The sequence below is a fragment of the Tateyamaria armeniaca genome, from assembly GCF_045797845.1.
Taxonomy (GTDB): domain Bacteria; phylum Pseudomonadota; class Alphaproteobacteria; order Rhodobacterales; family Rhodobacteraceae; genus Tateyamaria; species Tateyamaria armeniaca.
In genome coordinates, this window is the sequence record NZ_JBHDIY010000002.1 from 398197 (window position 1) to 455867 (window position 57671).

A 57671-nucleotide genomic window follows, 5' to 3' on the forward strand; every position below is an offset into this window, starting at 1 on the left:
CGCCTGTGTGGTCTTTGCCTATGCCGTTTTTGGCGGCATGAAGGGGGTGACCTACACTCAGGTCGCGCAATACTGCGTGCTGATCACCGCCTACACGATCCCGGCGGTCTTCATCTCGCTGCAACTGACGGGCAATCCGATCCCGGCCCTGGGTCTGTTTGGCAACACCGAAAGCGGCGAGCCGCTGCTGGCCAAGCTGAACCAGATCGTCACCGACCTCGGCTTTGCTGAATATACCGCTGCGCATGGATCGACCATCAACATGGTGCTATTCACCCTGTCCCTGATGATCGGCACCGCGGGCCTGCCCCACGTGATCATGCGCTTCTTTACCGTTCCCAAAGTGTCGGACGCCCGCTGGTCTGCAGGCTGGACGCTGGTGTTCATCGCGCTGCTGTATCTCACGGCCCCTGCGGTTGGTGCGATGGCGCGCCTCAACATCTCTGAGCTGATGTGGCCCAATGGCACAGACGGCGAAGCGGTTAGCGTTGAGCAGATCGAAAGCGATCCGGAATACGCATGGATGGCGACGTGGCAAAAAACCGGCCTTCTGGGTTGGGAAGACAAGAACGGCGACGGCAAAATCCAGTACTACAACGACGCCAATGCCGATCTGCAAGCCAAGGCAGCGGAGAACGGGTGGGAAGGCAATGAGTTGACCAACTTCAACCGTGACATCCTCGTGCTCGCCAACCCCGAGATCGCGTCGCTTCCCGGCTGGGTGATCGGCCTTGTCGCGGCAGGCGGCCTCGCGGCGGCTCTGTCCACGGCGGCGGGTCTGTTGCTGGCAATCTCCTCAGCGGTCAGCCATGACTTGTTGAAAGGGCAACTGACGCCGAACATGTCGGAAAAGAGCGAGTTGCTGGCAGCCCGTATCTCGATGGCAGCAGCCATTGTGGTTGCGGTCCTTTTGGGGCTCAATCCACCGGGCTTTGCGGCGCAAACTGTGGCTCTGGCCTTCGGACTTGCGGCGGCCTCAATCTTTCCGGCGCTGATGATGGGCATCTTTTCGACCCGCATCAACAACGTGGGCGCGGTTGCGGGCATGTTGGCCGGTCTGGTTGTCACCCTGCTCTACATCTTCCTGCACAAGGGCTGGTTCTTTATCCCTGACACCAACTCCTTCACCGATGCCGATCCGTTGCTTGGGCCGATCAAGTCCACATCCTTCGGTGCCATCGGGGCGATGGTGAACTTTGGGGTCGCCTTCCTTGTGTCCGGCATGACCAAGGAGACCCCGCAGGAGATCAAGGATCTGGTCGAAAGTGTCCGGGTGCCACGAGGTGCCGGTGTGGCGGTCGAAGGCCACTAAGCTGATCGGATACCGCAGCGCTGCGGTATCCCCTTAACTTCCTTATCCTGCCCGCGCACCCTGCGTGGGCAGGATGTCCCTCTCAAAGAGGCCCGGTACATGTCCCTTTCGGCCCCGCTGACCCAGTTCCTTGCTTCTGTGCATCCCTACGACGCTCTGGCCGAGGCTGATCTGACGGCCCTTGCCAACTTGTGTTCCGAGCAGACATTCGCGACCGGCGACTCGGTCTTTACCGTCGGCGATGCGGCCCAAACCCTGTTTGTCATTGCGCGCGGCGAGATCGAGATCACCGACGAGACAGGCGTCCAACTTTCAATTCTGGGCCCGCGCAATTCGTTTGGTGAACGTGCCATCCTGCGCAACGACACGATCAAGCGCACCGCAACCGTGACTTTGGATGCGACGCTGATTGCCATCCCGGCCAAGACGCTGCTTGCATTGATCGAAGCCCATGCGGCTGTGGCCAGGTTCTTTGACCGTCGCCGCCCGCCCCGGTCTACAGCGCGTGATCTTGCAACCCTTTCGGTGGCCCGGTTGATGACCCGTGATCCGATGACCTGCACGCCCGACACGCCCATTCGCGAAGCGGCGGGGCAGATGCACGCGGCGCGCATCTCTTCGATCTGCGTTACGGACCATGATGGCTTTCGCGGCATTGTCACCGTGCGCGACATCAACGGGCGAGTGGTGGCCAAAGGGGCTGACCCGGCAGGGCCCGTTTCTGCTGTGATGACGGGCGATCCGTTGACGCTTGGCCCGTCCGCGCTGGTCACCGATGTCCTGCACCTGATGATGGAGCGTGGCATCGGGCATGTTCCAATCGTCGAGGGGGCAAGGCTTGTCGGGATCGTCACGCAAACCGACCTGACGCGCGCGCTGGCGATGTCGTCAGCCGACCTTGTGGGCCGCGTGGCCAAGGCGAAAGATGCAAGCGCCATGGCGCAGGTCACGGCTGACATTCCGCAACTGCTGTTGCAACTGGTCGAGACAGGCAATCGGCACGAGGTGATCACACGGTTGATCACCGACATCGCCGACACGGCCACGCGAAGGCTTCTGACACTGGCTGAGGCCGCGTTGGGGTCGCCGCCCGTGCCCTATCTGTGGCTCGCCTGTGGCTCCCAGGGGCGGCAAGAGCAAACGGGCGTCTCCGATCAGGACAACTGCCTGATCCTGCCCGACACCGTCAGCGCCGCCGACATGCCCTATTTCGCCGCCTTGGCGAAATTCGTGAGCGACGGGCTAGATGCCTGCGGCTATTTCTATTGCCCCGGCGATATGATGGCGACCAACCCGCGCTGGTGCCAACCCCTGCACGTCTGGCAGGACTACTTCAAAGGATGGATCGCCAAGCCCAATCCTGAAGCGCAGATGCTAGCGTCGGTTATGTTCGATCTGAGGCCCATCGGTGGGGACACCGCCCTGTTTGACGATCTGCAGACCGAAACCCTGCGAATGGCGGCGAAAAACTCAATCTTCACCGCGCACATGATCGCCAACGCGCTCAAGCATCAGCCACCACTGGGCCTTTTGCGCGGGCTGGCCACAATCCGGTCGGGCGAACATCGCAACCAGATCGATCTGAAACACAACGGGGTTGTGCCCGTGGTCGATCTGGGCCGCATCTATACGCTGCAGGGGCAATTGACCCCCGCCAACACCCGTGCCCGGTTGGAAGCGGCAATCGCGGCGAGCGTTTTGTCCCCATCCGGCGGGGCCGATTTGCTGGATGCCTACGACCTGATCGCAACGACGCGGCTTGAACATCAGGCCAACCAGATCAAGGCGGGCCAAAAACCCGACAACTACCTCGACCCCGCAACGCTGTCGGACTTTGATCGAAGTCATTTGCGCGATGCCTTCGTTGTGGTCAAAACGATGCAATCCGCTGTGGGATCAGGTAAAAGCGCGTTAGGATGACCTTATGTTCGTAGAACTTATCGCCACGGTTTTCGCCGGGATCGCCTGCGCAGGCGTTGCCATGTTGCTCAACACAGTGACGGGCCGGCGGTTGCCCAAATGGGTCATGCCGGTGGCCGCAGGGCTGGGCATGATCGGTATGACGATCTCCAACGAATACACGTGGTTTGGGCGGACCGCCGAACGCCTGCCCGAAGGGGTCGAAATCGCAACCACCGTAGAGGAACAAAGCTGGCTGCGGCCCTGGACCCAGATCTGGCCCTATACCAAACGCTTTGCCGCCGTGGACAAAGCCACCGCGCGCACCAATGCCAACCTGCCTGATCAACGGCTGGCAGATGTCTATTTCTTTGGCCGCTGGTCGCCGGTCAATCAGGCCCCGATGCTGTTTGACTGTGCCGGTGCGCGGTCTGCATTGCTGATCGACGGGGCAGATTTCGGCGACGACGGCACCGTCACAAATGCGGATTGGGAGGCGATGCCCACAGGTGATCCGATGCTGACGCTGGTGTGCGAGACCTGACATGTTCACCGGCCTGTCCCTGCGTTTCCGCATCTTCCTTTTCTTCTGCCTTTTGGCCGTCGGGGGCGCGGGGCTGGCAGCGGCAGCGCTGATGTTTGGCTGGTCACGTGCGGACCAAACCTTGCCCACGGGTCCATTTGTGACCGCCTTTGTCCTCTTTGCCTTTCTCAACACCGGGTTGGCGGTGACGGTCTGGCTGCTTTTTGATGAAAACGTGGCCAAACCGATCAACAGGCTGTCCGCCGCCCTGCGCCTGCACGCGCATTCCGGGGTCGATGCGGAATTTGATGCCGAGGCCGCTCGCTACCTTGGTGACCTTGCCCCGGCCGCCAGCGCGCTGAGTGAAACCGCCAATGCCTCCGTCATCGATACTGCCGCGAAGGTCGCACGCGAAACGCAACGCCTCAGGGCTCAAAGCGATCAACTGACCGCGTTGCTAAGTCAAATCCCGATCGCCACGATCCTGCTCAATCCCGCGCAGGAAATCGTTCTCTATGACACACAGGCGGCAGATGTCCTGTCACAGATCGCGCCACCCCGGCTCAAGGCTCCGCTGGGCGACTATTTCGATCTGGCCGAACTGCACGCGGCGATCAAGCAGTTGTCCGACACAACGAAAGAAGTGCCTTTCACCTTGCATGATGTCGCCCGCACACAGGCGTTTACCGCAAGACTGAAGCCCTTGGGCGATGACGGCCACATGATCTGCATTGATGTCTCGCCCGCGCAGACAACGGCAATTGAATCGCGCCCGCTGGTCTTTGATTTCGACCTCATGAATGCGGCCGAGACCAAGCACATCACTGACACGCCGCTGTCTGAGCTGTGCTTCGTGCCCTTCGACACAGAAACCACGGGGCTGTCCGTTGAAAAGGATGCCGTCGTGCAACTGGGGGCCGTGCGTGTCCTGAACGGGCGGATTGTCGATGGCGAAGTCATGGACACATACGTGAACCCCGGCCGAGCGATCCCGCCTGCCTCCACAAATGTCCATCATGTCACAGACGCGGATGTCGCTGATGCGCCGAGCATCGCAGAGGTTGGGCGCGCCTTTCACCAATTTGCGCGCGATGCAGTGCTGGTTGCGCATAATGCGCCGTTCGATATTGGCCTGTTGCGCAAACACGAAACGGATATGGGTGTCGCTTGGACCCATCCCGTTCTGGACACGGTGCTGTTGTCAGCCGTTGTGTTCGGCACGACAGAAGACCACTCGCTTGACGCGCTGTGCGAACGGCTTGGCATCAGCATCCCAAGCGATCTGCGGCACACCGCCCTTGGCGATGCGCAGGCCACTGCCGAGGCGCTTGTCAGATTGCTGCCACTTGTCGAGGGCAAAGGCATGCACACATTTGGTCAATTGATCGAGGAAACCCGCAAGCACAGCCGCTTGCTGCGCGATCTGAACGAGTGACGGATGCGGCTTGGATCGTGTGAACATAGCGCAGGGGCCAGATGTCACTCCGTCCAAAGCGCCAGCAACGCCGCCGCCGGTTCCTGCCTCGTATCCGCATAAACCGCAACTTCGAGCGGTTCCTTCCCCAAGCTGGACGCAAGCGATGTCAGTTCGCCGCTTTCGATTTCGCGGTGCACCATGCTGAACGGCAACCAGCCAATGCCAAGGCCCTTCAGGATCAACTCGCGCACACCACTTGAGAATGCGGTTTCGCACACCGGATTTGCGCTGAAGGTTTGCGTTCCAAAAGGGCGTTCGCGTTGGCGCAACAGCGCACCGAACGAACTGGTGTCCGGGTAGACAATCGCAGGCGTATCAATTGGCACGTCTCCACCATCATCCATCGCAAGGCGCAGGGCGCCGCCAACTACCGGCACCAGATAATCGTTGCCCCACCTGCCTCGCAAAACACCGCCGCCGAATTGCAAAGGCGCGGAGCCTTCCGCCTCGTAGCACAGCAACATGCTGGTATCGCCGCGCAGGAACATGGTCGCGCAGTCATCCAGATTGCCGGGACGGATTCGGAACTGGATTCGGGGAAAGGCGGTCTTTGCCCGCAACACCATGTCCGGCAGGGTTGATGATACTGGCCCATGCTGCGCCGAAATCGCAATTGTGGATGCTGTCGCATCATGATGCGCAATTTTTGTGCGCAACTCCGTCAGGCGCGAAACAAGCGCGCGGATCTCGACTTCGTTGGACACAAGCGACGGGCTGATGTCGATCCGGTTGGTTTTGCGCTCAATGACAGACGTGCCCAACCAGTCCTCAAAGCTGCGGATTCGCCTTGAAAACGCAGGCTGCGTTATGTTTCGCCGTGCCGCAGCGCGTGTCATGTTTCCCTCTTCCAAGAGGGCAAGAACATCGTCCAGCCATTGCATATCCATCGCGATACTCCGCTTGCTCATACAATCTGTATGGGCAGCCATAGCAAAAAGCACTGTTTTTCACGTTCGACACCAGCAAACCTGCGTTAACTGTTTGGGAAGGGACGCGCCACGTGGCACATACAGATCAAATCATCACACAGGCCGACACGGCACAAACGGACAAGGCCGCCGATCTCGCCGCCGTGCTTGCCACATTTCCAAGAGTCAGCCTTGGCCACTTTCCGACACCGCTGGAGCCGATGGATCGGCTGAGCGAAATCCTCGGTGGCCCCCGCCTGTGGGTCAAACGCGACGACTGCACCGGCCTGTCGACCGGTGGCAACAAGACCCGCAAGCTGGAATTCCTCATGGCGGATGCCGTGCAGAACGGCGCAGATACGATCATCACCCAAGGCGCGACGCAATCAAACCATGCCCGCCAGACAGCAGCGGCAGCCGCCAAACTGGGCATGGCCTGCCACATCCTCCTTGAGGACAGAACCGGGTCAAACGATCCGAACTATATCATGAACGGGAACGTGCTGCTCGACCAGTTGCACGGGGCGACTGTGTCCAAACGCGCCGGTGGCACGGACATGGCGCAAGAGATGGAGGTGCTGGCCGAAAAGCTGCGCGCAGAAGGACGGTCTCCTTACGTCATTCCCGGTGGCGGGTCGAACCCTATCGGCGCCCTTGGCTATGTGAACGCGGCGCGCGAATTGGCGGATCAGGCGGCAGATGCTGGCTTGAAGATTGACGCGCTGGTCCATGCCACCGGCAGTTCGGGCACGCAGGCGGGGCTTGTTGCCGGGCTTGCCGCACTGCACAGCGATATCCACCTACTTGGGATTGGCGTGCGCGCCCCTCAGGAAAAACAAGAGGGGATGGTGTTCGATCTGGCCGTCAAGACGGCAGCCCACATGGGCACCGGGGTCGAAATTGCCCGCGACGGCGTGCGTGCCAACTGCAACTATGTCGGTGCGGGCTACGGCATCCCCACCGATGGCATGATCGCCGCCACGAAACTGCTCGCCCAGACCGAAGGCCTGCTGTTTGATCCTGTCTACTCCGGCAAGGGGTTGGATGGACTCATCGATCAGGTCAAAACTGGATATTTCGACGGCATGGAAAATGTCGTCTTCTTGCACACAGGCGGCAGCGCGGCCTTGTTCGGCTATTCCGACACCTTCGGATTGCCCGGCTACACCTCGTAAAAAAAAGACCCGAAATCAACATGGAGACCAAGATATGAAAACGACCAAAACCCTTATCAGCGCGGCGATACTGGCCGCGATCAGCGCCCCGGCCTTTGCCGAAGAGGTCAAGATCGGTGTGCCCTCGTGGACGGGGGCGCAGGCGATTGCCTATGTTCTTGGCGAAGTCGTCACCACCCGCATCGGCGGCACCGTCGAATATGTGCCCGGCAACAATGCTACGATTTTTCAGGCGATGGACCAGGGCAAGGGTGACATCGATGTGCACCCCGATGTCTGGCTGCCGAACCAGGAAAGTTTCACCAAGGAATATGTCGACGGCAAAGGCACCGTCACACTGTCGTCCAACCCCTACGAGGGTAACCAGGGTTTCTGCGTGTCCAAGGATTTTGCGGATGCGAACGACATCACGGACATTGCCGATCTGGGCCGTCCTGACGTCGCCGCGTTGATGGACAGCGACGGCAATGGCAAGGGCGAAATGTGGATTGGCGCACCCGGCTGGGCCTCTGCCAACGTGAACGAGGTCAAGACGCGTGACTATGGCCTGCTCGACTTCATCGAGCCGATCCGCGCCGAAGAAAGCGTCAAGACAGCGCGCATCAAGGACTCCATCGCCAAGGGCGAAGGCTATGCCTTCTATTGCTACAAGCCCCACGCGGTCTGGTTCATGTTCGACGTCGAAATGCTGACCGAACCGACTTTTGATCCGGCCAAATACGTGATGGTGCAACCCTCCGATGACGCGGACTGGTACGAAAAATCCAGTGTCGCCACCAAGGATGCCCTGAAGGAAGTGCAGATCGCGTGGTCCAATTCGCTTGTTGAGCGTTCGCCTGCCATCGCCGACTTTTTCGCGAACTTTGCCCTGACTGCCGACGATGTCAGCGGACTTGCGTTTGAAATCAGCGCGAACGGGGTCGAACCTGCGGATGCCGCAGCGGCCTGGGTCGAGGCAAATTCGGACCGTGTTGACGCGATGCTGGGACTCTGAGCGTCAACAACACCTCTCGCTGCACCGGCTGATGTCGGTGCAGCCCACTCACCACACAGGCGCGCGCAGCAAAATGAGCCAGGATACAGTCATTGAAATCTCCAACGTCTGGAAGATCTTCGGCGCCAAGCCCGAGGCCGCCCTGCAGGCGATCCGCGACCGTGGGCTGAACAAGGCGCAGGTGCTGGACGAATTCAACTCGGTCGTTGGCGTGGCAGATGTCAGCCTGTCGGTGAACCGGGGCGAGATTTTCTGCATCATGGGGCTGTCGGGCAGCGGCAAATCCACGCTCGTGCGCCACTTCAATCGGCTGTTGGAACCTACCGCAGGCAAGATCGAGATCGAGGGCACGGATGTGATGGCCCTTGGGCCCAAAGATCTGCAAAGCTTTCGCAACCAGAAGATCGGCATGGTGTTTCAGAACTTTGCTCTGATGCCGCACCGCTCGGTGCTGGACAACGTGGCGATGCCGTTGGAAATCCGGCAAGTAGCCAAGAATGAGCGGATGCGGCAGGCGGCCGCCATCCTCGATATCGTCGAATTGGGCGCGTGGGGTGCGAAATTCGCCCATGAACTGTCGGGCGGGATGCAACAACGCGTCGGTCTGGCCCGCGCGCTGGCCGCAAACCCTGACGTGCTGCTGATGGACGAACCATTTTCCGCGCTTGATCCCTTGATCCGCCGCCAGTTGCAGGACGAATTCATTCGCCTGTCGAAAATCCTGAAGAAGACCACGGTTTTTATCACCCACGATCTGGACGAGGCCGTGCGCATCGGGGACCGCATTGCCATCATGCGCGACGGCAAGATGGTGCAGATCGGCACGGCCGAAGACATCGTGATGAACCCCGCAGACGATTACGTCGCCGATTTTGTCGCCGGAATTTCGCGGCTCAAAGTTGTGCACGCCAAGGCGGTGATGCAGCCCCTTGATGCGTTCATCGCCGATCACGGGCCATTGCCCGCCGATGCGCCCCGGGTGGGCGACACCGAAACACTCAGCACGCTGATCAACTTGGCCATAGATGACAACAACCCGATTCTCGTGGCCGCAGGCGGCGATGATGTGGGCGTGATCACGCGCGCCGATCTGTTGCGCACAGTCGTGGAAGGGACGGAAATGTCATGAGAGACGATGACTTCAACCCGCTCGAAGACACTGAAAGCGACGCGGCGCTGGCCTATGCGCAAGAGCGCAAGGACAACATCCGCACCTTCGTGCGCACCAGCCCTGACTACTACATCGCCAATTTCGACAAGGTCGGCGCGTCGGCACGGTTTACCGCGACGTTCAACGCGATGGCGGGTCTGTTCGGTCCGATCTGGTTCGGTGCACGTGGCCTTTGGTCTTGGGCGCTGCCCTTCCTCGTGATCGAAGCCATCGCGTTTGTCCAGATCGCGCGCGGACTGTTCGGCGATCTTGCAGCGGACGCGATGGCACGCATCGCCTCCATCGAAGGGACGCTCGAACTGCGCCGCCAGCAACTGGCTGCAGCGATTGAATCCGGCTCGGACCGGGTGGACGCCTTTCAGCGCGCCGTAGACGGGCTTGAGGCCAACATAGGCGGAATCCGCGCCGAGGCAGAGGCGCTGGCCGAAACCGGCCCGACCATCGCACTAACCGGCCTTGCCATCCTGTTGCTGGCCAAGCTGGCCCAGTCGCTTGTCGCAAACTGGGCGCTGGAATCGAGGTTTTCGGACTGGTTGTCTGACCGCTCTATCCGGTCAGGCATGCCCGTGCCGCAGATCGTGTTCAGCGCGGTTTTCATGGTGCTGATGGTGGCGGTTGCGATGCTGCATTACAGCTTTCCGGGTCGCTATGAATTGCTGAGCAACTTTCCGACTGATCCTGATATCCGCCTGACCAGCATCGACGGAGTCGAGGCGTTCTTTAACTGGGCCGTTTTGAACGGTGAGGCGCTGTTTGACGGGATCACCTATGGCATCCGGCTGATGCTGGACGCGCTGGAGCTGGTCTTTGTCAGCACGCCGTGGATCGTGATTGCCGCCCTGATCGTGCTGCTTACATGGCTGACAGCGGGCGTGCGCATGGCGATCTATTCCGGGGCGTTCCTCTCCTACATGGGCCTCTTGGGCTTTTGGGAAAAGGCGATGACAACGCTGGCCTTGTTAGGCACTGCAGCGTGCCTGTCGATCATCATTGGCATTCCGCTGGGTATGTTCGCCGCGCGGCGGCCGCGGTTCTATGCCGCGATCCAGCCAATCATGGACTTCATGCAGACGATGCCCGCGTTCGTGTTCATGATCCCGGTCATCGCCTTCTTTGGCACCGGGAAACCCGCCGCGGTCGTGACCACGATGATTTTCGGCGGAACCCCCGTCGTGCGCTTGACGGTGCTGGGTCTGCGCGGCGTGCCGGAAAGCGTGCGCGAGGCTGCGATCAGTTTCGGGGCCAACAAATGGTACCTGCTGACCAAGGTGGATTTGCCGCTTGCCAGCCCCTCAATCCGCGCGGGGATCAACCAGACCATCATGCTGTCACTGGCCATGGTTGTCGTCGCCTCGCTGATCGGGGCCAAGGGTCTGGGCGAGGATGTGCTGGAAGCCCTGCAATACGCCAATGTCGGTCAGGGCATTCTTGCCGGGTTTGCGATCCTGTTCTGCGCCATGATCCTTGACCGGATCGTGCAGGGACAACGCAAGTGAGCACCCTTGTCATGGTCCATGGGTTCATGGGCGGAAGTGCGCAATGGGAAGATCAGCGCGCCGCTTTGTCGGATGCGTTCGACGTTGTGACCGTGGACCTGCCGGGGTTCGGGGCGAATGCTCACATGCCGGCGATCAACTCCATTGGCGGTTTTGCCGATTGGGTCATCGCACATCTTCGCGCCCAAGGCATCGAGCGCTATCACCTGCTGGGCCATTCCATGGGCGGCATGATCGTGCAGGATATGGTGCGCAAGGAAGCGGACCGCATCGACAGCCTGATCCTTTATGCAACCGGTGCAGTCGGTGTGCTGCCCGGTCGGTTCGAAACCATCGCCCAAAGCACGGCGCGCGCGCTGGCCGACGGGCCCGCGGCGACAGCGCGCCGGATTGCGGCGACATGGTTTCTGGAAAATGAGCAAGCCACCGGTTTTGCACCTTGCGCGGAAATTGCCGAACAGGCCGGTATTGAAGCGATCCTCGCAGGACTGGATGCGATGGAGGCGTGGTCAGGCACTGACGCACTTTCCGATATCGCGGCAGAGACGCTGGTGATCTGGGGGGACCGCGACCGCACCTATGCGTGGGCACAAACCTACATGTTATGGACGGCCATCCGACAGGCCAGCCTTGCCGTGGTTCCGGGCTGTGCGCACGCCGTCCACTTGGAAAAGAGCGACATGTTCAACGCGATCCTGCGCGATTTCCTGACACGTTGATCCAGCGCCCAAGGTTGGCAGGCAGTCTCAGTTCCGGACGCGCCCGAACGTGGACAGCCGATTGATTTCGTCCAGCCGATCAAGGTTGACAACCGTGGACAGCATCAGGCGGTCCTGACTCCAGTCTCCGGGCCGCTGGATCGCCACCGAGGTGAAGGCCACAGCCGCGATCAGCGGAATGGCCGCCGCAACGAACACCAGCTTTTCATGGCGCAAACGCCGCGCATCCAGAACGGAGAGTATGCGGCGTTCAAGCAGGCTCTTGCCGACTTTCAGCGGTGTGCGATCCGCAGTGACCAGCGTGACCTTTGGCACCGCGAGCAGGAACGCACGGTCCCGGCGCAAAGTCTGCTGGCATACGGACAACAGGGTTTCGCAGTATTCCTGCACGTCGATGCGTCCGTTCGACATCACCTGACTGTCACAACTCAACTCGCGCAGATGTTCGACCTGCCGCTTCCACGCGTGATAGGCGGGGTTGAGGAAAAAGAACGGTTTCAGCGCCTCCAGCAGCACTTCCCACTCAAGATCACCTTGGCGGATATGCTGAAATTCATGCGCCAAGGACACTTTCATATCGTGCCGCATTCCGAGCATGTGCGAGGGAATGACAACAAAGTAGTTGCGAAATCCACGGGTCGAGAACGGCACGCGAACCCTGTCGGACACACGGATGCGCACGCGACCGATGCGGCGGATGTCATAGCTGTCTGTCACGATGCGCCACAGGCAGAAGATCGAATAACACAGGCGCACAAAACCCAAGGTGACACCCACCAGGAAGGTTGCAATGGCCGCTTTGGCGACGATCCCGTCCGCGTTCATGACGTTCAGAATGAAGGTATCCCGCATCAGGATCAGCCCCTCGAAATCCGACGCTTTCATGTCGAGACCGCCATTGAGGTAGTAGGACACAACCATGTCCGACAGATTGACGTTCACGCCTTTTGCAACGCCGGATCCTTGAAGCGCATTGAACCCCGCCACCAGAAAGGGCGCGCATATGATGGCAAGGAAAACTGCATTCAAAAGCCAAAGCTGGGTGCCGTAGGCGTGTCTGAGACCAACGCGGCACATGACGGCCCGGACAAGGAACCACAGAACAAATGCCACGCCAAACAGGATATTGGCGTTAATGAACGCATCGAGCAGAGCTTCACCCGCTATCATTTTTCAACCTCCGATCCACAAGTGCCCGGATTTGCCCCAATGCTTCTTCGGTCAATTCATCGTCGTTCACCAGACGCGCCACAAGGGATGCAGGCGTGTCGTCAAACAGCTTCATCGACAGATCCTTGAGCGAGCGCGACTGATAAGCATCCTTGGCCAGCGTCGGTGTGTAGATATGGCGCTTGCCGGATTTCCGGCTGGTCACGAATGCTTTCTGTTCTAGGATGCGCAGGATGGTGGCGCCGGAAGTGTAGGCCAGGTTGCGCGCGTCCGGCAGATTGTTCAGCACGTCGCGCACGGTTCCTTCGCCCAAAGCCCAGAGCTCATTCATGAACTCCAGTTCGACCTCCGTCAGTAACTCACTTTTCTTCTTTTTCATCACCATTCCGTCCCGGACAACCGCTCACTCTTTACGCCTATCGAGTTAAACGCATCAGTATGGTTATCCAAAGCTAAATCTCACACTTTCCTGAAACAAAAGATGCCCCAAAGGATCGAAATCCCAAGCGGCCACCACAAGGGCTGACCTACAATTCCGAGCCACGCGAGGAAGATGTAGGAGGTGCCGAGCAGCGTTATGAACAGCCGGTCGCCCAGCGTTGTGGTGAGCCCAAGAATGCCCTTGCGTTCAAGCCCGTCCTTGTACTTGAACCCTTCCAGAATACCGATCAGCGCGATCACTCCGAACAGGGTGCAAAACAGCAGAAAGGTGGCAGGCGTCCACGCCATCCAGAATGCCGGCCACAACGGATCGGTCCATGAAAACGCTTTTTCCTCTTGCTGGTTGCCGACGTTGCCCCAGCCTTTCGCGAATGCGGGGCTGGTCATGAGCATTGCGAGCGGCAGGATCAGACGGTTCATCACACCCTCCCCAGGGCAAAGCCCTTGGCGATGTAGTTGCGGACAAAATAGATGACGATGGCACCGGGGATGATGGTCAGCGTGCCTGCCGCCGCCAAGAGCCCCAGTTCATACCCGGCGGACGACGCCGTCTTCGTCATCTCTGCGGCGATGGGTTTCGCCTCCACGGCCGTGAGGGTCTTGGCCAGCAGCAATTCCACCCATGAGAACATAAAGCAGAAGAACGCCGCCACACCCACGCCCGCCTTGATGGTCGGCAAAAAGATAGTGACGAAGAAGCGTGGGAAGGAATAGCCATCGACATAAGCCGTCTCGTCCAACTCCTTGGGCACACCGCCCATGAACCCTTCCAGAATCCACACCGCGAGGGGGATGTTGAAAAGGCAGTGGGCAAGCGCCACGGCCAAGTGTGTGTCGAACAGCCCGACCGACGAATAAAGCTGGAAGAATGGCAGCGCGAACACTGCCGCTGGCGCCATGCGGTTTGTCAGCAGCCAGAAGAACAACTGCTTGTCCCCCAGGAACCGATAGCGCGAGAACGCGTAGGCCGCGGGCAGCGCCACGCAGACCGAGATCACGGTGTTAAGTGAGACGTAGATGATCGAGTTGATATAGCCCCAGTACCAGCTTGGGTCGGTGAAAATGACGGCGTAGTTTTCCAGCGTGAAGGTTTGCGGGAACAGGCTGAAGCCCGACAGGATTTCGTTCGTGGTCTTGAAGCTCATCGAGACCAGCCAGTAGATCGGCAGCATCAGGAAGGCGATATACAGGATCGGGATGAGGGATCTTTTTCTCATTTCTCGTCATCCTTTGTCATCAGGGTGTAGAACAGCCACGACACCAGCAGCGTGATCGCGAAGTAGATCAGCGACATCGCCGCCGCAGGCCCCAGATCAAACTGGCCCAGCGCGATCTTGACCAGATCAATGGACAATAGCGTGGTTGAATTGCCCGGCCCCCCGCCGGTCAGCACGAAGGGTTCTGTGTAGATGTTAAAGCTGTCCATAAAGCGCAACAGGATCGCGATGGTCAGCACAGTTTTCAGCTTGGGCAACTGGATGAACCGGAACACTTTCCAGGGGGAGGCCCCATCGATCTTGGCCGCCTGATAATAGGCATCCGGGATCGACACGAGGCCGGCATAGGTCAAGAGCACCACAAGCGACGTCCAGTGCCAGACATCCATAACGATGATCGTGATCCAGGCCGCCAGCGGGTCCTGCGTCATGTCGTAATTCACGCCGAGCACATCATTCATCAGGTACCCAAGCAGCCCGATCTTGGGCAGGGTAAAGATGTTCCACATCGCACCCACGACGTTCCACGGGATCAGCATCGGCAGGGCCATCAGCACTAAACAGACGGGCACCCAGAACCCTTTTTTCGGCATGGAAAGCGCGATGATGATGCCCAGCGGCACTTCGATGATCAGGATCAGGAAGGTGAACAGGAACTGCCGCCCAAGGGCCGCATGGAAACGATCCGAGCGCAAGATCTGCTCGAACCAGTCGAGGCCCTGCCAGAAAAACACGTTGTTGCCAAAGGTTTCCTGCACCGAATAATTGACGACTGTCATGATCGGGACAAGCGCGTTGAAGGCAACGAGCAGCAAAACGGGCAGGACAAAGAACCACGCTTTTGGGTTTTCGGTCTTCACGATGACACCTCCGTGGCGATCCATCCGTCTCGGTAAAGTCTGGTGTGTTCGGGGGCAAAGTTGAGGTGCACGGCAGCGCCCTGTTCCGGCACATCGCCTTCGACGACCGCCTTGACCCGGGTGTCGCCCACCATCGCCTCGACCACCGAATGGCGACCCACATCGGACACTTTGCGCACACGTGCTTCGAGGCCCTTTTCGGCAAAGGTCACAAATTCCGGTCTGATCCCCAATTCGGTCCTGCCGCCCTGCCCTTTGATATTGCCCTCCAGCGCGACGGTCTCACCTTCGAATGTCGCGCGGCCATCGGCCTCGACCACCGGAAGGACATTCATACCAGGTGAGCCGATGAAATGGCCCACAAAGGTGTGTTGCGGGCGTTCGAACAGTTCCACGGGCGTCCCGATCTGTACCACTTCGCCCTCCTGCATCACCACCACCTGATCCGCAAACGTCAGAGCCTCTGTCTGGTCATGGGTCACGTAGATCATGGTGGCCCGCACGCGTTGGTGCAGTTCCTTGAGCTTGGAGCGCAGTTTCCATTTCAAATGCGGGTCGATCACGGTCAGCGGTTCGTCAAACATCACGACGTTCACGTCATCGCGCACAAGGCCCCGGCCCATCGAAATCTTTTGCTTGTTGTCGGGCGACAAGTGGGATGCGCGCACGTCCAGCATCTCTTCGACTTCAAGCATGGTGGCAATTTCGGCGACACGCTGGGCAATCCGGGCCTCATCCACGCCGCGATTGCGCAGCGGGAACGCGAGGTTATTGCGCACTGTCATCGTGTCGTAGATCACCGGAAACTGGAACACCTGCGCGATGTTGCGCTGATCGGGCGGCAGGTCGGTCACGTCGCGGTCGTCAAACAGAATGCGACCTTCGGACGGGACCAACAGGCCCGAGATGATGTTGAGCAAGGTGGACTTGCCGCACCCCGATGGACCCAGCAAGGCATATGCGCCGCCATCCTGCCAATCGAGGTCGATTTCCTTGAGCGCGTAGTCATCCGGCCCGGTCGGGTTGGGCATGTAGGAATGGCGCAGGTTCGATAGGGTGATCTTCGCCATCAGGCCGCGAGCCTCCCGTCAGGAGAAAAGAAAAACGCTTTGCTCGCATCCATGTAAAAGCGGTGGCTTTCGCCAACCTGATAGGGGTGCACGCCATGGGCCAGCGAGACCCAGCCGTCATCCCCCAACTGGAAATGCGCGCTGGATTCTGACCCGGACAATTCGGTCACCAGAACCGTGCCGTCCATCGCGACATCGCTGGGTGATGATGACACCGGGCTCACATGATGCGGGCGGATCGCAACGGTGTAAGGCCCGTCCGCCAGTTCGGCGGCGGGGCCGTTCAGGCCCCAGCTAACACCGGTTTTCATGTGGACCGTGTTTCCTGTTTTGGTGATGTCTGCCGAATTTATCGGCGGGTCGGAAAAGACGCGCGCGGCTGTCAGGTTCTCGGGCTTGCGGTAAATCTCGGCCGTGGTGCCAAATTGGGTGACCACACCATCATCCATCAGGGCGGTCTTACCCCCCAGCAGCAACGCTTCTTCCGGTTCGGAGGTGGCATAAACCACCACAGCGCCCCGACCTGCAAACAGCTCAGGCAGTTGTTCACGCAATTCCTCGCGCAGTTTGTAATCGAGATTGGCAAGCGGTTCGTCGAGAAACACCGCACGGCTCTCCTTGGCGATGGCACGGGCCAAGGCGCAGCGCTGCTGCTGGCCGCCGCTCAGCTCTTGTGGGCGACGTTTCAGCATCGGGCCCAGTTGCAGGATATCCGCAGCCTCCTGAACGCGGGCTTCAAGTTCGGACTTTGCCATGCCTGCAACCCGCAGGGGGGAGGCAATGTTGTCGAACACGGTCATATGCGGGTAATTCACAAAGAACTGGTGCACGAGGCTGATGTTCCGCTTTTGCGTCGACAGTTTCGACACATCCACACCGTCCATGAACACCTGACCACCGGCCAGCGGATCAAGTCCCGCCATCAATTTGATCAGTGATGTCTTGCCCGAACCGGTCTGTCCCAAAAGCACATTGAAATGCCCGGTTTCCAGCTTGAGCGATGTTGGCTTGATGTGAGTGATCCCACGGACCGACTTGGTCGCCCCTACTAGCTCAACTACCATGTTTTCCCCACCCCGATAGAGGATGGCCAAGGGCTAAGATGCACGCCCCGGCCAAGACGCCGGCCCCTCGATGAAAGGGGCCGGCAATTGGTTTACTGGTTCCAGCGCGCGACCAGATCGTCGTAGTTGACGGTCTCGCCCTGCGGCTTTTCGTTGTCCAGTTTCGGCTTGGCACCGCCATTGGCGAACCACCACTCGGCGTCACGCGGCTCGTTGAGGCGCGGGCCACACCCGCCATAGACGCCAGCGGCTTCGTCGACTGCCTGCATCCGGGCCATGGTGATGTCCATTTCCTCAGCCAGACGATCCATCGCCTGTTGCGGTGTGAATGCACCCGAGTTCACGTCACCGATTTGCTGCCACCAGATCTGCGCCAGCTTGGGATAGTCAGGCACGTTGATCCCGGTTGGCGACCAGGCTGTGCGATCAGGCGAACGGTAGAATTCGACCAGACCACCCAGTTTCGGTGCACGTTCGGTGAAGCTCTCGTGATTGACTGAGCTGTCGCGGATGAATGTCAGACCCACATGGGACTTTTTCACATCCACCGTTTTGGACGTCACGAACTGAGCGTAGAGCCAAGCCGCCTGTGCACGATCCGAAGGCGTGGATTTCAGGAACGTCCACGATCCCACGTCCTGATAGCCGACCTTTTGCCCTTCGGTCCAGTATGGGCCGTGTGGGCTGGGGGCCATCCGCCACAGTGGGTTGCCATCGGCGTCCACCGTGTTGTTGCCCTCGGCCTGTGGTTTGACCATGTCTGCCGTGAATGCAGTGTACCAGAAGATCTGCTGGGCCACGTTGCCTTGCGACAGGGCAGGCAGAGACTGATAGAAGTCAAACGACGCCGCACCGGGAGGTGCGTATTTGCGCAGCCATTCGTCCCATTTGCGGATCGCATAGACCGCTGCCGGGCCGTTTGCGGCACCACCGCGTGTCACACTTGCCCCATTCGGGTTGCACGAACCGGCTTCCATACGGATGCCCCATTCGTCGATTGGCACACCGTTGGGTTCACCAACAGATCCCGCACCAGCCATCGACAGCCACGCATCCGTCATCCGCCAGCCAAGGTCAGGCGCGCGTTTGCCGTAATCCATGTGGCCATAGATGCGCACACCGTCGATTTCCTGCACGTCCTCGGAAAAGAATTCGGCGATGTCTTCGTAAGCGGACCAGTTGACGGGAACGCCAAGGTCATAGCCGTACTTTTCCTTGAAGGCCGCCTTGTTGGCTTCATCATCAAACCAGTCCTTGCGGAACCAATAGAGGTTTGCAAATTGCTGGTCGGGCAACTGGTAGAGGTTGCCATCCGGGCCAGTCGTGAACTGGATGCCCATGAAGTCTTCGAGGTCCAGCGTGGGCGATGTCGTTGCCGCCCAATCACCTGCCATCTGTTCTGTCAGGTTGTAGGCCAGTTGAAGCCGCGAGTGCGTGCCGATCAGGTCACTGTCATTCACGTACCCATCATAAAGGTTCCGCTGCGTCTGCATTTGCGTCTGCACGGCCTGAACCACTTCGCCTTCACCAAGGATCTGGTGGTTCACCTTGATACCGGTGATTTCCTCGAACGCTTTGGTCAGCACTTCGCTTTCGTAGCCGTGGGTTGGAATACCCTCGGACAATACGTTGATTTCCATGCCCGAGAATGGTTCGGCAGCTTCGATGAACCACTCCATTTCAGCCAACTGATCGGCCTTGGACAGTGTTGAGGGTTGGAATTCCTGATCAATCCATTTTTGAGCTGCTGCTGCATCGGCAAAAGCAGACCCTGACCCCGCGATGACGGCAACAACCGCAGTCGCGGAGAGCAGATACTTGCGCATCTTTTCTCCTCCCAAAGATTATATGAGCTGACCTATGCCAGCAGCTTAACGCTAAGCGGTGCTTCGCCACCGTGTCAACTAATTCCTTAGTAGACATCGCCTGACGAAACTTAAGGCATTGATTTCGCTTCGGTCTCAAAGCAAATTTGGTCAGCGGCTGCTGGCGCCAGCCGGAATCGATCCAGTGTCCAAGCCGGTTGAGAAGATGCAAATGGACAAGCGGATTGCTTTGCGTGCGCGGCCTATTGCCATTTGCGAGATACCAAAGGACGCGTGATTTGATCAGGTGCTGTATGTCTCCCGAAGGACATTCTTTTGTACTTTACCCATCGTGTTGCGGGGCAGCGCATCCACGATAATGTACCGGCGCGGATGCTTGAAACGGGCAAGGTGCGGCTCGACTTCGGCCCCGATTTCGAGATCGTTTTGACCCGCACCTTCCAGCACCACCACGGCCAGCACGCTTTCACCGAAATCAGGATGAGGGACGCCAAAAACCGCGCTTTCCAGCACGCCGTCAACGTCGTTGATCACGTCCTCAATCTCCTTGGGATAAATGTTGTAGCCCCCCGATATGATCAGGTCCTTTTGGCGCCCGACTATACTGATACGCCCCTCTTTATCCGCGACGCCCAGATCGCCAGTGATGAAAAACCCCGTTTCGCGCAGTTCTTCGGCGGTTTTTTCGGGCATGTTCCAATAGCCCTGAAACACGTTGTCCCCGCGCACTTCGATCATGCCGACCTCGCCTGGGGCGACGGGTGTATCGTTTTCGGTGATGATCACCTCGGTGCCCGGCAGCGGGAATCCCACCGTCCCTGCGATCCGCGCGCCGTCATAGGGATTCGAGGTGATCATATTCGTCTCTGTCATTCCGTAGCGTTCCAGAATGCGGTGGCCCGTGCGGTGTTCAAACGCAGTATGCGTTTCCGCCAAAAGCGGCGCGGAGCCAGACACGAACAGACGCATGTTTTCCGCCAGTTCGCGGGTCAGCCGGGCATCGCCCAGCAAACGGGTGTAGAACGTCGGCACCCCCATCAGCAGGGTCGAGCGGGGCATTTCAGCAATGACGTTGTCCAGATCGAACGCCGCCATGAACCGCACCTGCGCACCCGCCAGAAGGGCCGTGTTCATTGCGACAAACAAGCCATGCGTGTGAAAGATTGGCAGGGCGTGGATCAGCCGATCCTGATCTGTGATTTGCCACAGATCGGTCAGCGACACCGCGTTGGACAACAAGTTCTTGTGGCTCAGCATCGCGCCCTTGGACCGGCCAGTGGTGCCCGAGGTGTAAAGCAGGGCGGCAAGATCATCCGGCCCCCGCTCTGCCGTTTCAAATGTGGTTGGCTGATCGTCGGCGGCCTCGCTCAGACTGCCCGTTTCGTCCATGGCAAGCGTCAGCACCTGTATGTCTGTTCCGGCGCACAGCTCGGTCATCTCACCCAGACTGGCGGGATCGCACACAATCAGCGACGGCGCGGCATCGTCGACGAAATAGCGCACTTCGCCTTGGGTATAGGCGGTGTTGAGCGGCAGATAGATCGCGCCTGCCTGCAGCGCCGCCCCATAAAGCGCGATGGCATCCGCCACTTTGGGAGCCTGTACAACAACCCGGTCACCCACACCAACGCCGACGGTACGCAACACATGGGCAAGTTGTGCCACACGCCCGACAAAGTCGGCATATGACCAACGGGTCCCGTCATCGCAGTCCAGAAACACAGCCTGATTGTCAGCGTGCGGTGCGATCAGCGCATCGTATAGGGTATTTGTCACGACGAGAGTTCCTTGGGTCTTGATATAAATGAAGTGGCCGCCAGTGCCGTCACGAGTTTGGACGCCGCGACGGCGCCGTTCAGCGCAAAGTCTTCGTGATTGCGCTCGGTCCGGGACAGATCATAGAGGTAATTCACCATCGCCCCACCGGACTGTGCCCGCCCGCTGTCGGAACTGTCAGCATCGGCATGAATGTCGTGAATCTCGGCGCCATTGCCCAGATGAAAGCGGGCCACCGGATCAACGGGCAACCCGTCCGCACGTTTGGCTGAAAGCAGATACCGCGCGGCCATCGCACGCGTGTCCTCAGCCGTGGCTGAGCCGTCAAGAGCGGCAGCAGCCACAGCGCCATGTGCTGCACCATCTGTCTGCGAGCCAAGCCATTTGATCAGTCCGGGGATCGGCGAAAGCGTCACGAAGTGGTCGAGTTGGGGGAATTCCATCGCCAGCTCGGCCACCACCTGTTTGATGAGCAGATTGCCGAAACTGATGCCCGCCAGCCCTTTCTGACAATTGGAGATGGAATAGAATACGGCAACACGCGCATACTCTGCCGCCAATGGGTCGCGCTTGTCTGACAGCACCGAATCGATTGAGCCGGGGACGTCTTCGGTCAAGGCCACTTCGACGAAAATCAGCGGCTCGTCCGGCATGGCCGGGTGGAAAAAGGCGAAACAACGCCGGTCGGGTGGATACAAACGGCGACGCAAATCGTCCCAGTCGTTGATCTGGTGCACGGCCTCGTACGCCACGATCTTGTCGAGAATGCGCGCGGGCGTGTCCCAGTTGATCTGTTTCAGGACAAGAAAGCCGCGATTGAACCAGCTGCGCAGCAGATGCACGAAATCATGATCGGTACGCTCAAGTTCAGTATTGTCTTTGGTCAGGCGCAACAGGTCGGTGCGCATCGCGACCAGTTCCGCCGTCGCTCCGGGTGGCTGGTTCAGACGACGCAACAGTTCCTGTCGTTTGGGTTCGGCAGCGCGCGACAGGCGCTTGAACAGCGCGGTGGTCGGCGCATTGGCATAGTCTGCCGCCAATGGGGCAAGGGCCGCCGCGTCAACGTCGAGATCGGTGTTGAGCATCTGGAAAAACGCCACTCTGCCCTCATCAGACAACGCGCAGTAGCGGTTGAGGATGCCAGCGGCCAGTTTCTGACCCGACACTTCGCCCTCTTCCGACATCAACGCGTGACAGAGCGCAAAGATGTCACGCGTGTCATCGGGGTTCAGTGACGCGTTGCGCCGATCAAACAGGGTCGACAGGATGTCGGTCAGAAAACGATTGCGGTGCATGCGCAGCCTCCGGCTGTTGCAGGACGGATCCTAGAATTCCAGCTTCGTCACAGCTCGCTCAATGGTCCGGACAGGTACTCTCCCGTCACACGGTAGTGGTTGATCAAGGCGGAGGATGCGGCATCGGCATCGCCGCGCACGGCGGCATCCAGTATCTCTTCATGCTCGGCTGCGACATCACGTTTCTGGTAATGCGTTCCGCCCGCCGCAAGGTAGCGGTACCTGATGTTGAGATCGTATAGCTGGCCGCAATAACGGATCAATATCGGAGAATCCGCATTGCTAAGCAGCGCCATGTGAAAGGATTTGTGCGCCACTTCGAACGTCGCCACATCATTGTCCGTGCTTGCACGTTTCATCCGGTGATGGGCAAGGACAAGCTGTTCTTCCCAGGCCGAGGTCGCCCGCGCAATGGATTGACGCAGGGCCATGTCCTCAAGAACGCAGCGCAGCGACAGGATTTCCTGAAAATTCTCAAGACTTGCCGAGGCGGCACGAAATCCGCGCTGGTCAAACCGTTCGACCAGCATGTCCGAGGTCAGCAGGCTCAGCGCCTCGCGCACGGGGGATGCGCCAGTGTCCAGCATGACCCGCAACTGCTCGATCTTGAGCTTTTCACCCGCGGGCAACTCTCCGGTCAGGATCTTTTGACGCAACGCCATATAGGCCGACCGCGTGGCGGAGGTTTCTTTGCCCTCTTTCTGCTGCATCACATTCATGTGGCCCATTTCCTCATAGGTCTAAGATAGATCGATTCTTTTCGTGGACAGCCCGACATTCAAACTGATCGACCCTTCATTGATCATCCAGCGGCGCAACACAAAGATGCGTGCACCACTTTGGTGCATTGGGTCTGCCTCTGCCAAGGCGCGTGCAGCGTCCAAATCTGATGCGCGGTAGATGATCAGGCCCATGCCTTGCATTTCCTCACCTGTCTCGTCCGACATGGGGCCAGCAAAGGCCAATGCGCCCTCAACCTCCAGCGTGGCCTGATAGGCCAGATGTGCGGGCAGCGATGCCTTGACATCCTCTGGGCCCTTGGCCGGAACGCTGTGCGCAACGTACAGCTCCAGCGCAAGCGCGCCGCGATCCCTTGCCTGTTTCTTGTACTCCGCCCACTTCATCTCGAATTCCTCTCAACATCAAAAATATCGATATTCGTTGACTTCTTGATTAATTGTAGGCAGAAATTTTCCAAACTTACAAGGATGAGCTGCAATGAAATACATGGTTGGAAAGACGTCTCACGGTGATGCGGTGTTCGCTGTGCAGGGGGAAAACGCCATTGATCTGACGGCTTTGGATGCAAATGTGGGCACGGATCTGATGGCGCTGATCAACGATCCGGCATTAGTGGAATCAGTGGTTGCCAAGATGGATGGCGCACCGTCCGTGCCTGTGGCATCGATCACGCCCGCCCTTCCCGTTGCACAGCCCGGCACGATCATTTGCCTTGGCCTGAACTATACCGACCATATCAAGGAAGGTGGCTACGACATTCCCGACTACCCCGCGCTGTTCATGCGCGGCAGGAATTCCATCATGGCTGCGGGCAGCCCGATGGTGCGACCCAACTGCTCGGACAAGCTTGATTACGAGGCCGAGCTGATGCTGATCATCGGCAAGGGCGGGCGCCACATTTCCGAGGCCGACGCACTGTCCCATGTGTTTGGATACACCGTTTTCAATGACGGATCGGTGCGCGACTACCAGCGCAAGACGCATCAATGGACGCCGGGCAAGAATTTCGACCAGACGGGTGCAATTGGCCCGTTCGTGGTCACCCCGGACGATCTGCCCGAAGGGGCGAGCGGTTTGAAGATCGAAAGCCGGGTCGGGGACGAAATCCTGCAATCCTCCAACACCGGCAATATGATCTGGTCTGCGGCGCAAACCATTGCCACCATTTCAGAATATGCCACGCTGGAACCGGGCGATCACATCGCCCTTGGCACGCCCCCGGGTGTCGGCCACGCCAAAAAGCCCAACCCGCGCTGGCTGATCCCCGGCGAGGTTGTGGACATCGAGATTGAGGGGATCGGCATCTGTTCGAACCCCATCGTGGACGAGGCGGATTTTGTACGCGGGGTCGCTGCGGAATGAATGCGCCAAGCGGCACAGAACTGGACGCCCTGCGCGCCAAGGCCCAAGCAGATCATCGCACCTTGCGCGAACGCATCGGACGGCTTTCGGATGACGCGATTGACCTGATCCTTCGCGATGCGCGTTCGCACTACGCATGGTCCGACAAGCCGATCCCGGACGGACTGCTTGAGGAAATCTACGAGATAACGATCAACGGGCCGACATCCATGAACACGCTGCCCGCGCGCTTTGTCTTCGTGACAACGCCCGAAGGCAAAGAGCGGTTGGCCAAGTCGCTCAAGCCCGCAAATGTGAAAAAGATGATGGGCGCGCCGGTGACGGCGATCGTCGCCCACGACATGGACTTCTGGCACGAACTGCCCTTTCTGTTTCCACACGAAGACCGGCGGCACCTCTTCGACGGCAAGGACGACTATGTGGCCGACACTGCCTTTCGCAACGGCACGCTGCAGGGGGCGTATTTCATGATTGCCGCGCGCGCCGTGGGTCTGGACGTGGGCGCGATGTCCGGGTTTTCGAACGCCATCGTGGATCAGGAGTTTTTTGCAGGCACCAGCCTCAAGTCGAACTTCCTGTGCAATATCGGCTACGCGGACGAAACCGCGCTGTTCCAGAAACTTCCGCGGTTTCCATTTGAAAAAGTCTGCAGTTTTGCCTGAGGGGGAATGACCATGGCCGTCAAGATGAAAACCGTCGTGACCTACCGCACGACAGCCACCTGCCCGACCCATGCCCGCACAGAGATTCCAGTGCGCGACCTGAATGTGATCATCGACGAACCTGTCGAACGTGGCGGCACCAATATGGGCCCGTCCCCAACCGAAACAGCGATGACAGCCCTGATTGCCTGTACCAACGTCATTGGCCACAAGAACGCCAAACGGCTGGGCATTGATCTGGGCGAGGTCACTATCGATGCGGACGCAAAATTCGACCGGCGCGGCGTTCTCATGGAAGAGGAAATCGACGTGCCCTTCCCGGCCATCACCCTGACCGTCAACTGCAAAACCCCGGCCACTCAGGATGACCTCGACACCGTGGGCCGGGAAACAGCCAAGTATTGCGCCATTTCCAAGCTGTTCGAAGCAGCAGGGACCGATCTGACCGTCACTTGGGTCAAGAGCACATAAACATTCACAAGGCGTAACGCCTCAATTCTTTGGGAGGAGAAATCATGATCAACTGGACCAAGCGCACCCTGATGGGTGCCACACTGGCCGCAATGACAGCGCTGCCCGTCACCGCACAGGAAACCGTGTCGGCTGTCGTCATCGACGGTTATCCGGACCGCGCCATGTGGGTAAAGGAGTTCACGAACTTCTTCATCCCGCAGATGGACGCCAAGCTGGCCGAGGCTGGCAACTACAAAATGGGCTGGCAGGAAAACTACGGTGGCTCCATCGTGAAACCCAAGGGTGTGCTGGAAGGCGTGCAATTGGGACTGGGCGATATCGGCATCGTCACCACGATTTTCCACTCGTCCAAACTGCCCAGCCAGGGCATCTCCGGCTCGACCCCGTTTGTCGCCTCTGATGCACGCGCGGTGGCCAAGGCGGTGGATGAAATCGCGCGGGAATTTCCTGCGATGAACAACGAATTTGCCGCGCAAAATCAGGTCTATCTGGCCACCGGCGTGGTGCTGGACACCTATCAGGTGTTCTGCTCCAGCGAGGTGTCGTCGATTGCAGACCTCGAGGGCAAGAAGATCGCAGGCGCGGGTCTTAATCTGCGCTATCTCGAAGGGATCAAGGATGCGGCCGGTGTGCGTGGTGGCCTGACGGACTTCTACAATATGGTCCAGACCGGCCTTGTGGATTGCGCAATGCTGTGGCCCGAAGCGGCCTCGACCTTCAAGATCGCCGAAGTGGCCCCTTATATGCTCAAGGTTGATCTCGGGGCCGTGAACTCGAAAACGATCACTGTGAACGCGGATTACTGGGCCAAATTGCCTGATGAGGTCAAAGAGGCGCTGCAGGCCGTCGCAATCGAATACCGCGACCATGTTGCCGGGATCGCCATGGACCGCGCCGAGGCGTCGCGCAACACCTATGTCGAGCAAGGCGGCACCATCATCGAAGTGTCAGACGAAGACCGCGCGGCATGGGCCAATGCGATGCCCAATGTGGCACAGGAATGGGCCGCCGTTCTGAATGACCGTGGCGAAGCAGGTACCGAGATGCTGGCCGCCTACCTCGGCAAGCTGTCCGACGCTGGCTATGACGGCGTGCGCGACTGGACGGCAGAGTAGGCACGGCAGAGATCCGAAAGGGGCAAGATTATGCTTAAGTCTGCATTCGCGGGCCTCTCTCGGGTCGCCAACTTCCTCGCGATCTCGACCAACACGCTGGGCACACTTGTGGTGCTTGCCCTCGTGATGGTCCTGAACGTCGACGTCATTGCGCGGGGTCTGTTCAATGCCCCGCTCAAGGGCACCTACGAAATGGTGCAGTTTTCCGTTGTACTGATCGTGTTCCTGCAATTGCCGGATGTCGTGCGGGTGGATCGCCTCACCCGTTCGGACGGTTTTCTGAGCGTCATTGGCAACAGACGGCCCGGTGTGGCGGCCAACATGCGCAGGATCATCAACGCCGTGTCGGCCATTTTCATGGGTCTTATCGCCTACATCACCTTCCCCGAATTCCTGCACATGTGGGACACGAACGACTATTTTGGCGTGCCCGGCTTGTTCACGCTGCCGTGGTGGCCGGTCAAGCTCGTGATCACCGTGGGCACCGCGCTGTCCTGCCTGATCTTCGTGCTCAAGGTCGTCTCGGCGCAGGATCGCCCCGCGCTGGTGCGCACCCCTGAACATGACGAGCCGCGCACATGACCCCGATTGAGATTGGCCTGATCTCGGTCGTTGCCATCGTCTTTCTGATCTATTCCGGCGTCTACATTCCGGTCGCATTGGGCGTGGTGTCATTCGTTTCGATCTGGCTGATGCGGGACAATTTCACGCTGGCGCTGAACCTGCTCAAAGTCGCAGTCGGCGATTCCGCGATGGAGTACAGCTTTGCCACCATTCCACTGTTTACCTTCATGGGGCTCATAGTCTCAAAGGCCGGATTGGGCAGGGACATTTACGAAGTCATGACCATGCGCTTTCGCAAAGTCAAAGGCGGCATCGGGATGGCGACCGTTGGTGCAAATGCCGTGTTCGCCGCGGTCACCGGATCTTCGATTGCATCCGCATCGGTCTTTACCAAAGTGTCCGTCCCGCAAATGATCGCACAAGATTACAACCCGCGCTTTGCCGTTGGGGTGGTTGCGGGATCATCGGTCCTGGGCATGATCATTCCACCCTCGGCCATGCTGATCATCTATTCCTTTGTGGCAGAACAATCCGTGGGGGACATGTTCCTTGCCGGTGTAATCCCCGGCATCATGCTGGCGATTGCCTATGTGGGCGCAATCTGGGTTATGGGGCGGTTCACACCAAACTTTGTAGGCGGGCGCGTGGTCGAAGACACCGAATGGATGTCCAAGCGCGAGGTCGCCTCGAAAACCCTACCCACGCTTGGCCTGATCACCATCGTTCTGGGCGGTATCTACACCGGCTGGCTGACAGCGGTCGAGGCGGGGGCCGCAGGCGCACTGGTCGCCCTGCTGATCGCCCTTGCACGCCGGACAATGAGTGCACGCACTTTCTGGGATGCTTTGCTGGAAACCGGGCATATTACGGCCGCGATCCTGTTCCTGATCACCGCCGCCTCGATCTACAGTCGGATGCTGGGTCTGGCCGGACTGCCCAACCAGCTACAGGACATTCTGGCAGGCAATGCAGCCTCCTTCTGGACGATCATGCTGCTTTACGTGCTGTTGATGCTGTTCCTTGGCACATTGCTCGACACCGCATCCATCATCCTGATCGTTGTACCCCTCTTCCTGCCGCTGGCCGAGGCGCTGGATATGTCGCTGATCTGGTTCGGCATCATCACAGTGGTCGGGGCCGAGATCGGACTGCTCACGCCGCCCTTGGGCATATCGTGCTTCGTGATCAAGTCGACGATCAATGACGACCGCATCAGCCTCAAGGACGTGTTCATGGGCGCACTGCCTTTTGCCTTTGTCATGCTGATCGTTCTGTTTATCCTGATCGAGTTCCCGATCCTCAGCCTCGCACTCATCTAAGGAGCCCTGACATGCGCACTGTCACCAAGGACAACATCACCGACGTCTTCAAAAGCTACATGTCCAAAGACATGGAGCCGCGCATGCGCGAAGTGATGGGATCGCTTGTGACCCATTTGCATGACTTTGCCCGCGAAACCAATCTGACCCACGACGAATGGCGCGCCGGGATCGCATTCCTCGAAGGCTGTGCTGCCATCGAAACCGAAGACCGTCACGAGTTCATCCTGGCCTCTGATGTGCTGGGTCTGTCGTCCCTCGTGGACATGCTGCATTCCAGCCCGACAGCGACGTCGTCATCCGTGCTGGGGCCTTTCCACGTGTCAGGCGCGCCGCCCCTGCCGGTCGGGGGTGACATGAAACGCGATTTTGGCGGCCCGATCCTGCTGGCCGAAGGTGTGGTGCGCGACACCGACGGCAATCCGATTTCCGGCGCAACCATCGACATCTGGCAAACCGCGCCCAATGGCCTTTATGCAAGTCAGGACGATGCTCAGGACACCTATTCCTTCCATGGCCTGCAGACGGTGGGCGACGACGGGCGCTATGCCTTCACCACGGTGAAGCCGGTGGAATACACCGTGCCAACAGACGGACCCGTCGGGGATATCCTGCGCGCATGCGGACGGCATCCGTGGCGGCCATCACATCTGCACTACATCGTCGAGGCCGATGGGTTCAGTCCGCTCGTGACCGAGATTTTCCCGGACGACGATCCCTACCTGGACGAGGACACGGTCTTTGGCGTCCGTTCTGACCTTGTCATGTCGTACGAAGAACGGCCCGCCGATGCCTTTCCGGACGGCATGGTCATTTCGGGCAAAGTGGACGAGCCGTTCCTGTACGTGAAATTCGACGTGATCCTGTCGCGTCGCGACTGAGCGCCAAGGCCGTCAACTCAAGCCCAGATTTTTCACCGTACTGCCTGGGATCAATTGAAATCCGATATCGCGCACAGGCTGGACAGGTTCGCCCGACAGGCGCGACATCATCATCTCTGCCGCCGCCTGTCCCAGCCGTAGATGCGGTACATGCATGGATGTCAGACGCTTGGGCAAGACAGCGGCAATGGGCAAATCGCCCCAGCCTGCAATGCCAATGTCACCGGGTACGTTCAGCCCTTTGGACGCGCAATACTGCATTCCGCCAAACGCCATCGCATCGTTTTGGTAAAAGATACAGTCCAGCGTGGGTGCCGCGGTCAGCAACTGTTCGGTCCCGTAGTAGCCCGGATAGTAAGCGGCCGTGTCATGCAGGCACAGCTGTTTGGTCACTGCACCGTCCCCGCCTGTGACCGCTTTGACAAACCCGGCAAGCCGCGTGGTGGCGGCATTGGCCGTGTCGTGAGACGTGCCCACATACCCGATGTTGCGATAGCCACACCCGACCAGATAGCGGCCCATATCGAACCCCGCATCAAAGTGGTTGATGCCAACGCTCATATCGAGGGGGCTGGAGTTCAGGTCCCAAATCTCGACAATCGGAATGCCTGCGTTGCGTAACATGTCCATGGCACGCGGCGCATGAAACCGTCCCGTCAAGATCAGCCCGGCGGGCTGCCATGACAAAACCGTGCGTATCCAATCTTCTTCTGCTGTCTCGGTATGCTGGGTCAGGCCCAGAACAGTCTGGTGCCCGAACGAACCCAGCTTGTGATCGATCCCTTCAAGCACCTGCGCAAAGACTTCGTTGCCGAGGTCCGGGATGGACACCCCGATGAAGGTCGAGCTTTTGTCGCCCGCAAACACGGTCGCCAGACGATTCGGCAAATAGCCAAGGCGATCGACCTGTTGCATCACAAGATCGCGCGTCTTTTCGGAATAACCGCCCTCTCCGCGCAAAACCCGGCTGGCCGTCATCTTGGAAACGCCCGCGGCATTTGCGACCTGAGACAGACTTACCTTGTTGTTTCTAGATGATTTATCGGCCATTCCCACCCATTACGTTACCGGTAACTAAATCCTTGACACAATGCGTCCCTTGGCCAAACAATAGCGTAACGTTACGGGTAACTCAACGGGAGGGTTGAGCCGGAACGCAGGAGGGGCACACGATGCAGAACCTGCAATCAGGTCTGTTTTTTGACGGCATCGAAAAGCATTTTGGCGGCACATATGCGCTCAAGGACGTGTCCTTGTCCGTCGGGCGCGGCGAAGTTGTCGCCCTTCTGGGCGAGAACGGTGCAGGCAAGTCGACGCTGATCAAGGTCCTTGGGGGCATCCATCAGCCCGATGCCGGTCGTGTGCTGATCGACGGCGTCCCCTATCAGCACCGCCCCGCAGGCTTTGGTGAGCGCCAGAAGGTGGCTTTCATCCACCAGGACCTCGGACTGATCGAATGGATGACAGTGGCCGAAAACATAGCACTTGCCTTGGGCTTTGCCCGCAAGGGCGGGCTGATCCGCTGGGGCTCGGTCGAGGCGTTCGCGGCTCAGGCCCTCAGGAAAGTTGATTGCGACTTTGATCCCACGACACGGGTCGAGGCCCTGTCGCGCACCGAAAAGTCGCTGGTCGCCATTGCCCGCGCCCTGGCCGTCGACAGCGAGTTTCTGGTGTTGGACGAACCCACCGCATCCCTACCAGCAGACGAGGTCGAACGCCTGTTCAAGGCCCTGCGCCCCTTGCGCGCACAGGGCGTCGGCATGATCTATGTCAGCCACCGGCTGGACGAGATTTTTCAGGTCGCCGACCGGGTCGCTGTTCTGCGCGACGGCATGATGGTCGGTATCCGCGACATCGCACACACAACCCCCGAGGAGTTGGTGCAAAAGATCGTCGGACGCAAAACCCGCGAAACAATCAAAAGCACTGCACCAAAAGGCGATAACATCCTGCAACTGGACAGTTTTCGTGTGGCCGGTGTCGGGCCGTTGAATTTTCAGCTGGCCGAAAACGAAATCGTCGGGCTGGTCGGTTTGCGTGGGGCCGGTCACGAGGCGATCAGCCGGGCCTTGTTCGGTCTGGTGCCCTGCGAGGGATCTGTGACGCTGAAAGGGAACACACCCGACCTCTCCACCCCGCAGCGCGCGATGGCGTCGGGCGTGGGTCTGGTGGCCAAGGACCGGACGGAAGAATCCGTCGCCATGAACCTGACGATCCGGGAAAACACGTTTTTGAACCCCGACGGCATTGGCCGCAAGTTACTGGACATTCTATCGCCCCGCACCGAAGCCGGACAGGCCAGCGTGATCGGCGCCGAACTTGGCCTGTCACCCAACGACCCAAGCCTCGCCATCGAAGCGTTGTCAGGCGGCAATCAGCAAAAGGTGGTCATTGGCCGCTGGCTTGCCACGAAACGCACCCTCCTGATCTGCGAGGACCCCACAGCGGGCGTCGATGTCGGGGCCAAAGCCGAAATCTACGCCTTGCTCAACCGCGCGTTGGCCGAAGGGGTCGGGATTATCGTCGTCTCGACCGACTTTGAGGAAATCGCCACCATCTGCCACCGCGCCATCGTCTTCAGTCAGGGCACCATCGTGGACGAGTTGAGCGGCACCCGCCTGTCCACCGAGAACCTGATTCAGTCCGCGTCGGCGGGCAATATCGCCCCATCACAGGAGCCCACAAATGCAATCGCTTGAATCCGGCGCGCTGGAACCAACCAAGGCCGACCTCAAGGGCCTGTCCTTTGGCGCGCGTCTGGCACGGTTCCTGCCGGTCTACGGGCTGGTTATCTTGACGGTGTTTCTGATCGGCCTGTTTTCGATCCTGTTGCCGAATACCTTCCCGACCATGCTGAACCTGCGCGCCATCGTGTCGGACAAGGCCATCATAGCGCTGCTGTCACTTGGCGCCATGATCCCCATGGCAGCGGGGCGGATCGACCTGACTGTGGGGTACGGGATCGTGCTGTGGCACATCCTCGCCATCAGCCTGCAGACGATCTACGGGTTTCCATGGCCTGTGGCGGTGGCCGTTGTGCTGATCCTCGGGGCCGTATCGGGGTTTCTCAATGGTCTTTTGGTCGAAGTGGCCAAGATCGACAGCTTTATCGCCACGCTTGGCACCGGCACCGTCCTTTACGCTTTGGCGCTGTGGCACACGGGCGGACGGCAGATGGTTGGCGTGTTGCCCGACGGGTTCCTGTCGATCAACGGCACCTTCATCGCGGGTCTGCCCATCACCGGGTTCTACGTCCTGACCATCACCGTGATCATGTGGATCGTCCTCGAATACACGCCTGTCGGGCGCTATCTTTATGCCATCGGGGCGAACCAGAAGGCCGCCCAGCTCAACGGCATCCCGACCCGCAAATACGTCATTGGCGCGTTCCTGTGTTCAGGCACGATCACCGCGCTGGCCGGTGTCATTCTCGCGTCCAAGCTGCGCATCGGACAAGCCTCAGTCGGGCTGGAATTCCTGCTGCCAGCCCTTGTGGGCGCATTTCTGGGGTCCACCACGATCAAACCGGGACGGGTCAACGTCTGGGGCACCATCGTGGGCGTCGCCATTCTCGCCGTGGGCATTTCCGGCATTCAACAATTCGGCGGCTCGTTCTGGGTCGAGCCGCTGTTCAACGGTGTCACACTGCTGATCGCCATCGGCATCGCAGGGTACGCGCAACGCCGCAAAGGCGCGAAGAAATAGCGCAAAAAGCGCAGTCATGTAACGGGAGGAACGACATGAAAAAGAGAACATTTTTGAACACCGTATTGGTGGGTAGCGTCATCGCGGGTTTTGGCCTGCCCACATTGGCCGAGGTGCCTTTCGACGGCCCGACTGATGGGCCAACCGCCGCCGAGGGCAAGTCGATTGTCGTCCTTGCCGGGGACCTCAAGAACGGTGGCATCCTCGGGGTCACCAACGGTGTCGAAGAGGCCGCCGCTGTGATCGGTTGGGACGTGCGCGTGCTGGACGGCGGAGGTTCCATCCAGGGACGCACCGCCGCCATCGGTCAGGCCATGGCCCTGCAACCCGACGGAATTATCATCAACGGCTTTGATGCCGTGGAACAGCAGGCAGCGCTTGAGGGCGTCGTGGATGCGGGCATTCCGATGGTCGCATGGCACTCCGGGCCCAAGATCGGCTGTGACGCACCCGGCGGCATCTTCGCCAACGTCTCGACAGATGCCATGCAGGTGTCCGAAGTGGCCGCGGAATGGGCGATGGAAGACGGCGGCGACAATGTGGGCGTCGTGATCTTTACCGACAGCACCTACCAGATCGCCATCGACAAGGCCGACCGCATCCAGGAAACCATCGAAGCGATGGGCGGCACTGTCCTTGAATATGTCGATACGCCCATCGCTGACACATCCAGCCGCATGGGGCCACTGACGACTTCGCTGCTCCAGAAATACGGGGCAAGCTGGACACATGCGCTGGCCATCAATGACCTCTATTTCGACTTCATGGGGCCTGCCCTCGCTTCTGCCGGGATCAAGGGTGATGGTGCACCACTTGCAGGCTCTGCCGGGGACGGATCAGAGGCCGCATTCCAGCGCATCCGATCTGCCCAGTACCAGGCCATCACCGTGGCCGAACCGCTGAACCTGCAAGGCTGGCAACTGGTGGATGAACTCAACCGCGCAGTGCAGGGCGAACCCTGCTCGGGCTATGTGACCTCCCCTGCTCTTGTGACCCAAGAAGGGTTGTCCAAGCTGGGTGACAACAACCAGTTCGACCCCGACAGCCCCTACCGCGCCGCATATTCGGCGATCTGGGGAAAATAGGCTTCGTCCGGTCCACCCCGGCGCGCGCGCCGGGGTGGACCGGGGGCAAATGGCACACGGCAGCAAGGGACATCCAAGATGAGCGAACCACTCGTAAAAATGCGCGGCATTACCAAGCGCTTTGGGGGTGTGACCGCCCTTTCGAATGTTGATCTGGATGCCCATCCGGGCGAGGTCCTTGCCATCGTTGGCGATAACGGCGCCGGTAAATCGACGCTCATCAAGATTCTGACCGGCGTTTATCAACCCTCGGCGGGCGAGATGATGCTGGACGGCCAGCCTGTTGCCTTTTCCAACCACGCCGAAGCGATCGAAGAGGGTATTGACGCCGTCTATCAGACCCTCGCGCTGGCCGATCACCTCGATCCGGCGGCCAACATGTTTCTGGGCAACGAACTGACGCGCAAGATCTTTGGGATCACCATGCTCGACAACAAACGCATGCGGGACGAGACCGAGCGCGTGCTGATGGAGCGCCTTGGCGTCAAACTGAAATCGCTGGATGCGCCGACCGAAAGCCTGTCGGGCGGACAGCGCCAGGCCGTCGCCATCGCGCGTGCGGTCTATCACGAGGGCTTGCGCGTCTTGGTCATGGATGAACCCACCGCTGCCCTTGGCCCGCAGGAAACCGCACGCACACTGAAACTGATCGAAGCGGTCAAGGCGCAGGGGCTGGCCGTGATCCTGATCAGCCACTCGCTTGATGACGTCTTTCAGGTGTCCGACCGGATTCACGTGCAGCGGCGCGGACAATGCGTCGGCGTCGTCAAGACAGCGGACAGCAACGTAACAGAAGTGCTTGGCATGATCGTCGGCGCAGAGGAGGCCGCGTAATGGCGATGACCGACACCACGTCCCGTTCAATGACCGAGCGGCTGGAACCCTACATCGCGATCATCGGCCCCATGGTCATGATCCTCGCCATCCTCGTGTTCATGGGGATCGTTGAACCCACACGCTATTTCCGGGTTACCAACCTGAACCTGATCCTGCTGGATGCCGCGCTTTATATGCCGATGGCCATGGCGATGACCTTCGTCATCACCCAGCGCGGGATCGACCTGTCGATTGGGTCCATCGCGGCCCTGTCTGGCATCATCATGGCCTTTTTGATCAAGCAATATGGCGTGTCCGTCTATATCGCGGTGCCCATTGCGATCTCGCTCGGGGCGGTGATGGGCCTGATCAACGGGCTGATCATCACACGCTTCAACGTGCCCGATTTGATTGGAACGCTGGCGATGGATCTGGTCTATCGGGGCTTTGCCCTTGTGCTGGCCAAAGGACTGGTGCTGGCGCGCTTTCCCGATTTTCTGACGGATATCGGGCGCGGCCAAATCCCCGGTTTCGTGCCCATCCCGGTGCTGATCGGATTGGCCACGATGATTGCAGGCTACATCATTCTGCACCGGACCTATTTTGGACGCTACACAGTCGCCATCGGTTCAAACCCCGAAGCGGCGGAACTGACGGGTATCTCGGTCAATCGGCACAAGGTCTATGCCTATGTGCTGTGCGGCGCTTGCGCGGCATTGGCGGGTGTCATGCTGACGGGCAAGCTGAATGCAATCCAGGCGACCTCGGCCCCTTATTTCAACCTGCATGTCATTGCGGCTGTGGTTGTGGGCGGCACATCGTTGTTCGGCGGACGGGCTGCAATTGTGGGCTCGCTCGCGGGCGTGCTCTTGCTGTCGATGATGATCAACGCACTGGTAACGCTGCGCATCGAATTCTTCTGGCAATCGGTGGCCTCGGGCGTAGTGATCATCAGCTCGGTCGCCCTTTACACATGGATGCAAAAGAAAGACCGCGACGGTGCGGGCGGCCTGCTCGCAGGCCTCGCCACGCCCGAGGGCAAGAAAATGCTGCGCTTCTGCGCGGCCCTGATTGGTGTGCTGATCGCGCTTGTTGCGATTGGCCTGCTGACAGCCGGAAACCCAAATCCAAGCGGGTAATCGGCACCGAAAGCGGGGTGGGATGGCCGGGCATTTTCCGCAACCACCGCATAACCCCGCACTTATGACTAGGGAGGAACGACAATGAAACTACTCACCGCAACAGCCCTGCTGGCAAGCGTTGCCACAACCGGTGCCGTACTTGCCGATGGCCATTTGCCATTGCAGGAACTGCCCGGCATTGCAGACCGCGATCACTGGATACCGGGCGAAGTCAACGCGGAAGGCAAGCTGGAAGCACTGCAAGCCGTGGTCGGCAGCGAAGCGGTCGCCTTCAGCGGCACGCTGGATGCTCCGGTGCAGATTGCGCTGATCTACCCATCCGCGGACACGTCCGATTTCTGGGCGCGCAACTATCTGGCGATGACAAAACGGCTGGACGAACTGGGCATCGGCTACGAGACCACCGAATTTGCGTCGCGTCAGATCGAACACTCGCTGCAATCGACCTATGCAAGTCAGGTGGATCAGGACGCGGACCTTTATGACTACGTGATCTTTGGCCCATCGGAACTGGCCATTCAGGGCGACAACATCGAAAAGCTGGCCAAGAATGATGGCTTTTCCACCTATGTCTGGGCCTTTCACACGCCGCTGAAATTCCTCGACCCGCAACCCGCCGCATGGTTCGACTTTTCGTCCGCTGCGGGTGCGTTGACCATGTGCGACTACATGCTGAGCCGCCTTGGCAATGATGTCACGATGGCGATGAACCGGGGCATTCCGGGCATCACTGACAACCAGCGGTCGGGCGATTTCAAAGCCTGCGTCGAGGAAAAGGGCAACTGGACCACGGTCTATGAGCACTATGGTGAATACCAGACCGAAGGCGGGTTCGAGGGCACGTCCCTGATCCTGCAATCCTACCCCGAGGCCAAAATCATCCACAACGCCAACACGGCGATGGCGATGGGTTCGGTCGAAGCACAAGTCTCCATGGGCAAAGAGAAAGAGATTTTCTCGACTGGCTGGGGCGGCACGGGCCTTGAACTCGAAGCGATCCGTCGCGGCGAGTTGGACGCCACGCCCATGCGTATGGGTGACGATGTGGGTGCCGCCACTGCCGAGGCGATCAAGGCCGACCTGGAAGGGCGCGCGGATGAATTGCCGCTTGTCTTCCTTGGCCGCATCACCGTGGCCCACGACCAGATGAGCGCGGATGAACTCAACGCTTTGGAACAGGAGGCTTTCCGCTTCTCGGGCGTTGGCGCATTGACCCGCTAAGCACAAAATTGGCGGCACCCGATTGCGGGTGCCGCCACCCAACAGGACACCCCCTGAGCGCTTTGCACAAGACTGTTCCAATCCGTTGAACACGTCACTACCCTGTTGCAGAACCCGTGACACGTCACACAGCCCAAGGGATTGAATGCACCCCCTGTCCGACATCCGTGTCCTTGATCTGACCAACGTGCTTGCGGGCCCCTATTGCTGCCACCATCTGGCCCATCTGGGCGCCGAGGTGATCAAGGTCGAGGCCGTAGGGCGCGGCGATCTTGCCCGCGAACTGGGCGCTGATCCTGATCTGAACGCCAAGGGTATGGGCGTGTCCTTTCTAGCGCAGAATGCAGGCAAGAAATCTGTCACGCTCGATCTGAAGAACCCCAAAGGCAAGGCGCTTTTTCTGCGGCTGGTGATAAGTGCTGATGTACTGGTCGAAAACTTCCGACCGGGCGTGATGGACCGTCTGGGTGTTGGTTACGAGGTTCTGAAAGGTGTGAGACCAGAGCTGGTCTATTGCGCCATTTCCGGCTTTGGGCAGGACGGGCCGTGGGTGCATCGCCCGGCCTATGACCAGATCATTCAGGGTGCGTCCGGGGTCATGTCGATCACGGGCGATGAAAACAGCGCGCCGTTGCGCGTCGGCTATCCCGTGGCTGATACGATGGGCGGCATGACAGCGGCCTTTGCGGTGGCTGCGGCACTGAATAGCACGCCGCGTGGCGCATTTATCGACGTCTCGATGCTGGAATCCGTGCTCGCGTCGATGGGCTGGGCGGTCTCCAACCATCTGATCGGGGGTGTCGCGCCCAGCGCAAATGGCAACGAAAACATGACCTCTGCGCCGTCCGGCACGTTCCAGGCCCAAGACAGCCTGATCAATATTGCCGCCAACAAGGACGAACAGTGGGTGCTGCTGAGCGATCACCTTGGATTGAGCGCACTGCGCGACCGCCCCGAATACGCCACCCGCGAACAGCGCAAACTGAACCGCACCGCGCTGAAGGCAGAGTTGGAAAGCGTCCTTGCGACTCGTCCCGCGCGCGCGTGGGCCAAGGAGTTGAACCGCATCGGCGTGCCCGCAGGCGCAGTTCTGACGGTGCCAGAAGTGCTGGACATGCCCCAAATCGCAGATCGCGGGTTTCTGAACACTTACGAGGATGCACCCGGCGTCGGGCGCGACATCACGGTTGCGACCACTGGCATCAAGATCGACGGCGACGCCTTGTCTGTTGCAACGCCTCCCCCGATCCTTGGCGAACACAACGATACTGTCTGGGGTGAGCTGGGCATTGACGACGCGGAACTGCGCACCCTGAAAGAGGAAGGTGTCATATGAGCGAGACGGGTAAGGACGTATCGGACTGGTGGTCCACCGACATCATCGACATGGCACCGGGCGAAATTCGGATGCGCGGATACCCGATAGATGACCTGATCGGCCACGTGTCCTTTGCGCAGATGATCTGGCTGATGACGCGGGGGGATTTGCCAACCAACGATCAGGCCACCTTGCTGGAGGCCGCTCTTGTCGCCGCCGTCGATCACGGGCCGCAAGCGCCCTCGATTGCTGCGGCGCGGATGGCTGTAACCTGTGGTGTGAACCTGAACGGGGCCATGGCCTCGGCGGTCAACATGCTGGATGATGTGCATGGCGGCGCGGGCGAACAGGCGGTCGAATTGTACACATGGATCGACACGGCTATCCTCGAAGGGGCCGCCCCAGACGATGCAGTGGCCAAGATGGTTGACCGATGGCAGGCCGAACGCACTGCATTCATTCCCGGCTTTGGCCACCGCTTTCACACACCCGAAGACCCCCGCGCGCCCCGTTTGCTGGCGCTGGTGGATGAGGCTGCACGGGCAGGCACAGTCAATGGCCGCTACGCTGAAATCGCGCGCGGCATTCAAAACACGCTCAATGCACGCAAGGGCAAGCCGGTCCCAATGAACATCGATGGGGCAACAGCAGTCATCTTTTCCGAACTTGGATTTGCCGGACCGTTAGCTCGTGGGTTGTTTTGCCTGTCGCGATCTGTTGGTATACTTTCGCATGCTTGGGAGCAAATGAACCAGGGTGGACGGAACAAGGGTCCGACACCACCAGCTTACAAGTGGACGTACACAGGTCCGAATCCAATCGGACAAAAAGAGCGCGCCCTGAAAGAGGCCGAACCAAAAGACTGAAAAGACCCAATTAGGAGGAACACCATGAAATTTCTGAAACACACACGGCGCGATGCGATCAAGCTGGTCGCCGCGACAACGATGGCACTGGGCCTTGGCTCTGCCGCGATGGCAGACGGTCATCAGGTGGTCGACAGCATCCATTTCCTGATCCCCGGAGGCGCTGGCGGTGGCTGGGATGGCACGGCACGCGGCACGGGCGAGGCGCTCACGGGTGCGGGCCTTGTGGGCACGGCATCTTACGAAAACATGTCTGGCGGGGGTGGTGGCAAGGCCATCGGCTTCCTGATCGAAAACGCGGAAAGCAACTATGGCACGCTGATGGTCAACTCGACCCCCATCGTGATCCGCTCGCTCACTGGCGTTTTTCCACACAACTTCCGTGATCTGACGCTCGTCGCGGGCACCATCGGTGACTATGCCGCGATCGTTGTGGGCAAGGACAGCCCCGTCAACTCCATGGCCGACCTGTTGGCGGCCTATGACGCGGACCCAAGTGCAACAGCCATCGGTGGCGGTTCGGTGCCCGGTGGCATGGACCATCTGGTTGCAGCGATGGTGATGGAAGCAGCTGGCAAGGACGCGCTTGGCGTCAAGTACATCCCCTATGATGCAGGCGGCAAAGCGATGGCGGCGCTGCTCTCCGGCGAAATCGCAGCCCTGTCCACAGGCTTCTCCGAAGCGGTCGATCTGGCCGAAGCGGGTGAAGTGAAAATCATCGGCGTCACCTCGCCCGAGCGTGTGCCAGCGGCCCCGGATGCCATGACCATGATGGAGCAAGGCATCGACACAACCTTCGTCAACTGGCGCGGGTTCTTCGGCGCACCCGGTATGCCTGAGGAACAGGTTGCGGCCTATCAGGACGCGCTCGCCAAGATGTACGACACGCCCGAATGGGAAGAAGTGCGCGCACGCAACGGGTGGGTCAACATCCACAACAACGGCGCGGATTTCGAGGCATTCCTTGAAGATCAGGAAAAAGCCATTGGCGATCTGATGAAGAAGCTGGGCTTCCTCTAAACCACACCACCGGCAGAGCGGGACACCGCTCTGCCGATCCTACATCTGGGGGAGGGGAACATGGCGCTTGACCGTTGGATCGCACTGATCTTGCTGGGCATCTGTTTGGCCTATGGCTATGCCGCATGGTTCACGATGGACGCCGAACTGGCCCCCTTCATGCGCCGAAATCCGATCTGGCCCAGCACCTTTCCCAAGGTTCTGTCCATCCTCGGTATCATCGCCACCACTGTTATCCTGCTTGGGTTCGAGAAATCCGAACCAAAAGAGGCGGAAATCGACTACCGGCGTCTGGGTGACTATCATCTCGGGCAAGCCCTTATCCTGCTCGCCCTCATGGTGGCCTACGCCTTGTGCTTGCGCCCCCTTGGCTTTCTGTTTTCGACCTCGGCCTTTCTGATTCTCGGCGCCTATGTGCTCGGAGAACGGAAATACCTGATCATGGTCCTTGTGTCCGTGATTGCGGCCTTTGTCGTCTGGTATCTCGTTCAGGAAGTTCTTGGCATCTACATGCGCCCCCTGCCGGGCTTTATCGGAGGCTGATGTGCTTGAAGGAATTCTGATCGGCCTGCAAACGGCCCTGTCCATCCAAAACCTTCTTATGGTCATCGGCGGCTGCCTCATCGGGACATTCATCGGGATGCTTCCGGGGTTGGGGCCCATGTCCATCATCGCAATCATGATCCCGGTGGCAATCTCCATGGGCGATCCGTCCGCGGCGCTGATCCTGCTGGCGGGTGTGTATTATGGTGCGATCTTTGGTGGCTCGACGTCGTCCATCCTGCTCAATGCGCCCGGTGTTGCGGGCACGGTGGCTTCAAGTTTCGACGGCTATCCGATGGCGCGACAGGGCAAGGCCGGCAAGGCCCTGACTATCGCCGCCATTGCCAGTTTCGCAGGGGGCACCATCGGCGCGATCCTGTTGATGGTGTTCGCGCCTGCCCTTTCCTCCGTCGCGCTCCTGTTCCACTCGGCCGAATACTTTGCCCTGATGGTTGTGGGCCTGTCGGCCATCGCGGCCTTTGCGGGCACGGGCCAGGTTGCCAAGGCGATGATCATGACGATCCTCGGCCTGATCATGGCGACGGTGGGCGAAGGGGCGCTGTTCAACCTGCCCCGCTTCACCATGGGGATCATGGATTTGCAGTCCGGCTTCGGCTTTATCACGCTGGCCATGGCCATGTTCGCCCTGCCCGAAGCGCTGTTTCTTGTCCTCAAGCCCAAGGACCTGAAAGGCGATGAGGGTGAGATCAAGGATCTGCGCATCACACGCGCCGAAGCACGCTCCATCGCCCCTGTGATCGGACGCCAGTCCATGCAGGGCTTTTTCATTGGTGTCCTGCCCGGTGCCGGAGCCACGATTGCCAGCTTTCTCGGCTATGCCGTTGAACGCAACATCGCGACCAAGGCCGAACAGGAAGAATTCGGCAAGGGATCGATCAAGGGCCTCGCCGCACCTGAATCGGCCAACAACGCCGCGTGCACCGGATCGTTCGTGCCATTGCTGACACTGGGCATCCCCGGGTCGGGGACCACCGCGATCCTGCTGGGTGCACTGATTGCGCTGAACGTGACACCGGGGCCGCGCCTGATGCTGGATGCCCCCGAGGTGTTCTGGGCAGTTATCATGTCGATGTTCATCGGCAATCTGGTGCTGCTCATTCTGAACCTGCCGCTGATCCCCTACATCGCCAAGGTCCTGTCGATCCCACGCAACTATTTGATCCCGTTCATCCTCTTCTTCACGCTGATGGGCGCTTACATCGGGCAGAACAACGCGACCGAATTGTTGATCCTCGTTGGTTTCGGTATCTGTGCCACAGCACTCAAATTCGCAGATTACCCGCTGGCCCCGCTTCTGATCGGTTTCATTCTGGGCGGTATGATGGAGAACAACTTCTCCCGCTCCATGCAGCTTTATGACGGCATCAGCTTTATCTGGGAACGTCCGATGACCCTCGGGCTTCTGGTGATCGCGGTGATCCTGATTGTGCTGCCCAGCTACCGCGCGCGGATTGCGCGGCGCAAGGCAGAAGGGGTCGCAGACGGCGACTGATGAACAGCGACAGAGTGGGAGTGGCCGCTCTCACATCAGGCTGGGGCGGCTCTTTGCAATGACAGCTCAGCTCAAGCATTTGGTGGCAAGGTTCCCTTGACAGGCAATGCGCGCGGACCCTTCGGGCATCGCCACGTCCCATCCAGTTACGCCCGCGCCCGTGCCGATACAGCGCTCGCCCGCCTGTTCATCTGAACTTTCACCTATTTCACCGTCGTATGCGCGGTATAGCAACGCCCTTGTTCACACTGTCTTCAGGTCCACCGGTGTGCCGGTATCCAAGGATCGCTGCGCGGCCTCGGCCATGGCAAGGGCATCCACGCCGTCCTGCAAAGTGACGGGCATCGCGCTCGCCTCGGTCACCGCCGAAACAAAGGCTGCCCATTCAGCAGTGTATGCAGGCATGTACCGCTCAAGGAAGAAATGCACCGGCTTGGCACCGGTCACGCCCTCTGCGGTCGATTTGATCAGATTGTTTTCCAGCATATTCTGCGCCTGCAGCATGCCGCTCGCACCCAACACTTCGACCCTTTGATCATAGCCAAACGCGGCACGCCGCGAATTCCGGATCACTGCAATCCGTCCGTCGCCATAGCGCAAGGTGACCACCGCCGTGTCCACATCCCCCGCGGCCCCGATGGCCGGGTCGACAAGAGATGATCCGACCGCGTGGATGGTTTCGGGTAAATCGCGCATCAAAAAGTTGGCCATGTCAAAGTCGTGGATCATCATGTCGCGAAACAAGCCGCCCGACACCTTGATATAGGACACCGGGGGCGGTGCGGGATCAAAGCTGGTGATTGACAGCAATTCGGTCTTGCCGATCTCACCGGCTTCCAGCGCGGTTTTCATTGCTGCGAAACCAGGATCAAAGCGGCGATTGAACCCGACCATCACGGGCATCCCGTGCTTGGCAATGGCCGAGGCGCAACTGCGCGCCCGGTCAAGGCTCAGATCCACGGGCTTTTCGCATAGCACGGCCTTGCCTGCTTCGGTCGCGGCCTCGATCAGGTCGGAATGTGTGTCGGTAGGTGTCGCGATCAGCACTGCGTCAATGGACGGATCGGCAATGATCTCTTCATTGCTGCGCGCCTGCGCGCCGTAGGCCGTTGCCAGCTTTTGCGCGCTTTCGGGAATGAAATCAGAAACAGCCGCAAGGGTGCTCCCCGCATGGGCGGAAATCGCGGCGGCATGAACGACAGCAATACGACCTGCCCCAAGTAATCCGACTTTCAGCATATGTTCATCTGCCTGTGTTGGCGCCCATGGCGCAGGTTCAAAAGACTGCCCGCATCGTCAGCAAAACAGCCATCACGCCGACATCTCTACAAGGCCGAGGCAAGCAGCGCAAAGGCGTCTTACACCGAAAGGTTCTTACGCAGGTACGCTGCATCCACAGGCAGGTCTGAAAACAACGACCATGCGTGAATGCCCTGAAACAGGAACAGCTCCCATCCGGAAATGACTGTCAGCCCAGACGCAGCGGCATCCGTGAAAAATTTTGTGTTTACAGGGGTATAAACAGCGTCAAAGGCCCAATCCGCCCCGCGCATCGCTGTACCGGACAGCGGCGTGCCCGCGTAGCCGACCATTCCCACTGGCGTGCAATTTATCAGCCCCGCGACACCTTTGGCAGCTACATCGGCGTCGTCGAAAATCGTGACATGCATCCCGAAAGGGGCCAGCGCATCCGCCAAGGCGACGGCCTTGTCGTGATCGCGGTCGACCAAGCGTAGTTCTTTTGTGCCAAGGGTTGCCAGACCAAAGGCCACGGCCCGTCCCACCCCGCCCGCGCCGATCATCAGAACAGGCCCGGTGTCGTCCTCACCCCGCACCGCGCGATATGCCGCGACGAAACCGGAATGATCCGTGTTGTAGCCGACCGGGCCATCGGCCTCGAACAGAACTGTGTTCACAGCCCCCATTGCGCGAACCAACGGGTCGTCAATACGCACAAGCGACACGGCCCGTTCCTTGTAAGGATAGGTGATGTTCAGCCCGCGATACCCGTCGCTTTGACATGTCCGGAACACCTGTTCGAACGTGGCACCAAGCGTGGCAGGCACCAGCCGATCATAGGTCACGGCAATGCCGTTCTGCTCTCCGGCCAGAATGTGCAGGGCAGGCGCACGGGACGCCGCGATATTGTCACCGATAAGGCCAAGGCGCAGTGTCATGTTGGCAGCCCCTGAATGTCAGGAAGGCTGCACAGCCGGCGTGCTGCGTCCGGGCAAAGCCAGACGAACGGCATCGTTTTCGAAACTGTCAAAGCTTTTGATCCATGTCTTGCCCGGCCAGTGCAGCTCCATCGACCGGTCACGCGGGCGGTAGGCGGCGGTGTAAAGCGTCCCGAAACCGGATGAAAACGCGGTTGAATACAAAGGCGGCTTGAGGAAGGCCCCGATAAAACGCTCTTGGGATTCCGGGTGCAGGGTCAGACGCTGCAACAGATAGCGTTCGCGTTCGACCGTGGCTGTAAAGCGGGCGTGGCTTGACCATTCCACACGTTCCTGATGGTTCGTGGCGACAGGTGAATGGGTGATGATGGCGGGGCGGTCAGGGGCCAGATAGGCGGTCAGGAACCGCCGCTTGGTGTCCAGCACGGTGACGTTGTAACTCATGTGGCAAGGCATGCGTTTCAGCACGGCCTCGGCCTCGGGCACAGTGGTGCAGGTCTGCAGGATATAGCGCAGGATCAGTGGCACACCGAACCCGATCCCGACCTCGCGCCGCCCGCCGAATGTAAGGGACAGGGCTAGGCCCGCGTCGTTGATGCCATCGACCAGACCAAACAGGCCATCGCTGGTGCCCATCACACCGCGCCCCATCCATTTGGTTTTCAGCACGATGGCATCGAACGCGTCCGGGTCATAATCATAATTGCGCACGATCAGTGGCTGGTCGCCAGGCCAGACAGCCTGAGAACATCCGGCCAGATATCGCGGCGGACAATAAAAGCTGAGGAAGCGCGCCTCCATGTCCCCACCACCCGCCTGATCGCACAAGGCGTCGTAAAGGCCCAGCATCTCGGGCATGTGGGTGGCAAGTGCGCGGCGACACTCCGTATAGGTCGGTCTGCCCGACAGCCCCTCGCGCGACCACCATTTGGAATAGGCAGGCCAGTAATCGGCAAAAAGCCCGGACCAAATCGGTCCGGGCTCATCTTCTGAAAGTGCGCGAAAGGTAAGACTCATGAGCCCCTACATGATCTTGAACGCAGGCTCCTGCAAGGCCTGAGCCGAAGGAAGTGGACGTGCCGAGAACGCGCTCTTGATCCCGTCGATCCATTTCTTAGACTTGGCCGTCAGTTGGAAACTTTGCGTCATCGACCGGCCGCGGGTCACGAGAATGCCAAGGTCGGCCCCCTCGTAGCGGTAATCGCCCGGGCGCTGGATGCGCAGGAAGAACGCTTCGTCCTCGGATTCCACGGCGCGACGGTGATAGTCGAACCGGTCGAACACAACCTGGCCATCGGGCAGCATCTTGTAGATGCCGGACTCAGGCGCATTGGTGATGATGTCCACGCTGTCATCGGTGTGCTTGATCACCATCTGCGACCAGCTGTCGATCATGTCCGGGTCGGCCCAGCGTGCGTTCAGCTCCTCAACATCCAGCTTGAATGGCTTTTTGGAGAACTCCAGCAGGTGGAACAGGAACAGCGGCGCATCCGCATGGGCAAAGGCCGCGTGGTTGGTCATCGACGAGGCGCCGGTGATACGCGGGTTCAACTCGCCCAGCCAGATATCGCCCGTCTTTTTGTCGATCAGGAAATCGAGTTCGAAATACCCGCGATAGCCTTCCTTGCGCAGCTGCTCACCAAACTTAAAGGTCAACTCGCGTGCCTTTTGGCGGGTTTTGGGTGGGAAGGCGGTCGCGAAAATCTCGTTCCCGCACCAGCCACCTCGGTAGGGGTCAGATCCTTGAAGCCGACGAGTTCGGTCATCAGCGGGCCAACGATGGTGCCTTCCTTGGTCGCGCAGGCCTCGATCGCCGAACCGCGGCAGTCGATCCGCTTCATGATCTTGATTTCGCCCTCGCCTACGATCTCGTGCTCGTGTTTGCGGAAATCTGCTTCGGACTTGATAAAGAACGTGGTGTGGCCGCTGTCGCCAAAGGCGGATTGCAGCACCAGATCATGGCCGATCCCGGCCTTTTCGGTGATCTCGCGCAGATGTTCGTAGCTTTCAACGACACTCAGCGCGTTGGGCACGGATGGCACACCCGCCTTGTCGCCGATCCGGACCGTTTCGATCTTGTTGTCCATGGCGGTGCGCAGCTTGGCCTTGGGGAACCAGACTTCTCCGCCCAGTTCCTTGACCAGCTTTTCGGTTGTTTCGTCGAACATCAGGAACACGAATTTCGGCTTGCCGCCGCGCGCTTTGACGTAATCCACCACTTCCTTGTGCTGCAGCAAGTAGTTGTTGATGTCCTCAATGGACTGGAATTCGTCATGGGGCAGTTCAGAGGGGCACAACACGTTGGGGTGCCGCCCGTCAAAACAGTCCATATAGCAGATATATTTGAAGTTTTTCGTCCACTCATCCAACCCCAGCAGATTGAAGTTCGTGGCCGAAACGAAATAGATCGGGTCTTTGTTGGTGTGAAAATACCGGCGGATTTCCGAAATATTCTTGAGTGTCTTCTTCGGCATCGTAGATGTCCCTTTCTATTTCTTCTTGTGCGCTTCAAGCGCCTCTGGCGTGAAAATTCGCAAGCCAAGATCGTCGCGATATCCATGGATTTCGCTGACATCCAGAGCCCGCATGAATGCCATGATTTCAGTGCTGATCACCTGCCCCGGCACAAGGATTGGAAAGCCGGGCGGGTACGGGATGATGAAGGACGCGGATACTAGTTCTTCGCCTGCCTCCAGCCGCGTCATCAATGCGTCGTTCAAAGTCAGGTAGTCACAATTGTCCTCGTCGTAGGCGAGGAAGAACGCCCCCCGGATGTCGCCTTCGGGTGACGTTGTGCTGGCCCGGAACGCATCGTGGAACCGGCTGAAGTCAGGCAAAGGCGGTACGTCTTCAATCAGCGCCTTCACCCGGTTCTCGAACGACCGGCGCTCCATTTTGGAGGCGTCATCAAGAAGATCGTCCAACTCGTTCGCGATCTCGACCAGCACTTCGATCAGATAGGCGACAGAAGACCGCGTGGTGCCGATATTGGTCATGAACAGGACCGAATTGCGCGAGGTCTTGTTGATCTGGATGCCGTATTTGTCCATCAGGATCTTGGTCTTGAACGTGTCGCCGTCCCATCCTGTGCCGCCCACGGCCAGGGTCACGCGGGTCGGATCAAGCACGAATTCGTCCTTGGTCCAGATGTCCCACTTGTCCGACCATCCCTGATCGGCGTTGTAATAGGCGTTGACCCCGCTTTCGCGATACTGTTCGGGGATCATGTCGGCGGGCGTCAGCACTCTGAAATACTTTTTCAAGGTCGGGTGGGTCTGCACCGCCTTGCGGATCGCCATCGCGCTTTCGATCTGGCGCTGGACAAATTCGAACCCTTCCAGCTCAACTTGCCTGCGGCCTACATCAAGGCTGGCAATGATCTGGTAGTTGGGCGAGGTCGACGTGTGGGTCATGTAGGCTTCGTGAAAGGCTTGTTCGACTTCGCCTTTGAAATCCTGATCGTTCACATGAATCATCGACCCCTGCCGCAGCGACGTCAGCGTTTTGTGCGTCGACTGGGTTGCATAGGCACGCACGCGCGCATCCGGGGGTGGTACCAGCCGGGCGTCCAGCCACGCTTCTACATCAGCGCCTTCCAACTCGGCCTGCTGTGCCTCATAGGCGCGCTTGGCCTCTTCCGTGCGCAATGTCTCGCGCAGCGTGTTGGCCACCCCCATGGCCGTGCGCTGGCGGTAGGTGGGGCCAAAACGGGCAAAGGCAAACCACGCCTCGTCCCACAGGAACACAAGGTCTTTCTTAATGGCGAGGCACTCTTCCATCACCCGCTGCACGTTGTAGACAAGCCCGTCAAAGGTGCAGTTGGTCAGTGTGATCATGCGGACCTGATCCAGCTTGCCCTCGGCTTTCAGCTTGAGCAGCGTATGCTTGATCTCGCGCAGGGGGACAGCGCCGTACATCGAATATTCGTGCAGCGGATAGCTGTCCATGTAGACGACGTTCGCACCCGCCAGCACCATCCCGTAGTGGTGGGATTTGTGGCAGTCGCGGTCCACCAGAACGATGTCGCCGGGATGGACCAGCGATTGCGTCACGATCTTATTGCAGGTCGATGTGCCATTCGTGGCAAAGAAGGTCTGCTTGGCACCGAAGGCGCGGGCCGCCATGGTCTGCGCTTCCTTGATCGGGCCGCGCGGTTCCAAAAGGCTGTCGAGGCCACCGGACGTGGCCGAGGTTTCGGCCAGAAAGATGTTGGGGCCATAAAACGCACCCATGTCCTGAATCCAGTGGCTGCGGCTGATCGATTTGCCGCGGCTGATGGGCATGGCGTGAAAGACGCCGGTGGGTTGCTTGGAATACTCGACCAGTGCGGTAAAGAACGGCGTCTTGTAGCGCCGGTTCACACCCCGCAGGATGTTGAGGTGCAGTTCAAGGAAATCTTCCTGATTGTAGAACACCCGCCGACATTTGCCGAGATCGAGGCCCGCGATATCTTCGGCGGAACGGTCGGTGATCAGGTAGGCGTCAAGTTCGGGGCGCACCTTGGCGATCAGGCGGCACGCCTCGGGGCCATAGTCACCCGGTTGCATACCATCCACGTCTTCGCTGTCGGCGGCCTGATGCAGATACTTCTGCAGGATCGGCATCACGTTCTCAGATTTCAGGACCAGCCCCGGACGCACAACGACAGCCTGCACATTGTGATTGAACAGGATGCCCATCAACGCATCCTCAAGACTGGGGACGACAACGGGTTCATAAATGAACGGGTCTTCGGGACGGCGTACGCGATGCAGGTTGTTGCGCAGGAACCGTTCCTGATGTTCGTTGACGTTGTCCACGATCAGAATTTCAAAATACGGACGCCCCATTGCGCGATCTTCGAGGGACAGCGCCGTTTCATCCTCGAAATCCTCGTTGTCGAGATCGCCGCTGTTGATCGGAATGGTACGGCGGCGATAGGCCCCGGATGTCAGCGCACGGGCGACACGCCGCACGGCCAATGACAGTTCTTCGATGCTGCGATGTTCCAGCATACGCCGCAGTTGTTCGAACGCATGCGCACCGGGAAAGGCCCAGTACAGCTCAATCGGCGCGAGCGCTTCGAACAGGGCCTCGGCGGTGGCCAGCAGCTTTTTGCCCTGCCGCCCTTCGATGCCATGCAGATGCAGGGACTCGGCAGTTTCCCGCAGAGAACTCCACCTGTCGGCCCGCAACTGCGTGGCGCTGTAATATTCGCTTATCGATGTCAGCTTGCTGGGGTCGGTCGACTGGATGTTCATTCGTTCGTCCTTTTGCTTGCACCGATTGTGTCGATGCGGGCCCTTGCGTTCAGTTCAGGACCCGGTTGTTCCTTTGAACATGGGGATGGGCTGGGCGGCCGACTGGGCCTCGCCCTCAAGAGCGGTGCGTGGGTCGGCGACGTCGACACCGGCAAGTGATCCCTTATGGGGTGTTTTGAGCGGGCCAAGCGTGTGCAGGTAGGCATCCGTCCCGCTGCTGCGGTCATAGATGGAAAAGTCAGCCTCGCGGTCGCGGAAGCTTTTGAGGACCTGGCCCAGCCCTTTGAGACCGGTTTCGCGCTGGCGGCGCACCATGTCGAGGTCGATTTCGATGGGAAACATGTCCTCTTGGCCTGCCGATTGGTGCAACACTGTCGCTGTCGGATCAACGACGAGTGAGCGGCCAGAGCCACCGGCGGACAGGCCGTTGACATCAAAAACATAGCACTGGAATTGCGCCGCAGTCGCGCGGGCAATGGCAATCTCGGCTTCGCGATCAGTGGTGCCTGTCAGGACGGGGTGCAACAGCACCTCGACCCCTTGGCTGGTCAACTGGCGCGTGGTTTCCGGGAACCAGATGTCATAGCAGATCGACAGGCCGAACCGGCCCACGTTCGGCACATCGAACACACAGAAATCCGTCCCCGACGACACACCCGCCTCGTAGGGTTTGAACGGGAACATCTTGGAATAGCGGCTGACGATTTCGCCCTGCGGGTTGATCACAACCGACGTGTTCAGAATGCGCCCGTCTTCGGTCTTTTCGAACATCGAACCGGGGATCAGCCAGATCCCGTACCGCCGCGCATCATCCTGAAACTGCGCGATGGTGTCGTTGGGAAAGGGCTGTGCAAAACGGTCCAGCGGACCAAACGGTGCCAATTCGGAAAACAGCACCATCTGTGTCCACGGAAACCGGGCCATCAAAATCTCTATGCGCTGTCGCATACCCTCGACGTTGGACTGGAGGGCGCCTACGTGCATCTGCACGCCGGCAATGGCAAAAGGGGTCATTCGGTAAGTTCACTCCGTTGATAGATCATTGGATCGACGCACCTGCGCCCACCCTGTTTGTTTGTCTCAGGCGGCGACGGGTTCCCGCCGGGCCGCACGGCCACGTTGCAGCATGATGATCAGGGCCAGCAGACCAAGTGCGGGCAGGAACATCAGGTACTTGGTTGGCTGGGCCACAGGTTTGCGCACGATGTCGACAGTCTGGTCCCAATCGAACCCGGCCTCTGCCGCCGGACTGCCAAAGGCCACGTTGTCGATGACGACCGAGTCGCCGTTGACAATGTATTCCAGACCCGATGCCAACAGACGATCGGCACCTGTCTCGCCCTCGCCCACAGGCAACAGCGCGGTAAAGGTCACCGGATCGCCCACTGCGTTCAGGCCACTGACCTGCAGCCTCAGGTTTTGCCCTGGTTCGGCCTCCATCGCGGCGGTTTCGATCTGTGCCGGTGGCACGGCCTCGTAAGGTGGGGCCACCATGTCCATCCAGAATCCCGGACGGAACAGGGTAAAGGCGATCAGCAACAACGCGATGGTTTCATAGAACCGGTTGCGCGTGAGGAACCAGCCTTGCGTGGCGGCTGCGAACAGCAGCATCGCAATCGTGGCCACGACAAAGACAAGTATACCCTGCCCCCATCCCACATTGATCAGCAGCAGGTCCGTGTTGAAGATGAACAGGAACGGCAGGGCCGCCGTTCTGAGCGAGTAGAAGAACGCAACCACACCTGTTCTGATCGGATCACCACCCGACACGGCGGCAGCGGCAAAGCTGGCCAACCCAACAGGCGGTGTCACATCGGCCATGATGCCAAAGTAGAACACGAACAGGTGCACTGCGATCAGGGGCACGATCAGACCGTTCTGCTGGCCAAGCGTCACGATGACGGGGGCAAGCAGAGCGGACACAACGATGTAGTTGGCTGTTGTCGGCAGGCCCATGCCAAGGATCAGCGACAGGATCGCCGTCAGCACGAGAATGGCCATGATATTGCCACCTGACAGCACTTCGACCACGTCCGCGAGGGCAGAACCAACGCCGGTCTGGCTGACTGCCCCCACGATGACACCCGCCGTCGCCGTGGCGATGCCGATGCCGATCATGTTGCGCGCACCGGCCACCAACCCTTCGATCAGGTCGGTGAACCCTGCATTAACCGCAGCGCCGAATTGCCCCTCGCCCCGCAGGATCGCCATAATGGGACGCTGCGTGATCAGAATGAAGATCATGAACGACGCCGCCCAAAAGGCCGACAGGCCGGGCGACAGGCGGTCGATCATCAACGCCCAGATCAGAACGACCACAGGCAGGATGAAGTGCAGACCGGACCGGATCGTCGGACCCGGAGGGGGCAGTGACGTGACCGGCGCGTTGGGGTCTTCCATCTTGAGCGGCGGTTCGCGCGACGCGATCCACAGCAGCCCGATATAGACAGCCACCAGAAGGCCGAACACGACATAGCTGGACACGTCGCCAAATGCGGGCCGGATCCATCCCATCAGGAAATAGACCGCAAAGCTGAGCGCGCAGATCGCAGCAATGGTGAAGGATGTGCTGATCAGCCATGCGACCAGCGGTTTGGGCGCAACGGCGCGCGGCAGCCCCTCCATGCCCGCCTTCATCGCCTCAAGGTGCACAATATAGACAAGGGCGATGTAGGAAATGACCGCAGGCACAAAGGCCGCCTTGACCACATCAAAATACGGAATGCCGACATATTCGACCATGAGGAAGGCCGCAGCCCCCATGACAGGCGGCATGATCTGGCCGTTGACCGAACTGGCCACCTCGACCGCGCCCGCCTTTTCGCTGGAAAAGCCCACCCGCTTCATCAGCGGAATGGTGAAAGTGCCGGTGGTCACCACGTTGGCGATGGACGAACCCGAGATCAGGCCCGTCATCGCCGAGGACACAACAGCCGCCTTAGCTGGACCGCCACGCATGTGACCCATCAGGGAAAACGCGACCTGAATGAAGTAGTTGCCCGCGCCCGCCTTGTCCAAAAGCGAACCAAACAGAACGAACAGGAACACGAAGGATGTCGAGACACCCAACGCAATGCCGAACACACCCTCGGTGGTGATCCACTGGTGGTTCACGACTTCGGACAGGTTGTTGCCCTTGTGGGCAATGATCCCGGGCATCAACGCACCAAGGAACGTGTAAACAAGAAACACAGTCGCGACGATCATCAGGGCCGGACCGAGGGCGCGGCGCGTCGCCTCAAGCAGCAGCAGGATACCGATCACAGCAACCACATAGTCCTGCAGGATGGGTGCGCCGACGCGGCCCGCAATGCTGTCGTAAAAGACGTATAGATAGAGGGCCGATATGGCCCCAAACACGGCCAGACCCCATTCCCACAGTGGGATGCGATCCTTGGGCGATCCCAGCAGGATGGCAGCGATCAGGGCGACACCGGGAATCGGTATCCACCATGTCGGCACGCCTTCCTTGGCGCCGTACATAAAGAGAAATGTCAGAACCACCGGCACGCCGATGCCCAGGACCAGTTGAACCGTGCTGCGCGCCGCCGGGTAGGCCGTAAAGGCAAGCAGCAGGGCAAAGGCAAGGTGGAAAGACCGCGCTTCGGTGTCATTGAAGACGCCAAAGCCGAGCATGAATGGAAAGGGCGATGCGATCCAAAGCTGGAACAGCGACCAGATCAGGGCCACCGCGACCATGAACTTGCCGACAGGGCCTGCCGGCGATCGACCGCCGGTGTCGGAGGAGGCGACAAGTTCATCCAACTCTGCCTGACTGAGACCACCCTTGCCTGCAGCTTCGTTTTCAACCGCTGCGGCCTGGAACTGTTTGTCATCGCTCATTGGTCATGTCTCCCCGTGTGTCCGGATGCGCGCTTTGGATGCTGTTGTCCAAATTCGACGCAGGATGGCGGCCCCGACATGCGGGACCGCCTTTTGGCTTCAAACGATCAGGATCACTCGATCCAGCCACGCTCTTTGTAGTATTGCGCAGCACCGGGGTGCAGCGGAGCGCTGAGACCGTCAGCAATCATTTCCTCTTCGCTCAGATTGGCGAAGGCAGGGTGCAGACCCTTGAAACGATCAAAGTTGTCGAACACGGCCTTGACCACGGTGTAAACCACGTCATCGGCGACATCGGCAGATGTCACAAACGTCGCCTTCACGCCGAATGTCTGTGTGTCATTGTCGTTGCCGGAATAGAGACCACCGGGGATGGTCGCCTTGGCATAGTAGGGGCGTTCCGACACCAGTTTGTCGATGGCTTCACCGGTCACATCAACCAGACGCGCATCCACTGTGGAGGTCGCCTCCTGGATCGAACCGTTCGGGTGACCGACAGTGTAGATGATGGCATCGACCTTGTTGTCACCCAGCGCGGCGGACTGCTCGGCTGGTTTCAACTCGGAGGCCAGAGCAAAATCGTCAGCCGATTTGCCCATCGCGCCCAGCACAACGTCCATCGTGGCGCGTTGGCCCGATCCGGGGTTGCCGACATTCACACGCTTGCCGAACAGATCATCAAAGGTTGCGACACCGCTGTCGGCACGCGCAACCACTGTGAACGGTTCGCCATGGACGGAAAAGACAGCGCGCAGCTTGTCATATCCTGCACCTTCAAATTCGGAAGACCCGTTGAAAGCGTGGAACTGCCAGTCGGACTGGGCCACACCCATGTCCATGTCGCCTGCCTTGATCGCGTTGATGTTGGCGATGGACCCACCGGTCGACGGTGCCGTGCACTTGAGGTTGTGCTCGGCCGTGCCGCGGTTGACCAGCCGACAGATCGACTGACCGACGACAAAGTAGACGCCCGTCTGGCCGCCTGTGCCGATTGTGATGAACCGCTCTTGCGCCACTGCGACCTGCGCGGTCAGCGTGGCCGCGGCCATCATTGATGCCAATTTAAGATACTTCATGAGTTTCTCCCTTTGTTAAACTCGCTGCGGCCTTATTGCTGACCGTTAATGCTTCGACGATAGCAGACCGGATCATTCCGGCAACCAAGTTGCACGCATAGGGGGCAACTCTTCTGTAACACACTGTTTCAAATAACAAATACCGCCCATCAGAACGACGGGGGCGTACAAGCACTGACAATCACGCACGGCTGATCGCCAATATTTCGAAACCGGTGCGGCAACCGGCTGTCAAAGATGTATCCATCGCCCGGGTTCAAAACCCGCACCTGATCTGCCACGGAAATCTCGATCACACCGGTGATGACGACACCCGCCTCTTCGGCGTCATGGGCCAGCATATCTGGGCCAGTGTCGCTGCCGGGCGGGTAGGTTTCGTGCAGGACCTGCAGGCTGTGCGTGCCTGCGTTTCCCAACTGGCGCAATGACACCCGCGCCGCTGCATCACCCAGACCGATGTCTTGCGGGGACAGCTCAACAAACTCATCCGCGCTGAAGAAGAATTTGGGCGCGCCGTTTTCCTCCACCTCGGAAAAAATTCCGACATGGTCATCGGAACGGCATCCAGCAGACGCTTGAGCGAGGCCACCGAGGGGCTGCTCTTGTTCTGTTCGATCAGCGAAATCGCGCCATTGGTCAGCCCCGCACGGGCCGCGAGGTCACGCTGCGACAGGCCTTTGGCTTCGCGTACTGCTTTGAGTTTACTGCCGATTTCCAAAAGCGCTTCTTTCTGAAAGCATCCGTTAAGAATAGTAAGCACACGTTTCAACAGCCGTCAACGTCAATGTTACAGGGCTTTCAGGCCCCGCATTCCCGCACAATCTGGGCGACACATCGCTCCATATTGACAAATATACTAATCGGAGTATGAGGATTTTAATCAACCACTGTTCTCAAGGCGGAATCATCCATGAGCACCACAAAGAAAACCACTCGCACCAAAAAAGCAGCTGCCAAGGCACCCAAAGCCCGCAAGGCAAAGGCCGTGACCGCACCCAAAGCCGCAGCGGCCCTTGCCGAAATGGCAACCGATGCGCACATCACCCCGCTGACCGAAGTGGCGCATGTTGCCCCGGTCATAGGCAGCAACGCAGACTTGCTCGCCCGTCGCGAGGCCGCAGTGCCACGCGGTGTCGCCTCTGCCGCGCCCATTTTTGCCGCACGCGCCGAAAATGCCGAACTCTGGGACGTTGAAGGCAACCGCTATGTCGATTTCGCCGGTGGGATCGCAGTGCTGAACACCGGGCACCGCCACCCCAAAGTGGTCGAAGCTGCCAAAGCGCAGGAAGACCTGTATACGCACACCTCGTTTCAGGTTGTTCCTTACGAACCTTATGTTGCGCTGGCCGAAAAGCTGAACGCACTGGCCCCAGGCGATGCACCAAAGAAAACACTCCTCGTGACCACCGGCGCCGAAGCCGTTGAAAACGCAGTCAAGATTGCCCGCGCCCACACGGGCCGCCCCGGCGTCATCGCGTTTTCGGGTGGTTATCACGGTCGCACATTGCTGACGCTTGGTCTGACCGGCAAAGTGTCGCCCTACAAGAAAGACGTCGGCCCCTTCCCTTCCGATATCTTCCGCGCGCCCTTCCCCGATGCGCGCACTGGCGTGACGGTTCAGGATGCGTTGAATGCGCTGGAAACCCTGTTCCTGACCGATGCCGATCCGGACCGCGTCGCGGCCATCATCCTCGAACCTGTTCTGGGCGAAGGCGGCTACATCCCCGTCCCGACCGAGATGTGGCACGCCCTGCGCGCCATCTGTGACAAGCACGGCATCCTGTTGATTTCCGACGAAATTCAGGCCGGGTTCGGGCGCACAGGCGCATGGTTTGCAATTGAGCATTCCGGCGTTGTGCCCGACATGATCACAGTCGCGAAATCGATGGCAGGCGGATACCCGATTGCCGGTGTCATCGGACGTGCCGATGTGATGGATCTCGCTCGCACCGGGTGGTCTGGGTGGCACATATGGCGGCAATCCCGTTGCCTGCGCCGCTGCCTTGGCCGCAATTGAGGCGATCGACAGCGAAGGTCTGCTGGCCCGCTCGACAGCGCTTGGCGAAACTTTCCGCGCCCGCTTTGCCGAAATCGGTGCCCGCACAGCCCCCTACCGCATGTGGGACATTCGCGGTCTGGGTGCGATGCTGGCGGTCGAATTCGTGACGGACTTTGACACTGCCAAACCTGATGCGGCCTTTACCAAGGCGGTTATCGCACATGCTCTCAGACGCGGGCTGATCCTGCTCGCCTGCGGCATGCACGGCAACGCACTGCGAATCATGGTGCCCCTGACGGTATCCGACGCCATCATCGAAGAAGGCCTCGCCATCTTCGAAGCCGCTTTGGCGGATGCCGTCACGGATGAGCAGCGCATGGCCGCCGAATAACGGCTGTAACCCAACCACTTCTCCGGCACGGTCCACCACGCCCGTGCCGGAGAAGCCTTGCAAGACTCCGCGTGCAGTGCACAATCGGCACACGCGAGGATGGACCAACACGTTTCGGGCCTGACTCTTGCCCGGCGCAGACGCGCTGAAACATTCAGGAGCCCGCCCATGTCCCATATCTTTCCGCGCCACTCCAAACTGAACG

The 57671-nt window shown here is 59.5% G+C and carries 49 protein-coding genes and 4 pseudogenes (2 of these 53 only partly in view); 29 read left to right on the forward strand and 24 right to left on the reverse strand.

Annotation, left to right across the window (positions count from 1 at the left end):
- From ACERZ8_RS02015 to ACERZ8_RS02030, 4 genes are all read left to right on the forward strand, one after another.
- A protein-coding gene (locus ACERZ8_RS02015; RefSeq protein ID WP_407590447.1) for a sodium:solute symporter family protein crosses the window boundary here: on the forward strand, positions 1–1312 show its 3' portion. The gene continues 473 nt to the left of window position 1, outside the view; only the last 1312 of its 1785 coding nucleotides appear in the window; its start codon lies beyond the left edge, outside the window; its stop codon occupies positions 1310–1312.
- 99 nt (positions 1313–1411) lie between these two features.
- Positions 1412–3232 (forward strand): DUF294 nucleotidyltransferase-like domain-containing protein, encoded by a 1821-nt coding sequence (locus ACERZ8_RS02020; protein ID WP_407590448.1) that lies wholly within the window; start codon positions 1412–1414, stop codon positions 3230–3232.
- A gap of 4 nt (positions 3233–3236) precedes the next feature.
- Positions 3237–3755, forward strand: coding sequence for a hypothetical protein (locus tag ACERZ8_RS02025; RefSeq protein ID WP_407590449.1), 519 nt, complete (start codon positions 3237–3239; stop codon positions 3753–3755).
- A 1-nt stretch (position 3756) separates the two neighbouring features.
- Positions 3757–5169, forward strand: coding sequence for a 3'-5' exonuclease (locus ACERZ8_RS02030; protein WP_407590450.1), 1413 nt, complete (start codon positions 3757–3759; stop codon positions 5167–5169).
- A 44-nt stretch (positions 5170–5213) separates the two neighbouring features.
- Here ACERZ8_RS02030 and ACERZ8_RS02035 read toward each other — a convergent pair whose 3' ends face one another.
- Entirely contained in the window at positions 5214–6119 is a 906-nt protein-coding gene (locus tag ACERZ8_RS02035) for a LysR family transcriptional regulator (RefSeq protein ID WP_407590451.1), read from the reverse strand.
- Between the two features lie 164 nt (positions 6120–6283).
- On the opposite strand from ACERZ8_RS02035, the gene cuyA reads away from it, so the two are divergent.
- The 5 genes from cuyA (at position 6284) to ACERZ8_RS02060 (ending at position 11674) form a co-directional block, all read left to right on the forward strand.
- Positions 6284–7294, forward strand: coding sequence for a D-cysteate sulfo-lyase (cuyA, locus tag ACERZ8_RS02040; protein ID WP_455771657.1), 1011 nt, complete (start codon positions 6284–6286; stop codon positions 7292–7294).
- A gap of 34 nt (positions 7295–7328) precedes the next feature.
- Complete coding sequence (locus tag ACERZ8_RS02045) at positions 7329–8288, forward strand: ABC transporter substrate-binding protein (RefSeq protein ID WP_407590453.1); 960 nt, start codon at positions 7329–7331, stop codon at positions 8286–8288.
- Positions 8289–8361: 73 nt separating this feature from the next.
- Complete coding sequence (locus tag ACERZ8_RS02050; RefSeq protein WP_407590454.1) at positions 8362–9417, forward strand: quaternary amine ABC transporter ATP-binding protein; 1056 nt, start codon at positions 8362–8364, stop codon at positions 9415–9417.
- A complete protein-coding gene (locus ACERZ8_RS02055) occupies positions 9414–10955 on the forward strand; it encodes an ABC transporter permease subunit (RefSeq protein WP_407590455.1) in 1542 nt (513 codons plus the stop codon). The genes ACERZ8_RS02050 and ACERZ8_RS02055 overlap by 4 nt, the downstream gene beginning before the upstream one ends.
- A complete protein-coding gene (locus tag ACERZ8_RS02060) occupies positions 10952–11674 on the forward strand; it encodes an alpha/beta fold hydrolase (RefSeq protein WP_407590456.1) in 723 nt (240 codons plus the stop codon). The genes ACERZ8_RS02055 and ACERZ8_RS02060 overlap by 4 nt, the downstream gene beginning before the upstream one ends.
- A 27-nt stretch (positions 11675–11701) precedes the next feature.
- Here the strand turns inward: ACERZ8_RS02060 and ACERZ8_RS02065 are convergent, their stop codons facing one another.
- The 12 genes from ACERZ8_RS02065 to ACERZ8_RS02120 form a co-directional block, all read right to left on the reverse strand.
- Positions 11702–12844 (reverse strand): M56 family metallopeptidase, encoded by a 1143-nt coding sequence (locus ACERZ8_RS02065; RefSeq protein ID WP_407590458.1) that lies wholly within the window; start codon positions 12842–12844, stop codon positions 11702–11704.
- Positions 12831–13226, reverse strand: a complete 396-nt coding sequence (locus ACERZ8_RS02070) for a BlaI/MecI/CopY family transcriptional regulator (protein ID WP_407590459.1) — start codon at positions 13224–13226, stop codon at positions 12831–12833. The genes ACERZ8_RS02065 and ACERZ8_RS02070 overlap by 14 nt, the downstream gene beginning before the upstream one ends.
- Positions 13227–13303: 77 nt before the next feature.
- A complete protein-coding gene (locus ACERZ8_RS02075) occupies positions 13304–13705 on the reverse strand; it encodes a DUF2160 domain-containing protein (RefSeq protein ID WP_407590460.1) in 402 nt (133 codons plus the stop codon).
- A complete protein-coding gene (locus tag ACERZ8_RS02080) occupies positions 13705–14502 on the reverse strand; it encodes a carbohydrate ABC transporter permease (protein WP_299684924.1) in 798 nt (265 codons plus the stop codon). Before ACERZ8_RS02080 ends, ACERZ8_RS02075 begins: the two co-directional genes overlap by 1 nt.
- Entirely contained in the window at positions 14499–15362 is an 864-nt protein-coding gene (locus ACERZ8_RS02085) for a carbohydrate ABC transporter permease (protein ID WP_407594131.1), read from the reverse strand. Before ACERZ8_RS02085 ends, ACERZ8_RS02080 begins: the two co-directional genes overlap by 4 nt.
- Positions 15359–16432, reverse strand: coding sequence for an ABC transporter ATP-binding protein (locus tag ACERZ8_RS02090; RefSeq protein ID WP_407590462.1), 1074 nt, complete (start codon positions 16430–16432; stop codon positions 15359–15361). The genes ACERZ8_RS02085 and ACERZ8_RS02090 overlap by 4 nt, the downstream gene beginning before the upstream one ends.
- Positions 16432–17496 carry an ABC transporter ATP-binding protein gene (locus ACERZ8_RS02095; protein WP_407590463.1) on the reverse strand — a complete coding sequence of 355 codons (1065 nt, stop codon included), beginning with the start codon at positions 17494–17496 and terminating at the stop codon, positions 16432–16434. The genes ACERZ8_RS02090 and ACERZ8_RS02095 overlap by 1 nt, the downstream gene beginning before the upstream one ends.
- A 92-nt stretch (positions 17497–17588) precedes the next feature.
- A complete protein-coding gene (locus tag ACERZ8_RS02100; protein WP_407590464.1) occupies positions 17589–19322 on the reverse strand; it encodes an ABC transporter substrate-binding protein in 1734 nt (577 codons plus the stop codon).
- 282 nt (positions 19323–19604) lie between these two features.
- Complete coding sequence (locus tag ACERZ8_RS02105; RefSeq protein ID WP_407590465.1) at positions 19605–21098, reverse strand: malonate--CoA ligase; 1494 nt, start codon at positions 21096–21098, stop codon at positions 19605–19607.
- Positions 21095–22393 carry a malonyl-CoA decarboxylase domain-containing protein gene (locus tag ACERZ8_RS02110; protein ID WP_407590466.1) on the reverse strand — a complete coding sequence of 433 codons (1299 nt, stop codon included), beginning with the start codon at positions 22391–22393 and terminating at the stop codon, positions 21095–21097. The genes ACERZ8_RS02105 and ACERZ8_RS02110 overlap by 4 nt, the downstream gene beginning before the upstream one ends.
- 47 nt (positions 22394–22440) lie before the next feature.
- Complete coding sequence (locus tag ACERZ8_RS02115; protein WP_407590467.1) at positions 22441–23112, reverse strand: GntR family transcriptional regulator; 672 nt, start codon at positions 23110–23112, stop codon at positions 22441–22443.
- A gap of 21 nt (positions 23113–23133) precedes the next feature.
- Entirely contained in the window at positions 23134–23517 is a 384-nt protein-coding gene (locus tag ACERZ8_RS02120; protein WP_407590468.1) for a YciI family protein, read from the reverse strand.
- Between the two features lie 94 nt (positions 23518–23611).
- Between ACERZ8_RS02120 and ACERZ8_RS02125 the strand changes: the two genes are divergently transcribed.
- Genes ACERZ8_RS02125 through ACERZ8_RS02155 form a run of 7 tightly spaced genes read left to right on the forward strand, consistent with a single transcriptional unit; the run spans position 23612 to position 29511 of the window.
- Positions 23612–24496, forward strand: coding sequence for a fumarylacetoacetate hydrolase family protein (locus tag ACERZ8_RS02125; protein WP_407590469.1), 885 nt, complete (start codon positions 23612–23614; stop codon positions 24494–24496).
- Positions 24493–25158: a malonic semialdehyde reductase gene (locus tag ACERZ8_RS02130; protein ID WP_407590470.1), complete on the forward strand. Its 666-nt coding sequence runs from the start codon at positions 24493–24495 to the stop codon at positions 25156–25158. The genes ACERZ8_RS02125 and ACERZ8_RS02130 overlap by 4 nt, the downstream gene beginning before the upstream one ends.
- 6 nt (positions 25159–25164) lie before the next feature.
- The gene (locus tag ACERZ8_RS02135; protein ID WP_407590471.1) at positions 25165–25629 is read left to right on the forward strand and encodes an OsmC family protein; all 465 of its coding nucleotides are present in this window, start codon (positions 25165–25167) and stop codon (positions 25627–25629) included.
- A gap of 44 nt (positions 25630–25673) precedes the next feature.
- Positions 25674–26747, forward strand: coding sequence for a C4-dicarboxylate TRAP transporter substrate-binding protein (locus tag ACERZ8_RS02140; protein WP_407590472.1), 1074 nt, complete (start codon positions 25674–25676; stop codon positions 26745–26747).
- A 30-nt stretch (positions 26748–26777) separates the two neighbouring features.
- A complete protein-coding gene (locus ACERZ8_RS02145; RefSeq protein WP_407590473.1) occupies positions 26778–27329 on the forward strand; it encodes a TRAP transporter small permease subunit in 552 nt (183 codons plus the stop codon).
- Positions 27326–28630: a TRAP transporter large permease gene (locus ACERZ8_RS02150; protein WP_407590474.1), complete on the forward strand. Its 1305-nt coding sequence runs from the start codon at positions 27326–27328 to the stop codon at positions 28628–28630. Before ACERZ8_RS02145 ends, ACERZ8_RS02150 begins: the two co-directional genes overlap by 4 nt.
- An 11-nt stretch (positions 28631–28641) precedes the next feature.
- Entirely contained in the window at positions 28642–29511 is an 870-nt protein-coding gene (locus tag ACERZ8_RS02155; RefSeq protein WP_407590475.1) for a dioxygenase family protein, read from the forward strand.
- A 12-nt stretch (positions 29512–29523) separates the two neighbouring features.
- Here the strand turns inward: ACERZ8_RS02155 and ACERZ8_RS02160 are convergent, their stop codons facing one another.
- Positions 29524–30561, reverse strand: coding sequence for a LacI family DNA-binding transcriptional regulator (locus ACERZ8_RS02160; protein ID WP_407590476.1), 1038 nt, complete (start codon positions 30559–30561; stop codon positions 29524–29526).
- A 122-nt stretch (positions 30562–30683) separates the two neighbouring features.
- On the opposite strand from ACERZ8_RS02160, the gene ACERZ8_RS02165 reads away from it, so the two are divergent.
- The 11 genes from ACERZ8_RS02165 (at position 30684) to ACERZ8_RS02215 (ending at position 42740) form a co-directional block, all read left to right on the forward strand.
- Positions 30684–32210 (forward strand): sugar ABC transporter ATP-binding protein, encoded by a 1527-nt coding sequence (locus tag ACERZ8_RS02165; protein WP_407590477.1) that lies wholly within the window; start codon positions 30684–30686, stop codon positions 32208–32210.
- Positions 32197–33216 (forward strand): ABC transporter permease, encoded by a 1020-nt coding sequence (locus tag ACERZ8_RS02170; RefSeq protein ID WP_407590478.1) that lies wholly within the window; start codon positions 32197–32199, stop codon positions 33214–33216. Before ACERZ8_RS02165 ends, ACERZ8_RS02170 begins: the two co-directional genes overlap by 14 nt.
- Before the next feature lie 35 nt (positions 33217–33251).
- Positions 33252–34301 (forward strand): substrate-binding domain-containing protein, encoded by a 1050-nt coding sequence (locus tag ACERZ8_RS02175; RefSeq protein WP_407590479.1) that lies wholly within the window; start codon positions 33252–33254, stop codon positions 34299–34301.
- 78 nt (positions 34302–34379) lie between these two features.
- On the forward strand, positions 34380–35135 hold the full coding sequence (locus tag ACERZ8_RS02180; RefSeq protein WP_407590480.1) for an ATP-binding cassette domain-containing protein: 756 nt from the start codon (positions 34380–34382) through the stop codon (positions 35133–35135).
- Complete coding sequence (locus ACERZ8_RS02185; RefSeq protein WP_407590481.1) at positions 35135–36256, forward strand: ABC transporter permease; 1122 nt, start codon at positions 35135–35137, stop codon at positions 36254–36256. The genes ACERZ8_RS02180 and ACERZ8_RS02185 overlap by 1 nt, the downstream gene beginning before the upstream one ends.
- A gap of 84 nt (positions 36257–36340) precedes the next feature.
- Positions 36341–37480 (forward strand): substrate-binding domain-containing protein, encoded by a 1140-nt coding sequence (locus tag ACERZ8_RS02190; protein WP_407590482.1) that lies wholly within the window; start codon positions 36341–36343, stop codon positions 37478–37480.
- A gap of 145 nt (positions 37481–37625) precedes the next feature.
- Positions 37626–38816, forward strand: coding sequence for a CaiB/BaiF CoA transferase family protein (locus ACERZ8_RS02195; protein ID WP_407590483.1), 1191 nt, complete (start codon positions 37626–37628; stop codon positions 38814–38816).
- A complete protein-coding gene (locus ACERZ8_RS02200; RefSeq protein WP_407590484.1) occupies positions 38813–39664 on the forward strand; it encodes a citryl-CoA lyase in 852 nt (283 codons plus the stop codon). Before ACERZ8_RS02195 ends, ACERZ8_RS02200 begins: the two co-directional genes overlap by 4 nt.
- An 81-nt stretch (positions 39665–39745) precedes the next feature.
- Positions 39746–40684 (forward strand): tripartite tricarboxylate transporter substrate binding protein, encoded by a 939-nt coding sequence (locus tag ACERZ8_RS02205; RefSeq protein WP_407594132.1) that lies wholly within the window; start codon positions 39746–39748, stop codon positions 40682–40684.
- 60 nt (positions 40685–40744) lie between these two features.
- Positions 40745–41227 carry a tripartite tricarboxylate transporter TctB family protein gene (locus tag ACERZ8_RS02210; RefSeq protein WP_407590485.1) on the forward strand — a complete coding sequence of 161 codons (483 nt, stop codon included), beginning with the start codon at positions 40745–40747 and terminating at the stop codon, positions 41225–41227.
- Between the two features lies 1 nt (position 41228).
- Complete coding sequence (locus ACERZ8_RS02215) at positions 41229–42740, forward strand: tripartite tricarboxylate transporter permease (RefSeq protein WP_407590486.1); 1512 nt, start codon at positions 41229–41231, stop codon at positions 42738–42740.
- 243 nt (positions 42741–42983) lie between these two features.
- Here ACERZ8_RS02215 and iolG read toward each other — a convergent pair whose 3' ends face one another.
- The 10 genes and pseudogenes from iolG to ACERZ8_RS02265 all read right to left on the reverse strand — a co-directional run.
- Positions 42984–43979: an inositol 2-dehydrogenase gene (gene iolG / locus ACERZ8_RS02220; protein ID WP_407590487.1), complete on the reverse strand. Its 996-nt coding sequence runs from the start codon at positions 43977–43979 to the stop codon at positions 42984–42986.
- A 119-nt stretch (positions 43980–44098) separates the two neighbouring features.
- Positions 44099–44917, reverse strand: a complete 819-nt coding sequence (locus tag ACERZ8_RS02225; protein ID WP_407590488.1) for a shikimate dehydrogenase family protein — start codon at positions 44915–44917, stop codon at positions 44099–44101.
- Positions 44918–44935: 18 nt separating this feature from the next.
- Entirely contained in the window at positions 44936–45934 is a 999-nt protein-coding gene (locus tag ACERZ8_RS02230; protein WP_407590489.1) for a C45 family autoproteolytic acyltransferase/hydolase, read from the reverse strand.
- Between the two features lie 6 nt (positions 45935–45940).
- Positions 45941–47391, reverse strand: a pseudogene (locus tag ACERZ8_RS02235) (biotin carboxylase).
- 15 nt (positions 47392–47406) lie between these two features.
- Positions 47407–50157, reverse strand: a complete 2751-nt coding sequence (locus ACERZ8_RS02240; RefSeq protein ID WP_407590490.1) for an aminotransferase class I/II-fold pyridoxal phosphate-dependent enzyme — start codon at positions 50155–50157, stop codon at positions 47407–47409.
- Between the two features lie 54 nt (positions 50158–50211).
- Positions 50212–51171 carry a carbon-nitrogen hydrolase family protein gene (locus tag ACERZ8_RS02245; protein ID WP_407590491.1) on the reverse strand — a complete coding sequence of 320 codons (960 nt, stop codon included), beginning with the start codon at positions 51169–51171 and terminating at the stop codon, positions 50212–50214.
- Between the two features lie 66 nt (positions 51172–51237).
- The gene (locus ACERZ8_RS02250; RefSeq protein WP_407590492.1) at positions 51238–54000 is read right to left on the reverse strand and encodes a TRAP transporter permease; all 2763 of its coding nucleotides are present in this window, start codon (positions 53998–54000) and stop codon (positions 51238–51240) included.
- A gap of 113 nt (positions 54001–54113) precedes the next feature.
- Positions 54114–55076, reverse strand: coding sequence for a TAXI family TRAP transporter solute-binding subunit (locus tag ACERZ8_RS02255; RefSeq protein WP_407590493.1), 963 nt, complete (start codon positions 55074–55076; stop codon positions 54114–54116).
- A gap of 149 nt (positions 55077–55225) precedes the next feature.
- On the reverse strand, positions 55226–55603 hold the full coding sequence (locus tag ACERZ8_RS02260; RefSeq protein WP_407590494.1) for a cupin domain-containing protein: 378 nt from the start codon (positions 55601–55603) through the stop codon (positions 55226–55228).
- 71 nt (positions 55604–55674) lie between these two features.
- Positions 55675–55836: pseudogene (locus tag ACERZ8_RS02265) on the reverse strand (helix-turn-helix domain-containing protein); the annotation flags it as partial.
- A 261-nt stretch (positions 55837–56097) separates the two neighbouring features.
- On the opposite strand from ACERZ8_RS02265, the pseudogene gabT reads away from it, so the two are divergent.
- Positions 56098–57466 (forward strand): annotated as a pseudogene (gabT, locus tag ACERZ8_RS02270) (4-aminobutyrate--2-oxoglutarate transaminase).
- Positions 57467–57634: 168 nt separating this feature from the next.
- Positions 57635–57671: pseudogene (locus ACERZ8_RS02275) on the forward strand (aspartate aminotransferase family protein); it runs 1284 nt beyond the window's last position.

Bases quoted from the DNA above. Each gene is read 5' to 3' on its own strand.
- ACERZ8_RS02020 (WP_407590448.1), top strand. From the start codon at position 1,412: ATGTCCCTTTCGGCCCCGCTGACCCAGTTCCTTGCTTCTGTGCATCCC.
- ACERZ8_RS02025 (WP_407590449.1), top strand. From the start codon at position 3,237: ATGTTCGTAGAACTTATCGCCACGGTTTTCGCCGGGATCGCCTGCGCA.
- ACERZ8_RS02030 (WP_407590450.1), top strand. From the start codon at position 3,757: ATGTTCACCGGCCTGTCCCTGCGTTTCCGCATCTTCCTTTTCTTCTGC.
- ACERZ8_RS02035 (WP_407590451.1), bottom strand. From the start codon at position 6,119: ATGAGCAAGCGGAGTATCGCGATGGATATGCAATGGCTGGACGATGTT.
- ACERZ8_RS02045 (WP_407590453.1), top strand. From the start codon at position 7,329: ATGAAAACGACCAAAACCCTTATCAGCGCGGCGATACTGGCCGCGATC.
- ACERZ8_RS02050 (WP_407590454.1), top strand. From the start codon at position 8,362: ATGAGCCAGGATACAGTCATTGAAATCTCCAACGTCTGGAAGATCTTC.
- ACERZ8_RS02055 (WP_407590455.1), top strand. From the start codon at position 9,414: ATGAGAGACGATGACTTCAACCCGCTCGAAGACACTGAAAGCGACGCG.
- ACERZ8_RS02065 (WP_407590458.1), bottom strand. From the start codon at position 12,844: ATGATAGCGGGTGAAGCTCTGCTCGATGCGTTCATTAACGCCAATATC.
- ACERZ8_RS02075 (WP_407590460.1), bottom strand. From the start codon at position 13,705: ATGAACCGTCTGATCCTGCCGCTCGCAATGCTCATGACCAGCCCCGCA.
- ACERZ8_RS02080 (WP_299684924.1), bottom strand. From the start codon at position 14,502: ATGAGAAAAAGATCCCTCATCCCGATCCTGTATATCGCCTTCCTGATG.
- ACERZ8_RS02090 (WP_407590462.1), bottom strand. From the start codon at position 16,432: ATGGCGAAGATCACCCTATCGAACCTGCGCCATTCCTACATGCCCAAC.
- ACERZ8_RS02095 (WP_407590463.1), bottom strand. From the start codon at position 17,496: ATGGTAGTTGAGCTAGTAGGGGCGACCAAGTCGGTCCGTGGGATCACT.
- ACERZ8_RS02100 (WP_407590464.1), bottom strand. From the start codon at position 19,322: ATGCGCAAGTATCTGCTCTCCGCGACTGCGGTTGTTGCCGTCATCGCG.
- ACERZ8_RS02110 (WP_407590466.1), bottom strand. From the start codon at position 22,393: ATGCACCGCAATCGTTTTCTGACCGACATCCTGTCGACCCTGTTTGAT.
- ACERZ8_RS02115 (WP_407590467.1), bottom strand. From the start codon at position 23,112: ATGAATGTGATGCAGCAGAAAGAGGGCAAAGAAACCTCCGCCACGCGG.
- ACERZ8_RS02120 (WP_407590468.1), bottom strand. From the start codon at position 23,517: ATGAAGTGGGCGGAGTACAAGAAACAGGCAAGGGATCGCGGCGCGCTT.
- ACERZ8_RS02125 (WP_407590469.1), top strand. From the start codon at position 23,612: ATGAAATACATGGTTGGAAAGACGTCTCACGGTGATGCGGTGTTCGCT.
- ACERZ8_RS02130 (WP_407590470.1), top strand. From the start codon at position 24,493: ATGAATGCGCCAAGCGGCACAGAACTGGACGCCCTGCGCGCCAAGGCC.
- ACERZ8_RS02135 (WP_407590471.1), top strand. From the start codon at position 25,165: ATGACCATGGCCGTCAAGATGAAAACCGTCGTGACCTACCGCACGACA.
- ACERZ8_RS02140 (WP_407590472.1), top strand. From the start codon at position 25,674: ATGATCAACTGGACCAAGCGCACCCTGATGGGTGCCACACTGGCCGCA.
- ACERZ8_RS02145 (WP_407590473.1), top strand. From the start codon at position 26,778: ATGCTTAAGTCTGCATTCGCGGGCCTCTCTCGGGTCGCCAACTTCCTC.
- ACERZ8_RS02150 (WP_407590474.1), top strand. From the start codon at position 27,326: ATGACCCCGATTGAGATTGGCCTGATCTCGGTCGTTGCCATCGTCTTT.
- ACERZ8_RS02155 (WP_407590475.1), top strand. From the start codon at position 28,642: ATGCGCACTGTCACCAAGGACAACATCACCGACGTCTTCAAAAGCTAC.
- ACERZ8_RS02160 (WP_407590476.1), bottom strand. From the start codon at position 30,561: ATGGCCGATAAATCATCTAGAAACAACAAGGTAAGTCTGTCTCAGGTC.
- ACERZ8_RS02165 (WP_407590477.1), top strand. From the start codon at position 30,684: ATGCAGAACCTGCAATCAGGTCTGTTTTTTGACGGCATCGAAAAGCAT.
- ACERZ8_RS02170 (WP_407590478.1), top strand. From the start codon at position 32,197: ATGCAATCGCTTGAATCCGGCGCGCTGGAACCAACCAAGGCCGACCTC.
- ACERZ8_RS02175 (WP_407590479.1), top strand. From the start codon at position 33,252: ATGAAAAAGAGAACATTTTTGAACACCGTATTGGTGGGTAGCGTCATC.
- ACERZ8_RS02180 (WP_407590480.1), top strand. From the start codon at position 34,380: ATGAGCGAACCACTCGTAAAAATGCGCGGCATTACCAAGCGCTTTGGG.
- ACERZ8_RS02185 (WP_407590481.1), top strand. From the start codon at position 35,135: ATGGCGATGACCGACACCACGTCCCGTTCAATGACCGAGCGGCTGGAA.
- ACERZ8_RS02190 (WP_407590482.1), top strand. From the start codon at position 36,341: ATGAAACTACTCACCGCAACAGCCCTGCTGGCAAGCGTTGCCACAACC.
- ACERZ8_RS02195 (WP_407590483.1), top strand. From the start codon at position 37,626: ATGCACCCCCTGTCCGACATCCGTGTCCTTGATCTGACCAACGTGCTT.
- ACERZ8_RS02200 (WP_407590484.1), top strand. From the start codon at position 38,813: ATGAGCGAGACGGGTAAGGACGTATCGGACTGGTGGTCCACCGACATC.
- ACERZ8_RS02205 (WP_407594132.1), top strand. From the start codon at position 39,746: ATGGCACTGGGCCTTGGCTCTGCCGCGATGGCAGACGGTCATCAGGTG.
- ACERZ8_RS02210 (WP_407590485.1), top strand. From the start codon at position 40,745: ATGGCGCTTGACCGTTGGATCGCACTGATCTTGCTGGGCATCTGTTTG.
- iolG (WP_407590487.1), bottom strand. From the start codon at position 43,979: ATGCTGAAAGTCGGATTACTTGGGGCAGGTCGTATTGCTGTCGTTCAT.
- ACERZ8_RS02225 (WP_407590488.1), bottom strand. From the start codon at position 44,917: ATGACACTGCGCCTTGGCCTTATCGGTGACAATATCGCGGCGTCCCGT.
- ACERZ8_RS02230 (WP_407590489.1), bottom strand. From the start codon at position 45,934: ATGAGTCTTACCTTTCGCGCACTTTCAGAAGATGAGCCCGGACCGATT.
- ACERZ8_RS02240 (WP_407590490.1), bottom strand. From the start codon at position 50,157: ATGAACATCCAGTCGACCGACCCCAGCAAGCTGACATCGATAAGCGAA.
- ACERZ8_RS02245 (WP_407590491.1), bottom strand. From the start codon at position 51,171: ATGACCCCTTTTGCCATTGCCGGCGTGCAGATGCACGTAGGCGCCCTC.
- ACERZ8_RS02250 (WP_407590492.1), bottom strand. From the start codon at position 54,000: ATGAGCGATGACAAACAGTTCCAGGCCGCAGCGGTTGAAAACGAAGCT.
- ACERZ8_RS02255 (WP_407590493.1), bottom strand. From the start codon at position 55,076: ATGAAGTATCTTAAATTGGCATCAATGATGGCCGCGGCCACGCTGACC.